At 40.6% G+C, this 57,671-nt stretch carries 58 protein-coding genes (1 of these 58 running past the window's edge); 7 read left to right on the forward strand and 51 right to left on the reverse strand.

Annotated features, from left to right (window positions below):
* From rplS to LMU01S_RS00080, 16 genes are all read right to left on the reverse strand, one after another.
* Positions 1-301: 50S ribosomal protein L19 (gene rplS, locus LMU01S_RS00005; protein ID WP_061773547.1), on the reverse strand; the 301-nt coding region annotated here is incomplete at its 3' end.
* Between the two features lie 117 nt (positions 302-418).
* Positions 419-979 carry a GNAT family N-acetyltransferase gene (locus LMU01S_RS00010; protein WP_056959535.1) on the reverse strand — a complete coding sequence of 187 codons (561 nt, stop codon included), beginning with the start codon at positions 977-979 and terminating at the stop codon, positions 419-421.
* Positions 972-1,718, reverse strand: coding sequence for a tRNA (guanosine(37)-N1)-methyltransferase TrmD (gene trmD, locus LMU01S_RS00015; protein WP_056959533.1), 747 nt, complete (start codon positions 1,716-1,718; stop codon positions 972-974). Before trmD ends, LMU01S_RS00010 begins: the two co-directional genes overlap by 8 nt.
* Positions 1,719-2,234, reverse strand: a complete 516-nt coding sequence (gene rimM, locus LMU01S_RS00020) for a ribosome maturation factor RimM (protein ID WP_056959531.1) — start codon at positions 2,232-2,234, stop codon at positions 1,719-1,721.
* A 68-nt stretch (positions 2,235-2,302) separates the two neighbouring features.
* On the reverse strand, positions 2,303-2,551 hold the full coding sequence (locus LMU01S_RS00025) for a KH domain-containing protein (RefSeq protein ID WP_004047420.1): 249 nt from the start codon (positions 2,549-2,551) through the stop codon (positions 2,303-2,305).
* 10 nt (positions 2,552-2,561) lie between these two features.
* On the reverse strand, positions 2,562-2,837 hold the full coding sequence (gene rpsP, locus LMU01S_RS00030) for a 30S ribosomal protein S16 (protein ID WP_004047418.1): 276 nt from the start codon (positions 2,835-2,837) through the stop codon (positions 2,562-2,564).
* A gap of 126 nt (positions 2,838-2,963) precedes the next feature.
* Complete coding sequence (gene ffh, locus LMU01S_RS00035) at positions 2,964-4,391, reverse strand: signal recognition particle protein (RefSeq protein WP_056959529.1); 1,428 nt, start codon at positions 4,389-4,391, stop codon at positions 2,964-2,966.
* 15 nt (positions 4,392-4,406) lie between these two features.
* The gene (locus LMU01S_RS00040; protein WP_004047415.1) at positions 4,407-4,748 is read right to left on the reverse strand and encodes a putative DNA-binding protein; all 342 of its coding nucleotides are present in this window, start codon (positions 4,746-4,748) and stop codon (positions 4,407-4,409) included.
* 9 nt (positions 4,749-4,757) lie between these two features.
* Entirely contained in the window at positions 4,758-6,113 is a 1,356-nt protein-coding gene (gene ftsY, locus LMU01S_RS00045) for a signal recognition particle-docking protein FtsY (RefSeq protein ID WP_056959528.1), read from the reverse strand.
* A 61-nt stretch (positions 6,114-6,174) separates the two neighbouring features.
* Complete coding sequence (gene smc / locus LMU01S_RS00050) at positions 6,175-9,714, reverse strand: chromosome segregation protein SMC (protein WP_056959526.1); 3,540 nt, start codon at positions 9,712-9,714, stop codon at positions 6,175-6,177.
* A 25-nt stretch (positions 9,715-9,739) separates the two neighbouring features.
* Positions 9,740-10,435 carry a ribonuclease III gene (gene rnc / locus LMU01S_RS00055; RefSeq protein WP_004047410.1) on the reverse strand — a complete coding sequence of 232 codons (696 nt, stop codon included), beginning with the start codon at positions 10,433-10,435 and terminating at the stop codon, positions 9,740-9,742.
* An 80-nt stretch (positions 10,436-10,515) separates the two neighbouring features.
* Positions 10,516-10,758 (reverse strand): acyl carrier protein, encoded by a 243-nt coding sequence (acpP, locus tag LMU01S_RS00060; protein ID WP_004047408.1) that lies wholly within the window; start codon positions 10,756-10,758, stop codon positions 10,516-10,518.
* 48 nt (positions 10,759-10,806) lie between these two features.
* A complete protein-coding gene (plsX, locus tag LMU01S_RS00065; RefSeq protein WP_056959524.1) occupies positions 10,807-11,838 on the reverse strand; it encodes a phosphate acyltransferase PlsX in 1,032 nt (343 codons plus the stop codon).
* 16 nt (positions 11,839-11,854) lie between these two features.
* Positions 11,855-13,900 carry an ATP-dependent DNA helicase RecG gene (gene recG / locus LMU01S_RS00070; RefSeq protein ID WP_056959522.1) on the reverse strand — a complete coding sequence of 682 codons (2,046 nt, stop codon included), beginning with the start codon at positions 13,898-13,900 and terminating at the stop codon, positions 11,855-11,857.
* A gap of 67 nt (positions 13,901-13,967) precedes the next feature.
* Positions 13,968-15,659 carry a DAK2 domain-containing protein gene (locus LMU01S_RS00075; protein ID WP_056959520.1) on the reverse strand — a complete coding sequence of 564 codons (1,692 nt, stop codon included), beginning with the start codon at positions 15,657-15,659 and terminating at the stop codon, positions 13,968-13,970.
* Between the two features lie 32 nt (positions 15,660-15,691).
* Positions 15,692-16,054, reverse strand: a complete 363-nt coding sequence (locus LMU01S_RS00080) for an Asp23/Gls24 family envelope stress response protein (RefSeq protein WP_004047399.1) — start codon at positions 16,052-16,054, stop codon at positions 15,692-15,694.
* Between the two features lie 378 nt (positions 16,055-16,432).
* Between LMU01S_RS00080 and rpmB the strand changes: the two genes are divergently transcribed.
* A complete protein-coding gene (gene rpmB / locus LMU01S_RS00085) occupies positions 16,433-16,618 on the forward strand; it encodes a 50S ribosomal protein L28 (protein ID WP_004047397.1) in 186 nt (61 codons plus the stop codon).
* 101 nt (positions 16,619-16,719) lie between these two features.
* On the opposite strand, the gene LMU01S_RS00090 is transcribed toward rpmB, so the two are convergent.
* The 12 genes from LMU01S_RS00090 to gmk form a co-directional block, all read right to left on the reverse strand.
* Entirely contained in the window at positions 16,720-18,360 is a 1,641-nt protein-coding gene (locus tag LMU01S_RS00090; RefSeq protein WP_056959518.1) for a peptide ABC transporter substrate-binding protein, read from the reverse strand.
* 111 nt (positions 18,361-18,471) lie between these two features.
* Positions 18,472-19,140 (reverse strand): thiamine diphosphokinase, encoded by a 669-nt coding sequence (locus LMU01S_RS00095; protein ID WP_056959516.1) that lies wholly within the window; start codon positions 19,138-19,140, stop codon positions 18,472-18,474.
* A 1-nt stretch (position 19,141) separates the two neighbouring features.
* On the reverse strand, positions 19,142-19,792 hold the full coding sequence (gene rpe, locus LMU01S_RS00100; RefSeq protein ID WP_056959514.1) for a ribulose-phosphate 3-epimerase: 651 nt from the start codon (positions 19,790-19,792) through the stop codon (positions 19,142-19,144).
* Between the two features lie 14 nt (positions 19,793-19,806).
* Entirely contained in the window at positions 19,807-20,694 is an 888-nt protein-coding gene (rsgA, locus tag LMU01S_RS00105) for a ribosome small subunit-dependent GTPase A (protein ID WP_004047390.1), read from the reverse strand.
* Positions 20,695-20,715: 21 nt separating this feature from the next.
* Complete coding sequence (gene pknB, locus LMU01S_RS00110; RefSeq protein ID WP_056959513.1) at positions 20,716-22,410, reverse strand: Stk1 family PASTA domain-containing Ser/Thr kinase; 1,695 nt, start codon at positions 22,408-22,410, stop codon at positions 20,716-20,718.
* Positions 22,407-23,156, reverse strand: a complete 750-nt coding sequence (locus tag LMU01S_RS00115) for a Stp1/IreP family PP2C-type Ser/Thr phosphatase (protein WP_056959511.1) — start codon at positions 23,154-23,156, stop codon at positions 22,407-22,409. Before LMU01S_RS00115 ends, pknB begins: the two co-directional genes overlap by 4 nt.
* Before the next feature lie 3 nt (positions 23,157-23,159).
* Positions 23,160-24,509 carry a 16S rRNA (cytosine(967)-C(5))-methyltransferase RsmB gene (gene rsmB / locus LMU01S_RS00120; RefSeq protein ID WP_056959509.1) on the reverse strand — a complete coding sequence of 450 codons (1,350 nt, stop codon included), beginning with the start codon at positions 24,507-24,509 and terminating at the stop codon, positions 23,160-23,162.
* The gene (fmt, locus tag LMU01S_RS00125) at positions 24,490-25,455 is read right to left on the reverse strand and encodes a methionyl-tRNA formyltransferase (RefSeq protein WP_056959507.1); all 966 of its coding nucleotides are present in this window, start codon (positions 25,453-25,455) and stop codon (positions 24,490-24,492) included. The genes rsmB and fmt overlap by 20 nt, the downstream gene beginning before the upstream one ends.
* 27 nt (positions 25,456-25,482) lie before the next feature.
* A complete protein-coding gene (gene priA / locus LMU01S_RS00130; RefSeq protein WP_056959505.1) occupies positions 25,483-27,903 on the reverse strand; it encodes a primosomal protein N' in 2,421 nt (806 codons plus the stop codon).
* A complete protein-coding gene (gene coaBC, locus LMU01S_RS00135; protein ID WP_056959503.1) occupies positions 27,903-29,093 on the reverse strand; it encodes a bifunctional phosphopantothenoylcysteine decarboxylase/phosphopantothenate--cysteine ligase CoaBC in 1,191 nt (396 codons plus the stop codon). The genes priA and coaBC overlap by 1 nt, the downstream gene beginning before the upstream one ends.
* A gap of 113 nt (positions 29,094-29,206) precedes the next feature.
* Positions 29,207-29,416: a DNA-directed RNA polymerase subunit omega gene (gene rpoZ, locus LMU01S_RS00140; protein WP_004047376.1), complete on the reverse strand. Its 210-nt coding sequence runs from the start codon at positions 29,414-29,416 to the stop codon at positions 29,207-29,209.
* Positions 29,417-29,543: 127 nt separating this feature from the next.
* Entirely contained in the window at positions 29,544-30,158 is a 615-nt protein-coding gene (gene gmk / locus LMU01S_RS00145) for a guanylate kinase (protein WP_004047375.1), read from the reverse strand.
* 306 nt (positions 30,159-30,464) lie between these two features.
* Between gmk and LMU01S_RS00150 the strand changes: the two genes are divergently transcribed.
* A complete protein-coding gene (locus LMU01S_RS00150; RefSeq protein WP_056959501.1) occupies positions 30,465-30,860 on the forward strand; it encodes a hypothetical protein in 396 nt (131 codons plus the stop codon).
* Between the two features lie 48 nt (positions 30,861-30,908).
* Here LMU01S_RS00150 and glnA read toward each other — a convergent pair whose 3' ends face one another.
* From glnA to miaA, 4 genes are all read right to left on the reverse strand, one after another.
* Positions 30,909-32,252 carry a type I glutamate--ammonia ligase gene (glnA, locus tag LMU01S_RS00155; protein WP_004047371.1) on the reverse strand — a complete coding sequence of 448 codons (1,344 nt, stop codon included), beginning with the start codon at positions 32,250-32,252 and terminating at the stop codon, positions 30,909-30,911.
* 23 nt (positions 32,253-32,275) lie between these two features.
* Positions 32,276-32,662, reverse strand: coding sequence for a MerR family transcriptional regulator (locus LMU01S_RS00160; RefSeq protein WP_004047369.1), 387 nt, complete (start codon positions 32,660-32,662; stop codon positions 32,276-32,278).
* Between the two features lie 142 nt (positions 32,663-32,804).
* Complete coding sequence (locus tag LMU01S_RS00165) at positions 32,805-34,073, reverse strand: methionine gamma-lyase family protein (RefSeq protein WP_056959499.1); 1,269 nt, start codon at positions 34,071-34,073, stop codon at positions 32,805-32,807.
* 13 nt (positions 34,074-34,086) lie between these two features.
* The gene (miaA, locus tag LMU01S_RS00170; protein ID WP_056959497.1) at positions 34,087-35,013 is read right to left on the reverse strand and encodes a tRNA (adenosine(37)-N6)-dimethylallyltransferase MiaA; all 927 of its coding nucleotides are present in this window, start codon (positions 35,011-35,013) and stop codon (positions 34,087-34,089) included.
* A 136-nt stretch (positions 35,014-35,149) separates the two neighbouring features.
* Between miaA and LMU01S_RS10195 the strand changes: the two genes are divergently transcribed.
* The 3 genes from LMU01S_RS10195 (at position 35,150) to LMU01S_RS00180 (ending at position 36,611) form a co-directional block, all read left to right on the forward strand.
* Complete coding sequence (locus LMU01S_RS10195) at positions 35,150-35,326, forward strand: DUF3042 family protein (RefSeq protein WP_004047366.1); 177 nt, start codon at positions 35,150-35,152, stop codon at positions 35,324-35,326.
* A gap of 115 nt (positions 35,327-35,441) precedes the next feature.
* Positions 35,442-35,798, forward strand: a complete 357-nt coding sequence (locus tag LMU01S_RS00175) for an Arc family DNA-binding protein (protein WP_004047365.1) — start codon at positions 35,442-35,444, stop codon at positions 35,796-35,798.
* Between the two features lie 6 nt (positions 35,799-35,804).
* Positions 35,805-36,611: an SPFH domain-containing protein gene (locus tag LMU01S_RS00180; RefSeq protein WP_056959495.1), complete on the forward strand. Its 807-nt coding sequence runs from the start codon at positions 35,805-35,807 to the stop codon at positions 36,609-36,611.
* 164 nt (positions 36,612-36,775) lie between these two features.
* On the opposite strand, the gene LMU01S_RS00185 is transcribed toward LMU01S_RS00180, so the two are convergent.
* The 6 genes from LMU01S_RS00185 to LMU01S_RS00210 all read right to left on the reverse strand — a co-directional run bounded on the left by LMU01S_RS00185 (position 36,776) and on the right by LMU01S_RS00210 (position 41,668).
* Positions 36,776-37,195, reverse strand: coding sequence for a rhodanese-like domain-containing protein (locus LMU01S_RS00185; RefSeq protein ID WP_004047361.1), 420 nt, complete (start codon positions 37,193-37,195; stop codon positions 36,776-36,778).
* A 64-nt stretch (positions 37,196-37,259) separates the two neighbouring features.
* On the reverse strand, positions 37,260-38,219 hold the full coding sequence (locus tag LMU01S_RS00190) for an ROK family glucokinase (protein WP_004047358.1): 960 nt from the start codon (positions 38,217-38,219) through the stop codon (positions 37,260-37,262).
* A gap of 18 nt (positions 38,220-38,237) precedes the next feature.
* The gene (locus tag LMU01S_RS00195; protein ID WP_056959493.1) at positions 38,238-38,453 is read right to left on the reverse strand and encodes a YqgQ family protein; all 216 of its coding nucleotides are present in this window, start codon (positions 38,451-38,453) and stop codon (positions 38,238-38,240) included.
* Positions 38,454-38,472: 19 nt separating this feature from the next.
* A complete protein-coding gene (locus tag LMU01S_RS00200; RefSeq protein ID WP_056959491.1) occupies positions 38,473-39,147 on the reverse strand; it encodes a rhomboid family intramembrane serine protease in 675 nt (224 codons plus the stop codon).
* Positions 39,148-39,269: 122 nt separating this feature from the next.
* Positions 39,270-39,419 (reverse strand): 50S ribosomal protein L33, encoded by a 150-nt coding sequence (rpmG, locus tag LMU01S_RS00205; protein ID WP_004047352.1) that lies wholly within the window; start codon positions 39,417-39,419, stop codon positions 39,270-39,272.
* Positions 39,420-39,607: 188 nt separating this feature from the next.
* Positions 39,608-41,668: a peptidoglycan D,D-transpeptidase FtsI family protein gene (locus LMU01S_RS00210; protein WP_056959490.1), complete on the reverse strand. Its 2,061-nt coding sequence runs from the start codon at positions 41,666-41,668 to the stop codon at positions 39,608-39,610.
* A 225-nt stretch (positions 41,669-41,893) separates the two neighbouring features.
* Here LMU01S_RS00210 and LMU01S_RS00215 point away from each other — a divergent pair, with 225 nt between their 5' ends.
* Positions 41,894-44,521 (forward strand): YfhO family protein, encoded by a 2,628-nt coding sequence (locus LMU01S_RS00215; protein WP_056959487.1) that lies wholly within the window; start codon positions 41,894-41,896, stop codon positions 44,519-44,521.
* 53 nt (positions 44,522-44,574) lie between these two features.
* Here LMU01S_RS00215 and dltD read toward each other — a convergent pair whose 3' ends face one another.
* The 11 genes from dltD to rnz form a co-directional block, all read right to left on the reverse strand.
* A complete protein-coding gene (gene dltD, locus LMU01S_RS00220) occupies positions 44,575-45,846 on the reverse strand; it encodes a D-alanyl-lipoteichoic acid biosynthesis protein DltD (RefSeq protein WP_056959485.1) in 1,272 nt (423 codons plus the stop codon).
* Positions 45,846-46,076 carry a D-alanine--poly(phosphoribitol) ligase subunit DltC gene (gene dltC, locus LMU01S_RS00225; RefSeq protein WP_004047344.1) on the reverse strand — a complete coding sequence of 77 codons (231 nt, stop codon included), beginning with the start codon at positions 46,074-46,076 and terminating at the stop codon, positions 45,846-45,848. Before dltC ends, dltD begins: the two co-directional genes overlap by 1 nt.
* 22 nt (positions 46,077-46,098) lie before the next feature.
* Positions 46,099-47,295 (reverse strand): D-alanyl-lipoteichoic acid biosynthesis protein DltB, encoded by a 1,197-nt coding sequence (gene dltB, locus LMU01S_RS00230; RefSeq protein WP_004047343.1) that lies wholly within the window; start codon positions 47,293-47,295, stop codon positions 46,099-46,101.
* Positions 47,295-48,827, reverse strand: coding sequence for a D-alanine--poly(phosphoribitol) ligase subunit DltA (dltA, locus tag LMU01S_RS00235; protein WP_056959483.1), 1,533 nt, complete (start codon positions 48,825-48,827; stop codon positions 47,295-47,297). Before dltA ends, dltB begins: the two co-directional genes overlap by 1 nt.
* An 11-nt stretch (positions 48,828-48,838) precedes the next feature.
* Entirely contained in the window at positions 48,839-48,988 is a 150-nt protein-coding gene (locus LMU01S_RS00240) for a teichoic acid D-Ala incorporation-associated protein DltX (RefSeq protein ID WP_004047341.1), read from the reverse strand.
* A gap of 188 nt (positions 48,989-49,176) precedes the next feature.
* Positions 49,177-49,845 (reverse strand): potassium channel family protein, encoded by a 669-nt coding sequence (locus LMU01S_RS00245; RefSeq protein ID WP_004047340.1) that lies wholly within the window; start codon positions 49,843-49,845, stop codon positions 49,177-49,179.
* A 153-nt stretch (positions 49,846-49,998) separates the two neighbouring features.
* Positions 49,999-50,517, reverse strand: coding sequence for an adenine phosphoribosyltransferase (locus LMU01S_RS00250; RefSeq protein WP_056959481.1), 519 nt, complete (start codon positions 50,515-50,517; stop codon positions 49,999-50,001).
* 22 nt (positions 50,518-50,539) lie between these two features.
* Positions 50,540-52,846, reverse strand: coding sequence for a single-stranded-DNA-specific exonuclease RecJ (recJ, locus tag LMU01S_RS00255; protein WP_056959479.1), 2,307 nt, complete (start codon positions 52,844-52,846; stop codon positions 50,540-50,542).
* 21 nt (positions 52,847-52,867) lie between these two features.
* Positions 52,868-53,182: a LapA family protein gene (locus LMU01S_RS00260; RefSeq protein ID WP_004047334.1), complete on the reverse strand. Its 315-nt coding sequence runs from the start codon at positions 53,180-53,182 to the stop codon at positions 52,868-52,870.
* A 19-nt stretch (positions 53,183-53,201) separates the two neighbouring features.
* Positions 53,202-54,011 (reverse strand): SDR family NAD(P)-dependent oxidoreductase, encoded by an 810-nt coding sequence (locus tag LMU01S_RS00265; RefSeq protein WP_056959477.1) that lies wholly within the window; start codon positions 54,009-54,011, stop codon positions 53,202-53,204.
* Positions 54,011-54,961: a ribonuclease Z gene (gene rnz / locus LMU01S_RS00270; RefSeq protein WP_056959475.1), complete on the reverse strand. Its 951-nt coding sequence runs from the start codon at positions 54,959-54,961 to the stop codon at positions 54,011-54,013. Before rnz ends, LMU01S_RS00265 begins: the two co-directional genes overlap by 1 nt.
* Before the next feature lie 232 nt (positions 54,962-55,193).
* Here rnz and LMU01S_RS00275 point away from each other — a divergent pair, with 232 nt between their 5' ends.
* The gene (locus LMU01S_RS00275) at positions 55,194-55,478 is read left to right on the forward strand and encodes a hypothetical protein (protein WP_225354569.1); all 285 of its coding nucleotides are present in this window, start codon (positions 55,194-55,196) and stop codon (positions 55,476-55,478) included.
* Positions 55,479-55,513: 35 nt separating this feature from the next.
* Here LMU01S_RS00275 and LMU01S_RS00280 read toward each other — a convergent pair whose 3' ends face one another.
* The gene (locus LMU01S_RS00280; protein ID WP_056959473.1) at positions 55,514-57,397 is read right to left on the reverse strand and encodes an acyltransferase family protein; all 1,884 of its coding nucleotides are present in this window, start codon (positions 57,395-57,397) and stop codon (positions 55,514-55,516) included.
* 22 nt (positions 57,398-57,419) lie between these two features.
* On the reverse strand, positions 57,420-57,671 hold the 3' portion of the coding sequence (gene obgE / locus LMU01S_RS00285) for a GTPase ObgE (RefSeq protein WP_056959471.1). Its footprint extends 1,059 nt past the window's final position; the window shows 252 of its 1,311 coding nt (coding positions 1,060-1,311); the start codon falls outside the window, past its right edge; the stop codon is at positions 57,420-57,422.

Raw genomic sequence — 57,671 nt, forward strand, 5'->3', positions numbered from 1 at the left:
AGTACAACTTAGCACGGCGTACACGACCGTAACGTACAACTTCGATCTTGTCAACACGTGGTGTGTGCAATGGGAATGTACGTTCAACACCTACACCGTTACTGATTTTACGAACTGTGTAAGTTTCTGAGATACCTTCGCCACGACGCTTGATAACAACGCCTTCGAAGATTTGGATACGTTCACGCTTACCTTCAACGATACGAGCGTGAACACGCACTGTATCACCAGCGCGGAATTCTGGAATATCATTACGTAATTGAGATTCCGTAATCTTTTGGATCAATGGGTTTACTGACATTATATATGTTCTCCTTTTCCTCGACATTCATGTCCAGATACAGCGGAATATCGTTAATCGTCGGCAAATAGCCAATAAATATCTTAACACACTCAAATTTGAATGTAAATATCAATTTTAAAATTTTGGTTTATCTAGCGGTGGTGCCGGTACTGGATGGGTCCCGATAAACTTCTCCATCCAGACCATATCATACCAAGTATCAAATTTGTAGCCACAGCTATGAAAACGGCCGACCAGCCGATACCCTAAATGCTCATGAAAATGCATACTAGCATAATCAACATGTGCCTCATTAGTCGCAGGAACACTGATACAGGCATTGATATTTTGGATACCTTGGAATTTAAGCTTTTTTTCTAATGCTTGATAGAGTTTTTTACCAATGCCACCGCCTCGACTGGCATGGTCCAAGTAGATTGTGACTTCAACCGCCCATTTATACGCTTCTCGATGATTGAAGGAAGCTGCATAAGCAAAGCCAACTACGACATTGTCTTTTACAGCTACTAAATAAGGATACGTAGCCGTGATTTGCTCGATCCGTTCAGTAAATTCAGGCAAGGTTGGAACTTTATATTCGAAAGTGATCGCTGTTTTTTCAACATAATAAGCATAGATCTGGCGTAAAGTCTCAATATCAGCTTTTTGGACCGGTCTGATCAAAACTTCACTCATCGGCATTTACCTCAAGCGTCTTAAATTCTCGCAACCATTTCTCCTCTTGGGCAGAAAGCTCATAGTTCTCTAAAAGATCAGGGCGACGTTCATAGGTTCGACGTAAAGCTTCCTTATTGCGCCATTCAGCGATTTTTTGATGATTACCACTTGTTAGTACTTCAGGCACTTTCATTCCTCTAAAATCAGCTGGACGAGTGTATTGTGGATATTCGAGTAAGCCCATCGAAAATGAATCGCCTAAAGCTGACTCACGGTTACCTAAAACATCTGGCAATAAGCGCACCGTTGCATCGATCACGACCATCGCGCCTAATTCGCCTCCCGTCAAGACAAAATCACCTAATGAGATCTCATCTGTAACTCGTTCTCTGATCCGCTCATCATAACCTTCATAATGGCCACAAATAAAGGTCAAATGTTTTTCTTGTGATAATTCTTCAGCAACTTTTTGATCAAATTTACGCCCAGCTGGGTCTAGTAAGATGACCTTGCCCAAGCCATCATTTTTAGCGGCGATCGCATCTAAAGCATCATAGATCGGTTGAGCTTGTAACAACATGCCCGCGCCACCTCCATAAGGTGTATCATCAACATGACGTTGCTTATTAGTCGTATAGTCACGAAAATCGGTCACTTCAACATCAAGTAGTTGTTTTTCGATCGCTTTGCCTACGATCGATTGCGTCAATGGCCCCTTGAACATTTCGGGAAATAAACTTAAAATATCTATCTTCATCTAGTCATCCAATCCCTCTAAAAGTTCAACATGCACTTTACCAGCAGCTAGATCGACGTCTTTGATCACATCATCGATCACTGGCAATAAGAGATCATTTTTTTGTTTACGCTTAACGACCCAAACATCATTAGCTCCAGGCGATAAGATCTCCTTGATCTTTCCAAGCGTGTTCCCATTTTCATCCACAACATCCAAACCGATGATCTGATGATAATAATACGAACCATCTTCGAGTTCTTCTTGTTGGTCAGCCGAAACTTTTAGATCATCACCCTTAAATTTTTCAACTAAATTGATGTTGTCATAGCCTTCAAACGCTAGCATGATAAATTGCTTATGGCGTCGACTCTTTTGGATCGTCAATTCTGTTCCCGTGCTTGCATTTTGCTTAAAAGCATATAATTTATTACCTGGCTTGAAACGCTCTTCTGGAAAATCAGTCGTTGCGATCACCTTGACTTCCCCGCGGATCCCATGAGTATTAACGATTTTTCCAACTTGATAAAATTCCATTTAAAAACCTCCTCGTATTTGCTATTAAAAAAACCTCTGAAGAAACTAGGTTTCAGACAGAGGTTTGATTAATCATCTACAATATTTAAACGAACACGCAAAGGTCCGTCAATACGAATGCTATAAACAATGGTCCGGATCGCTTGAGCTACCCGACCATGTTTTCCAATCACACGCCCGACATCTTCAGGCGCTACAGATAAGTTAAAATTCAGAAAATGTGCATCCTGGGCAGTTGTGATCGCAATCGCCTCAGGTTCAGACACCAATGGTTTGACAATCGATAAGATCAATTGTTTCACATCTGCTTCTGTCATTTACCTAACCTTATTTCTTGGAGTACTTAGCTTCGTGGAATTTCTTCATAACGCCTTCTTTTGAAAGGATGTTACGAACTGTATCTGATGGTTGAGCACCGTTATTCAACCAGCCCATGATAGCTTCTTCTTTAAGTGTAACTTGTTCTGGTTGTGTCAATGGGTTGTATGTACCCACTGTTTCGATGAAACGGCCATCACGTGGAGAACGTGAATCTGCTACAACGATACGATAGAATGGGCGCTTCTTAGAACCCATACGCTTTAAACGAATTTTTACTGACATGCATTACACCTCCTAATATCTTATCAACGATAAATAATATACCAGTAATTTGGTCTGCTGTAAAGGGAAAATTCTTGACAGTTATAAAAAATTTTTCTAATTTAAAGAAAAACCTTGATTTACCGCCTATTTACGCCGTTTACGCAAACGTTGTAATTTACGTTTTTTATTTTTACGCACCATACGATTCATAGACATCTTAGCTAATTTACCACCGATGCCATCACCTAAGAGACCTTCCATCCCACTGAAATTCCCCTTAGACATCTTTTGCATCATATCACGCATTTGCTTGAACTGTTTGATCATACGATTCACTTCTTGGATCGGACGTCCTGAACCAGCTGCGATCCGTCGTCTGCGACTTGGATTCAAAAGATCGGGATCTTCTCGTTCTTGTGGTGTCATCGAGTAAACGATCGCTTTGGTATGTTCCATATCTTTAGGATCAACTTTGATATTTTTTAGGGCTGGATTATTGGCCATCCCTGGGATCATCTTCATGATATCTTCGATCGGTCCCATATTTTGAACTTGTTCTAATTGATCTAAAAAGTCATTGAAATCAAAGCTATTTTCCCGCATTTTATCGGCGAGTTCTTCTGCTTTTTTCTCATCAAAGTCCTTTTGTGCTTTTTCGATCAACGTGAGCATATCACCCATCCCTAAGATACGTGATGCCATTCGATCAGGATAAAAGACGTCTAAAGCCGTCATTTTTTCACCTTGCCCGATAAACTTGATCGGTTTGCCTGTCACCGCACGGATCGAAAGCGCAGCCCCACCACGAGTATCGCCATCTAATTTAGTTAGTACGATACCCGTTACATCCAATTGATCATTAAAGCCTTGTGCGACTTCAACGGCATTTTGCCCAGTCATCGCATCAACTGTCAGCAAGATCTCATTTGGTTGTGCCAATTCTTTGATATTGACTAACTCATCCATCAATTTTTCATCGATCTGTAAACGACCAGCCGTATCGATGATCACATAGTCATTTTTCTTTTCCTTGGCTAGTTGCATCCCTTGCTTAACGATCTCGACTGGATCGACATCAGTTCCTAATTCAAAGACTGGAACATCTAATTCACGGCCGATCGTCTTTAATTGGTCGACCGCAGCTGGACGATAAACGTCAGCCGCGATCATCAATGGGCGCGCATTTTGTTCGTCTTTTAGACGTTTAGCTAGTTTCCCTGCTGTTGTCGTTTTACCAGCACCTTGTAGCCCGACCATCATAATGACTGTTGGGATCTTAGGTGATTTATTCAATGGTGTGGCTTCTTCGCCCATCACCTTGACTAATTCTTCATTAACGATCTTTACGATCTGTTGTGCTGGCGTTAAGCTTTCTAACACCTCAGCACCTACAGCTCGAGTACGCACGGTCTTAACAAAGTCTTTGACCACTTTAAAGTTAACGTCAGATTCTAACAAAGCCAAACGGATCTCACGCATTACCTCTTTGACGTCGGATTCGCTGACCTTTCCCTTACGCCGTAATTTTCCGATCGCATTTTGGAGACGTTCTGTTAATCCTTCAAATGCCATTTAGTGCACCAACTTTCATTTTTCTTCTAAAATTTCTAATTTTTCGACCAATGCTAATAACTTTTCATCAGTCGGATATTTTTTAGTCACATAAGCTAAAAGTTCATCCGTTTTTTCGCTTTGCTGTAAAAAATCACGATACAGATGCAATTTCTGCTCATATTCTTCTAAAATTTTTTCAGTCCGTTTGATGTTATCGTAGACTGCTTGCCGTGAAACTTCATAATTTTCGGCGATCTCACCTAACGAAAAATCATCGCGATAATACAAAGCGATGTAATTCATTTGCTTTTTAGTCAGCAAAGGTTCATAGAATTCAAACAAAGCATTGATCCGATTTGTTTTTTCAATTGCCATTTTCTTACCCTAATCTTTCTTAGGTGTAACCAGACCCTTAAATAAGCCATAGACAAATTCTTCAGGTGAAAAGTCGCGAAGATCATCCATTTTTTCGCCTAGGCCCACTAATTTCACTGGTAAATGAAGTTCGTTTCTGATCGCTAACACGATCCCACCACGTGCAGTCCCGTCTAACTTAGTCAAGACGATCCCGGTAACATCAGTAACTTCTTTAAATTGCTTGGCTTGCGTCAAAGCATTTTGACCTGTTGTTGCATCCAAAGCCAATAACACTTCTTGCGGTGCATCAGGTAATTCACGCGTAATGACACGCTTGATCTTATCTAACTCGTTCATCAAGTTGACTTTATTTTGCAAACGTCCCGCCGTATCGACTAATAAAATATCGTAGTTTTCTTTTTTTGCCTTGACCACAGCATCGTAAACAACAGCTGCCGGATCACTTTTTTCTGGCTTAGTAACCACATCGACCCCGACCCGGCGGCCCCATTCAGCTAACTGCTCGATCGCACCTGCTCGGAAAGTATCACCAGCAGCTAACAAAACTTTTTTACCAGCTTGTTGGTAACGGTGGGCTAATTTACCGATCGTTGTTGTTTTACCTACCCCATTGACCCCAACAAACAAGAACACTGTCGGCTCAGTTGGATCTTTAGCAAAGTGTAAGCTATTGTCTTCATCAACGCCTTCGCTTTCATAAATGTCGACTAAGCGTTCAATGATCGCATCAGAAACGTCAGAGCGACTTTTAGCATTACGCAATTTTACTTCATCTTGCAATTCATCACTGATCTTCATCGCAGTCTCAAAGCCAACATCGGCTTCGATCAAGGTTTCTTCGAGTTCTTCAAAGAAATCCTCATCTACTCGTCTAAAATTAGCCAATAAAGCATTTAATTTAGCACCAAAACCCTTACGCGACTTAGCTAAGCCCTTGTCATAACGCACGGTTTCAGACGATGTTGTCTGTATTTCCGGTTCCTCAGGTTCTGCTTTAGTTTCTTTTGGCTCATCACTTTGTTGTTCTACCGACTCTTCGTCAGCTTTTTTAGCGATTTCGACTTCGTTATTTTCTGATGTTGTTTCAACTTCTTCAATAACTTCTACTTTTTCTGGTGTTTGCACCACTTCTTTGGTATCTTCAACTTCTTTAGCGACTGGTTCAGCCTCTTTTGCTTCAGCAGTTGTTGTTTCTGCTACTTCAGGCTGATCATCTTCTGATGTAGCCGTTGTTGCTTCATTTGTCGCTGTTTCCTCAGGTTCTTGGTTTTCTTCTGAGGTCGAAACAATTTCGTCTTCTTTTTTTGGTTCTTCTTCAGGTTCACCCGAAAAAGCTCGTCTTAATCGATCAAAAAGGCCCATGCCCATCCCTCATTTCTTATTTTGTTTTATTTTATCAAATTCATTTGTATTTTCCAAAACACTAGGCTAATTCATCCAACGATACCGAGACCATCTTTGAGACCCCTGATTCTTGCATCGTAACCCCATATAAGACGTCAGCATTCATCATCGTCCCTTTACGATGGGTGATCACGATAAATTGCGTTTGTGCATTAAAGCGTTGGAGATAACGCGAGTAACGGATAACATTAGCGTCATCCAAGGCAGCTTCTGCTTCATCCAAGACCACAAAAGGCACTGGGCGGACCTTTAAGATCGCAAACAATAATACGATCGCAGTCAAGGCACGTTCCCCACCTGAAAGTAGATTCAAATGCTGAAATTTCTTACCTGGTGGCTGGGCCATGATCTCGACACCTGTAGTCAACAGATCGGCTGGATCAGTCAAGCTAAGCATCGCCTTGCCTCCTTCAAAGACTTGCGGAAAGATCGCAGAAAAGGCGGCCGCCACTTCATCAAAGGCTTGTTTAAAACGACTTTTAGCTTCAGCATCCATTTCATCCATACTTTGAACTAATTGTGCTTTTGCCTCTAAAAGGTCGGCTTGCTGTTGTGTCAAGAATTCATAACGCGTATTGATCCGTTCAAATTCACTGATCGCCCCTAAATTGACTTCACCTAACTCTTCGATCCCTAACTTCAAAAGATGGACTTTATTTTTGACAAATTCTAGATCTGTTGCTTGATTTTCTTGTTTAGCCATTTCATAACTCAAGCCATAGTTTTGAGCCAATTCATCTAGGTCACGCGCTAGATCTGCTTTAAAACTTCCTAATTGTGCCTTGATATCGCTCTTTTCATCCAGACTAGCCTGACGCAATTCATTTGCCCGTTTCAATTCTTGTTGTGCATTTTTTAGGCGTACTGCTAAATCTTGACGTTTTTGTTTTTGAGCTGTGATCGCTTGCTCAAGCTCTTCATAACGCTGTTCGACATCTTGACGTTTAGCTTCGATATCAGTATCGCGCACCTGATTTTGTTTTTGATTTTCTTTGATCTCAGATATCTTAGATTGCGCTTTTGTGATCCGTGCATGAGTCTGCTCCAATTGCACTTGACTTTCTTTGACTTGAACTTGTAGCAATTGCGCTCTTTCTTTGGCGATCGCTTCTTTTTGCTTGAGTTCATTTAAAGTCGCTTGCTGTTTTGCTTGAGTCGCACTGGTATCTTTTTGTAAAGCTACGCGTAATTTGATCTCACTTTGCTTAGTTTCGATATCTTTTGTTAAAGTTGCTTGCTGTTCTACCAAAGCTTGATGCTTACTTTCATACTGACTTTGATCAGCCTCACTCATGCTAGCTATTACTTCTAGCTGTTTGACTTGATCAGCTTGATGTTCAACTTCAAGCTCACAGCGTTCCAAATTCTTGAGCGCTTGTTGGTGGGCTTCTAATGCCTGTTGTTCGCTAGGCTTCAATGTCTCAAGTTCTTTAACTAGTTGTTCGACTTTTTCTTTAGTCTGACCGCCTTCAAATTCGATCTGCGATAGCTTTTGTTCCATCACAGTAATATCAGCCGCCAATTTTTCAACTTGTTGCTGCTGCTCTAGAAGACCAGTTCGCTGATTTCTATCTTGTCCCCCAGTCATCGAACCTCCAGCATTGATAACTTCACCTGCTAAAGTTACGATCTTGACACTATAATTGAGCTTTACAGCAAGCTTAGTAGCAGCATCTAGATCTTGCGCGATCACGATCGCCCCTAATAAATATTCGACAACAGGTTTATCCAAAGGATCGTATTGGACCAGATCTTTAGCAAGCCCGACAACACCTACTTGTTGTTGGATCGTCTGTAAGTGACCTTGTGCTAAAAAACGTGGTTTGACAGTCGTACGGGGCAAAAATGTCGCCCGACCAGCTTTTTTCTTTGTCAAATAGTTGATCGCCGCTTTAGCACTTCTTTCATCGGTCACGATCACATTTTGTAGTTGTGCGCCTAATGCCACATCGATCGCTTTAGCTACTTGGGCTGGGACCTTGAGACGTTGAGCTACCGAACCTACTACACCTGTCAGATCAGCTTGTAAGATCGCTTTGACGCCATGATAATAACCAGCATAATTAGCCGCAATATTTTGCAACGATTCATGCTGAGCACGTGCCTTTTGCAAGATCTCACTTGCCTTGAGCCAGCGTCTTTGTTGGTCTTCTCGCAAGCGCTGGGCGGTCGTTTGTTGTGTTTGAAGTTCGAGCACCGTCGCTTGAACTTTAGCATACGCCGTCTTAGCTTCAGTTGCTTGCTTACTTGCGCTTGCCTGTTTTTCTTTGAGCGTGGCTAATTGCGCTTTAGCATTTGCGATCCGTTTTTGATCAGCTTGATGTTGCTCTGAATTACGCTGATTTTCCTGTTCTAAATAGGCTAATTCATTTTTAGTCGAAACTTGTGCCTGCATTAGATCGATCAGATCTTGGCGCAACTTTTCGACCTGATCAGCCAACGTCTCAGGATCATCGACTAATGCTGCTTGGATGTCTCGGATCTGCTTAGTATATTTATTTTGCAAGGAAGCTGCTTTGGCTTGCTGTGTTGTCAATTCATCGACTTGTGCTTGTAGTTTTGCAACCAAACTTTCATCGCGCTTGATATTTTCATTGAACTCCGCGAGCCGCTCGTTAAAGAGATCATCATCATGCTTTGAGATATCCTGACGCCCGATCAGTTTCTCACGTTGCCCCGTTAAAAGGTTGAATTCTCTTTGATCTTCATCTAATTTTGCTTCTAATTTTGCTTGCTTATCTGCTAATTGTTGCGATTTTTGCTCCTGGAGCTCAGCGTGCTTCGTATGGGTCGCCAGCAATTTTTCGATCTCGGAAAGTTTGGCTTCGATCTGTGCTTTATTTTTAGCACGTTGCTCGATCTCTAAGACTAACCGACTTTTCTCATAATGGTCAAATTCTTCTTTTTGAGCAACATAGTCCTTAGCTATACTTGCTTGTTCTTTTAACGGCTCTCTTTGTTGCCGTAATTCGGTAATAATATCTGCTACCCGATCTAGATGATCCGTAGTTTCTGCTAATTCCTGTTGCGCCTTTTGCTTTTCTTTTTTGTACTTGACCACTCCGGCGACTTCTTCGATCAAAACACGCCGATCTTGAGGTTTACTGTTAAAGATAGCCTCAACTTTGCCCTGTGAAATGATCGAAAATGATTCCCGCCCCAAGCCAGTATCCATAAATAATTCTACAATGTCACGCAAACGAACTTTGGCATTGTTGATCAAAAAATCACTGTCACCATTCCGATAGATCTTACGCGAGATCACAACTTGATCAGCATTTAAATCTAAAAAATGGTCTGAGTTATCAAATTCTAATTCAACTTCGGCATGATTTAGCGGGGCCCTTGTCTGAGAACCTGCAAAAATAACATCTGGCATTTTCCCCCCACGTAGGCTTTTAGCAGATTGCTCCCCTAAAGCCCAACGTAAAGCTTCAATAATGTTACTTTTACCACTCCCATTTGGTCCAACGATCCCAGTCATACCATCTTGAAATTCGATCTTGGTCTTGTCAGCAAAGGATTTAAATCCGTTTAGAGTCAACGACTTTAACTTCATGCTGAATTTCTTCCCTTCAAATAAACTAATTTTTTTGGAGTGCTTTTAGTGCTTGGAAAGCCGCTTGTTGCTCAGCGGCTTTTTTTGACATCCCTTTTCCTTCACCGATCTTTTGCCCATCAGCATAAACTGCCATGGTGTATTCTTTTTCATTATCAGGACCATTTTCAGCAACTTTAACATAAGTGATCTTGCAGTCCCCATGTTGTTGCAATAGTTCTTGGAGTTCAGTTTTATGATCTAAGTAGTGATCAAACCAGCCGAGATCAAGCTTAGGAAAGACGACCCGACTGATAAAACTGACAACGACTGCTTTACCCTGGTCAAGATATAACGCCCCGATAAAAGCTTCAAAAATATCACAAAGTAATGATGCCCGATTACGCGCGTTGGCTTTTTCTTCACCCTTACCTAAGCGGATATATTCATCAAAATGACATTCCTTAGCAAATTTGCTGAAACTATCTTCACAGACCATTGCTGCACGCAAACGTGAAAGTTTTCCTTCTGGCAAAGTAGGATAGCGTTTAAATAAGTATTCTGAGACGCAAAGTTGCATCACAGCATCACCTAAAAATTCGATCCTTTCGTAATATTTTAGTTTTTCACGTGGATGTTCGTTTACATAAGAAGCATGAGTAAAAGCTTCGTCAAGTAAAGCTGTATTTTTAAAATCAATGCCAAAATCATCCTTTAGCATTTGTGTTAGTCCAATTATCAAAATGATTCTCCTCACTTTATTAATGCATTATCCATTATAGCAAAAAAGACCAGCTTTGTTACAGCTGGCCTAAGATAATTCTATCCTTGATGTGAAGCGATATAATCTACAGCATCTTTAACCGTCACGATTTGTTCGGCGTCTTCGTCAGAAATTTCAGCACCAAAAGCATCTTCTAATTCCAAAACAAACTCCACCAGATCGATCGAATCAGCATCAAGATCTGTCTTAAAGTTTGTTTGTTCTGTCACCTTATCAGCTGAAACATCAAAGTGATCCTCAATAATTGTTGTGATTTTTGTAAAAATTTCGTTTTCTGTCATGGATATCAACCTCACCTATCCTAGTTTTTCGCAAACAAGTATATCATACTATTCAGCGTCTTTGCTATCTAAAACTTCTTTAGCCTGTTGTGCTTGCCAGTATTTGGTAAAATTAGGCACCATTTCTTCATCGATCATAGTTCTGATCTGCTTTAATGTGTAATACACTGTCAGATCATCACTTGACCCATGAGCTTTAACGACCGGCGCTTTGACCCCAAGTAAGACTGCGCCACCATATTGCGCCTGATCCATTCGACCTTTGATGCTCTTTAAGTCATCTTTTAATAACAGTGCACCTAATTTGCCCTTAGCACCAGCATTAGCGATCGTGTCTTTCAACAAACTCATTACAGCTAATGCAGTTCCTTCGATCGCTTTTAAAACAGCATTACCTGTGAAGCCATCTGCAACGACTACATCACAGACACCTTTCATCAGATCTTTAGACTCAACATTTCCGATAAAATTCAAATTTTCATCAGCTGCTAAAAGTTGGTAAGCTTCTTGCGTTACTTTACTTCCCTTGTGTGATTCAGTCCCATTATTCAATAGCCCGATCCGTGGTGCTTTGATCCCTCGAACGTTGCTAGCATAATAGGTCCCTAAAAGAGCATACTGATAAAGGTGCTCTGGTTTACTATCTGCATTAGCCCCACTATCAAGTAAGTTAAATGCTCCATCCTGCCCTGAAACAACAGGCAATGTCGATAACAAGCCTGGGCGCGTGATTCCCTTGATCCGACCGACTAGTAAAAGTCCCGCTGTCAAAAGAGCTCCCGTGTTACCACAAGAAAACAGCGCGTCAGCTTCTTTAGCCTTGACCGCATTAGCTGCTACGACCAAAGACGAATCTTTCTTACGTCGGATCGCTCGGACTGGTTCATCATTCATATCGATCACTTCAGTCGTATTAACGATCGTGATCCGGGTTGGATCAGTTATATATTGCTCGATCGCGGTCTTATCACCATATAAAATAAGTTCTAGGTCGCTAAATTCATCGCGTGCTTTGAGCGCACCCTTAACAACACTTTCGGGTGCATTGTCGCCCCCCATTGCATCGATCGCAATTTTCATTTCATACATCCTCTCTTTAGTCAAAACTAGTAAAATAAGTAAGTTCTTGATTCAAATAGCGCATCAAACCTGCATTTTCCTGGCGATAACGGAATTTTTCGTCAGCCAAAAGTTTAGCTACTTCTAATTGCGCTACTTGTAAAATATTGAAATCACTTACTGGATCACCGATCTTAAAATCTGGCAGACCCGACTGTTTCTTACCTAAAACATCCCCTGGTCCCCGTAATTCTAGATCTTTTTGCGCGATCACAAAACCATCTGTCGTTTCGACCATTGTTTTCATTCTTTCGATCCCATACTCACTCTTAGGATCAGCTACCAATAAACAATATGATCGTTTACTGCCCCGTCCGACACGACCACGCAATTGATGTAACTGTGCTAAGCCAAAGCGTTCAGCATCTAAGATCACCATGACTGTTGCATTGGGAACATCGACCCCAACTTCGATCACTGTCGTCGAGACTAAAATATCTAGCTCACCTGCTTTAAAATGATCCATTACTTCATCTTTTTGTTCAGACGTCAGCTGACCATGTAATAGTCCCACCTCATAACGCCCTGCATAGTGAGCCTTTAACTTTTCATAGATCTCCGTAGCATTTTGAAGATCCAACATTTCTGACTCAGCGATCAATGGTGAGATCACATAAGCTTGTGAACCATTTTGCAACTGTTGTTCCATAAAGTCAAGTGCTTGTGTGAATTGCTTTTGGCGTAACCAACTTGTTTTGATCGTTTGCCGTCCCTTAGGTAGTTCATCAATTATCGAAACATCCATCTCACCGTAAGTCGTGATCGCTAGTGTTCGTGGGATCGGGGTCGCTGTCATCGCTAAAGTATCGGGAAAATTCCCTTTTTGACGTAAAGCTTGGCGCTGACCGACCCCAAAACGATGCTGTTCATCAGTAACAACTAAGCCCAACTTTTTAAAGTTGACATTGTCTTGGATCACTGCATGTGTCCCGATCAATAAATTTATCTCCCCACTGGCTAAATTATCCAACAAAGTCTGCTTTGCTTTTTGTTTGCGAGTTACACTACTAGTCAATAAAGCTACATTGACCTCTGGCATAGTTTCAAATAATTGGGCTAACTTTTGAGCATGCTGTTGCGCTAAGATCTCAGTTGGTGCCATCAAGACCGTTTGATATCCTGCTGTGATAGCAGCATACATAGCTAAAGCCGCAACGACCGTTTTCCCTGAACCCACATCCCCCTGTAAGAGACGATTCATGTGTTCTGGCCGATGTAGATCCCGACAGATCTCGTTAACGACTCGTTTTTGAGCAACTGTCAGTTCAAAAGGTAACTGTTTGATAAATTGACGCAATTTATCGTTATCATATTTGATAATGATCCCGTTTTCTTTACGATGTTTTTGCTTAAGCAGTTGGATCCGTAATTGAAATTTGAAAAACTCTTCAAAGATCGCTGAGCGCCGAGCTGCTTTTCCTTGAGCTAAAGTCACTGGAAAATGCATATCATGGATCATTTGGCTACGTGTTTCTAACCGAAATTTTTGGCGCAAACTATCAGGGACGATATCAAATATCAAATCATGATAGTTTGCATAGGCTAGTGAAACAAGATCTTTGATCGTTTTAGCCGTGATCTCTTTTGAAGCTCGGTAAACACCGGCTAGATCTTCATCTTTAGCCTGATACATCACTTTCATCCCAGTCAGGCTCTGCCGTCGTTGATCATACTTGCCATAGATCGCGACCTCTTGCCCAGTACTCAATTGTTTAGCTAAATAACCTTGATTAAAAAAAGTCACTTTAACTAGGTCATTTTCGACCAACAAGCCAAAATTCAACCGCGTTTTAGCCCGACCAAAATGAGAAACGACTGGTGGCGCAGCAATGACACCCTTTAAGACGACTTTTTCGCCATCAGTCACATCACTTAGCTGCTTGACTGTCAGATCCTCATAGCGAAATGGGTAATATGTCAATAGATCTTCGATCGTATTTATCCCTAATTTGTTCAATGCCTGTAATTTTTTTGGACCCACACCCTTCAACACTGCAGGTGAGTCCGTCAATGCTCGTGCCATAAATAATCCCCCTCAAACAAATAAATTCTAACTTCTATGCGCGCTAGAAGTTAGAATTTATCGTGCATTATTCGACTGAGATCAAGTATGGATAAACTGGCTGGTCACCTTCATGGATCTCAATTTCGATCTCAGGATCTAATTCTTCAAGCTGAGCTGCAATTTCATTTGCTTGTTCTTTTGAACCATCTTGACCATAGATGATCGTTACGATCTCACTATCTTCGTCTAACATCACCTTAGCCATCGCGATCGCAGCTTGTTCACAAGTTGGTTGCGTGACCACGATCTTACCATCAACGATCCCCATGTAATCATCTTTCTTGATCGGACGCCCTTCGATCGTTGTATCACGTACCGCGACCGTGACTTGCCCTGAAAGAACTGCATCCATTTCTTCAGTCATCGCTTCGGTATTTTCTTCGATCGAAGCCACATCATTAAAGCCAAGCATCGCACTCATACCTTGAGCGATCGTCTTACTCAAAACTACAGCCACTTGAGCATCGGCTACTTCAGCTGCTTGTTGAGCTGCTAAAAAGATGTTCTTATTATTTGGTAAGATGATCACTTTCTTAGCATTAGTCTGTTCGATCGCCTCAACGATATCTTTAGTACTTGGATTCATCGTTTGACCACCGTTGATGATATGCGTTACACCCAAGTTTTTGAAGATATTAGCGATCCCTTCACCCGAAGCGATCGCGATCACACCGTATTCTTTTTGAACTTCTGGAGTAGCAGGAATATTAGGTGTTGGCATTTCATCATCTTTTTCCAAGATCGTTTCATGTTGTAAACGCATGTTATCGACTTTGACTTTGATCAAAGAACCAAATTCCTGACCATAAGATAACACTTTACCTGGATGCTCTGTATGGACGTGAACTTTAACAACTTCATCGTCGGCAATAACGAGTAATGAATCCCCGATCTGCGATAGATGGTTTCGGAATTCATCGTAGTCAAATTCCTTATCAACTAAGCGGCCTGCCCCTAAACGGACCATGATCTCAGTACAGTAACCAAATTCGATATCTTCAGTATGCAATTGGCTTTGAGCACTCTTATGGTGTTCTGCATTGACCATTTCATCCATTTCGATCGGACTTGGTGTATGAACTTCATCTTCTTGGCGTTCATTGCCAGCTAAAGCATCATAAAATCCTTGATAGACAAAAGTTAGCCCTTGACCACCAGAATCAACAACTCCAACTTCTTTTAACACAGGTAAAAGATCTGGAGTTGTTTGTAATGCAGCATCTGCAGCTTCATAAGTCGCTTTCATAACTTCGACGATATCAGCGGTTTGCGCAGCTGTTTTTTTAGCTGCTTCAGCCGCCTTCCGTGCTACCGTTAAGATCGTACCTTCTTGTGGTTTCATAACCGCTTTATAAGCCGTTTCGACCCCGCCTTGAAGTGCTGTAGCAAGATCAGTCGCACTCAAAGTTTCTTTTTGCGTAATACTTTTTGAAAAGCCTCGGAAAACTTGGGATAAAATAACACCCGAGTTACCACGTGCCCCCATCAACAGACCCTTAGCTAATGCATTAGCTAATTCCCCAACATTACTTGAAGTTGACTCGGCAACATATTTTTCACCACTCGCAAAGGAAAGACTCATATTTGTTCCTGTATCCCCATCGGGCACCGGAAACACATTCAATGAATTGATAAATTCTGCATTATTAGTCAATCTTTTCGAACTGACCAGAATCATTTTACGAAATTCTGTTTCAGTAATATTCTCCACTTTCAAGTTACTAACTCCTCCTTGGTTATTTCGTGGTACTAATCGTTGATGACACGTACACCTTGAACGATAACATTCACAGATTCAGCGGTAATGCCTAACATTGAATCTAAATTGTACTTAACTTTATCTTGTACATTACGGCAAACTTCTGAGATCTTTGTACCATAACCGACAATAATATACACATCCACAGCGATGCCTTCATCTTCTTGACGAATCACAACACCTTTAGAGTAATTGTCACGCTTTAAAATTTCATTCAAATTGTCTCGAATCTGGTTTTTGCTGGCCATACCAACGATCCCGAAAATTTCAGTTGCGGCTCCACCAACAACAGTTGCGATCACTTCATTGCTGATATCGATATTTCCAAATTGATTTTGAATTTTAACAGCCATTCTATATAGCCTCCTTAACTATTAAGACAATTCCCTTTTCCAATAAAATGGAAAAGAAATATCAAATCGATGTTCAGTTTTTCACTGCTCGATCAATACTTGTCCTTTCATTATACCATGTTTATCGCAATTGCCCAAAAACTGTTGGTCATTTTATCTTTTTGCCCTTTAAATTTTGGCATTCTGCCTGTTAGACCGCCAAAATTGGTTTAGATAAAAATTTAATTTTTGAAAAACCTTATATTTTAGGCATTTATAGCTGTCAAGCAAAATTACTTTATAGAAAACTATTGCAATCGCGCGCTATCTATGATAATTTTATTTAGTGAATGAGCAAGACCCCTTGCTCCTTAATTCGAGATAAGGGAGGATATAATCATGGCTAAAGATTTTGTAACTGGTCGTAAGACAACTTTTGGTAAGAAGCGTTCCCATGCTTTGAACCAAACAAACCGTAGCTGGAAGCCAAACTTGCAAAAGGTACGCATCTTGGTTGACGGCAAGCCTAAGAAAGTATGGGTTTCAGCTCGTGCTTTGAAATCTGGTAAAGTTACACGCGTCTAATCGAGGCGTTTACAGGCCCCAACTTGAGGGCTTTTTATTTTACCTCAAAAATATATAAAACTCCCCGTAGATAGCACTAGCTATTTACGGGGAGTTTTTACTTACTCAACGATATAAACTTCTTTCCAATTATTAGTAGCACCTGCCGAATTTTGGATCAAACCTTTGACAGTCACATTGGTCAACTGTGGTACATTAGTTTGATAAAGTGGGGCCACGCCTTGGTGTTCACTTAAAACTTTAGATGCTTGGACTAGATCAGCAAAGCGCTTAGCTTTATCACTCGCATCAGTCGTCTTAGAGGCTTCGATCAAACGGTCGTATTCCGCATTTTCCCACTTACCAAAGTTATAAGAATTATCCTTAGTGAAGAGATCTAAGAAACTGATCGGATCAGCAAAATCGGCTGACCAACCACTTAGCTGAACATCAAATTCACCTTTTTCACCACGAGCGATCCGCGTTTTCAACGGAACACTTTGCACTGAAACTTTAACATCAGATAGATTTTCTTCTAGTTGACTTTGGATAAATTCAGCCACTTTCTTTGAAACATCGTCATCACTACTCATTAAAGTAAATGATAATTTATCTTGACCTAATTCAGCCAAACCTTCTTTTAATAATTCCTTGGCTTTTTTCTTGTCATAGCTGACGCCAACTGTGGTTTTAGCTGCTTGCGCAAAGTCTTGACCTTTGTATTGGGCTAGACCTTGGGAAACGATCCCTAGACTTGGTTGAGAACCACCACCAACAATATTTTTAGCTAATTCTTGCCGATCAACTGCATAGGATAGGGCTTGGCGGATCTTTAAATTCTTAAAGCTTTCTTTTGTCTGGTTGAATTCTAGATAGGTAGTCCGTGCTTGCTTTAAGGCACTATATGCTGGATCTTTTGCCAATTGCTTAGCCTGTTCATTGCTCAAAGTCGTGTAGTCGAGCTGTTTACTTTGATAGAGATTATACGATGTCGTCGTGCTCTTATTGACCTTAAAGTTGATCGTTTCGAGTTTGACTTTCTTTTTATCCCAATAATTTGGATTCTTATTTAGTTTCCAATTCAAGTTAGAACCAGTCCACCCCTCAACTACGAACGGTCCATTATAGACCATTGTTTTAGCCGAAGTTCCATACTCGTCACCAAATTTTTCGACTGCTTTTTGATTTTGTGGTAAGAATGGTTCAAATCCTAATAATAATTGGAAATACGGGATCGGTTTCTCCAAAGTCACCACTAACGTATACTCATCTTTAGCTGTGATCCCCAAAGTTTCAGGTTTAGCTCCCCCTTTGATGATCGCATCAGCATTTTTGACCCCACTATAGAGATAAGCGTACGGTGAAGCTGTTTTTTGATCAACAGTTCGGCGCCAACCATAAACAAAGTCATGCGCTGTCACCTTATCTCCATTAGACCATTTGTCATCTTTTCTTAATTTAAAAGTATATGTCAAATTATCATCTGAGACCTCTGTTTGTGTTGCTAATCCTGGTTCGATCTTGCTATTTTTCCCTAAACGATATAAACCTTCCATCGAGTTATTGATGATATCCCCACTATAGGCATCCGAGACCTTCGAGGGATCAAGCGTGGCTAGTTCAGCCAAATAACTCCAATCCAAGACTTGTTTTGACGCTACCTGCCCCGTAGAATTTGCTTTTTGCTTACTTGAGCACGCTGTCACTAATAAACCTGTGGCAACTAAAGCTAATGCTCCAGTCATCAATCGTTTAAATCTCATAATACTCCCCCTCATGCTATGTATTGCCCAAACATTAATTAATGTTTCGTTAATTTTAATCTAAAACAAATCAAAAAGCAATGTTTTTTCAAAAAAAATATGATCGCCAAACTATTGGCGACCATTATTTCTTTGATCATCTTTACTTTGAATAACACACAATACACCACTATCAAAACTAAAACTAGCACTTTCGCCAACAAATTCATTGCTGACATATGCAGTCGGTAATGAAAGATCTTGCTCAAACAATTGATATTTTTCATCGGGGAGTGTCAGCTTAGTTACTGGTGTCAGCGAAATAAATGAGAGATAACTCATTTCCTCTAACTTAGTTAATGTATAACTTCCAGGTAAATAAAAACGAATTTCATTTTGACAGTCTTTGAAACAAACTTTGGGTACAAACGTCGGAAAATCTAACCGCAAAACACTAAATAAATTAGCCAAAAAATGATCGCTTCGTCCCCCAGTAGCCCCATAGACTATGATCTGCTCTGGATGATACCGGCGTTCGATCTCTAATAAGGCTACTTCAGTATCAGTATAGTCTTTTTTTGCCGGTAAACTACAGATAGCTTGACTGGCTTCTTTGACTAATTTAACTTGTTCTTCAGTAGCAGAGTCAAAATCACCAACAGCTAATAAAGGCTTGATCTTTGCTTGACACAAGCGGACTGCTCCCATATCTGCTCCGATCCATCGTTCATTTTTTTTAGCTTGCAAAAGCCCTGGTGGCAAATACTCCACTGGACCTCCGACTAATAAGTTTAACTGCATCCTATTTAGTAGCTTCTTTTAACGCTGCGATCTGCATTGCTGGATCTTTTGCGTTAAAAACATATGAACCAGCAACTGCAACTGTTGCTCCCGCACAAGCAACTTCTTTGATCGTTTCAGCATTGATCCCACCATCGACTTCGATCTCAAAGTCAAGTCCATGTTCTTTTTTATAAGCTGCCACTTCAGCTACCTTGGCTACTGTTTCAGGGATAAAAGCTTGGCCACCAAAACCTGGATCGACTGTCATGATCAACACTTGATCGACTAGCGGTAAAATCTCAGCTGCTGCCATAACTGGAGTCCCTGGATTTAAAACAACTTCTGCTTTTAGACCACTAGCCTTGATCTGACTCAAGACCCGATGGATATGCGGTGTTGCTTCTAAATGGACCCCAACGATATCAGCACCTGCTTGTTTTAAGTCAGTAATATATTTTTCTGGCTCATCGACCATCATATGACAATCAAAAACCAGCTTTGAATGCTTACGCAAAGCCTTTACTACATTAGCCCCAAACGTTAAGTTATCGACAAAATGTCCATCCATTATGTCAATGTGTAAATACTCAGCTCCTGCCTGTTCTACAACAGAAACATCATCTTTTAAGTTTGCAAAATCTGCACTTAAAATTGAAGGTGCAATTTTCATATTAAATTCCTCCATTATCTATATTTAGGTTTTTGATTTATGATCATATCGTGGAACAACTGATAATTAGCATAGCGACTAGACATGATCTCACCTGACTCTACCGCTGCCTTGACTGCACATTTAGGTTCGTTGATATGCAAACATCCCCTGAATTTACATTCAGCTTGATAAGCTACAAGATCTGGAAAAAGTGCTGGGAGTTGTTCTTTAGTGATCTCTAATAATTCAAAGGATGAAAAACCAGGCGTATCGGCTAATAAGTTATCTCCGATCGGCAAAAGAGAAACTTTACGTGTCGTATGTCGTCCACGACTCAAAGCTTTAGAGATCTCGCCAGTTGCTAACTTCAAAGTTGGCTCTAGCTGATTCAAAAGCGTTGACTTCCCCGCACCAGTTTGTCCCATCACAACGATGACTTGATGATGGAGTTTGGCTAGCATCGTCTTTAACGTCTCTAAGCGAGCTGGCAAGCCTCCCCGATAAACCGGATAAAACTTAGCATAGTAGTTTAAGATCGGATCAAGTTCTGCTTTTTTTTCTTCAGTGAGAAGATCATATTTTGAGAAATACAAAACTGGTGAGACATCATTTGCTTCTAACATCGCTAACTGACGGTCAAGTAAATTACTGGAAAAATCGGGCTGAATACAAGCTGTGACTACAATAGCCGTGTCCAAATTGGCCATTGGTGGTCTGACCAACTGGTTTTTTCGCGGATAGATCTCTAAAATATAGCCTTCATCAGCTTTTTGCGCCTTAAACTCTACCCAATCTCCCACTAGCGGAGTTTGCTTTTTTTTACGAAAATTTCCCCGTGCTCTAGTTCGATACTCTATACCATCAGTAGTAACTACATCATAGTAGCCACTCAAAGATTGTCTTATCTGTCCTTTTGTCAATTACTCTATCACCTTTCATTTCTATTCTACTTCATAATTGTAGGGAATATTTTCATTCTTCCTACCCAAAGTTATCTCTAAAACATCACCTTCATGCAAAGGCGTCCCTACTGCTGGCTCTTGGGCGATCACAAACGTCGCTTTTTTCTTTGAACCTGATGCTTTTTTCACAACTAACTCTAAGCCACATTCCCTTGCGTATTCCTTAGCTTCACTCAAAGTATAGCCAGTTAGATCGATCATTCCCTCAAAGTTTTGTCCTTGGCTGACTGTAAATGTTACTGTTGTTTTTGCAAATGCAACTTTCTTTTTAGGTGAGATCGATTGAGCGATTATTTCACCACTTGCTACACTATCTGAATACTGTTTTTCTTGTTTGACCGTGACCCCTTGAGCTTTCAACTTGCGATTAACATCACTAAAATCACGGCCACGATAATCTCCAAAAGCTTTTTTAGGCAGACCTTTAGATAAGATCAAGTCGATCTTAGTGCGCTGTTTGACTGTGGTTCCCTTACTTGGAGAAGTAAAGGTCACACAGCCTGCATCATAGCGAGCATTATACTGATAAGTCACTTTGCCTAGACTCAAACGTTGACTTTCCAATAGCTGGACAGCTTCTTTTTTATGCATCCCTTTTAGATCAGGGACCGATACATCTTTTGGGAGCGTATAAATAAGCGCCCCTAGAACCACTAATATCGATAAGATCATTAGCATCCAAATTTTCAACCGTTTAGGAGTTTTTTTCACTGCTTTTTTAGGTTCTGGTGTAATTTGTATCGTCTTAGTTAAGTTTTTATCTTCACGAGCTACCTCATCATAAAAATTAGGTAAGATCTTAGTCTCTTCTTCCACATGTGTCCGCGGACGCCACTGTTGCTCAGCTGCTCGTTTTTCATCTAAACAAGTTGCTAGATCAGCTTGCATCTCCTCCACATTTTGATAACGATCAGTGCAGTCTTTAGCCGTAGCATGCAAAACGATATTTTCTAAGGCTTGCGGGATATCTTGCTTAAACGAGCGGGGGGCTGGCATCTGACTGCGATAATGTTTCAATGCGATCGAAACAGCTGTTTCACCATCATATGGAACGCGACCCGTCAACATTTCAAATAAAATGATCCCTAATGAATAAATATCAGATTGTTGAGTTATCATGCTACCACGTGCTTGCTCGGGGGAAATATAATGAACTGATCCCATCAGCGTATTCGTCTTAGTCATGGTTTCTTCGGCTAGGGCGATCGCGATCCCAAAATCAGTTATTTTAACATTTCCCGCTTCATCTAATAAGATATTTTGGGGCTTTAGATCGCGGTGGATGATCCCATGACTATGTGCTTCTTTTACTGCTGATAAGATCTGCTCCATGATCTCGATCACTTTAGTATAGGCCAACGGTTTGTACTTTTCGATATAGCGCTTGAGATCCATCCCTTTAACATATTCCATTACCAAATATTGCATGCCATGATCTTCACCAACATCGAAAATATCAACGATATGTGGATCATCGAGCTCGATCAACGAATTAGCTTCACGTTGAAATCGCCTGACCGCAGCTTTATCGTCGCTTAGATCTAAACGCAAGAGCTTGACTGCCACCTCACGTTCTAAGATCAGATCGTAAGCTAGGTAAACATTAGCCATGCCACCTTCGCCTAAAGAGCGGATGATGCGGTAGCGACCATTGATCGCATAACCGGCTCTCATTTTTCATCGTCCTCCTCATCTGACCAAATTATCAAAACTGTGATATTATCCGAGCCTCCAGCTAAGTTAGCTTGCTCAATTAGTTTTTCAGCTTTTTCTTGCAAAGAAAGCGCTGGTAACTCTAAGATCTGTTTGATCTTTTCATCATCTAACATGTTCGTCAAACCATCCGAACAGAGTAAATACATATCAGTCGGCAATAACTTCAAAATGCACGAATCGATCTTAGCTTGTTTAGAGACACCTAACGTCCGTGTAATAATATTCTTGTGCGGATGATGCTTAGCTTCTTCTTTACTGATCTCACCACGCTTGACCAACTCATTGACATAAGAATGATCTTCTGTGATCTGCTCAAATTTACCTGCATGTAATAAGTATGCTCGACTATCACCGATATTTGAGATCGCGATCTGGTCGTTAAAGATCATCGCACATACAAGTGTCGTTCCCATTCCAGCTAGATCTTGATACTGATCAGCTCGCTTCAAGATACTATTATTTTCAACGATCACTTGATCTTCAAGCCATTTTATCGCTGCTGTTGCATCACTTAATTCTGTCTGTTCAAATAAGTAGCCAAGATGAGAAACTGCCATTTCAGAAGCAACTTCTCCACCTAAATGCCCACCTAAGCCATCTGCCACGATCGCAAAGCTAAAACCAGCTTTATTTTTAAATGTTGCAACGCGGTCTTCATTGACTTGTCGGACTTGGCCCACATCACTCGTATATGCGATCTTCATCTGTTACACCTCAGTTCTTTTAACTAATGTTGCAATATAAAATCCATCCGATAAGTAATCATCAGGATAGATCGTCAAGCCCAGTTCTTTTCGATCTGCTTTGAGCTCAAAGGCCGTTTTTGTTTTGAGCTGCTCAAATTCTGGGTGAGCTTTTAGAAACGCCGAGATAGTTTGTTGATTTTCACTGTCTAAGATCGTACAGGTACTATATGTCAGCGTACCTCCAACTTTTAGTAACGGCGCCACCGCATCTAAAATGCTAACTTGGATCTGGTGAAGGTCTAATGAGTCTTGATATTTTTTCTCATACTTGACCTCAGGCTTACGCCGTAATAGACCGATCCCGGAACAAGGAGCATCTACTAGTATTTTATCAAAACTTGCCTTTGTGAACTCTTCGGACGCCTTGCGTGCATCCAGTTGTAAAGCCCTCACTTGTGCTTTAACATGGGCCCGGAGCGCATTTTGCTCTATCAAAGCCACTTTATGCTTATGGATATCTAGACTAGTGACTTGTCCGGTCTCTAACTGGGCAGCGATCTGTGTGGTTTTTCCACCTGGGGCTGCACAAGCATCTAAAACTTGATCATCTGCCTTGAGCGCCATCGATTCAACTGCCAACATCGCACTTTCATCTTGCACGATCGCTTGACCGGCTTTAAAAGCTTCTGTCGCTGGAATAAAGCCAGTGTTGACTTGCAAAGCTAACGGTGTGACTGAACTTTTAGTCACTTCAAGTTTTTCAGCCTCTAACTGTTCTGTTAACGCCTTAGCTGTCGTCACTTTAGTATTGACACGGACCGTTTGCTTTGGAGCTTGATTGACTGTTTCTAAAATACTTTTAGTTTTGGCTACACCGACCTCTTTTTGCAACTGTTCGACCAACCACCGCGGTGTACTAGTTGCAATGCTCAAAGCTTCGATCGGATCAGCGATCGCATCTAAGCTCGGTAAGCCTTGGCGATCGATCGCATGCAAGATCCCGGTAACAAACTTCCGGACCCCAGCATGCCCCTTAACTTTAGCGATCTCGATCGTTTCATTAAAGATCGCACGTTTAGGAATATTATCCAAATATATCTGTTGATAAAGTGCCGTTAAAAGTAATTGTTTGACCCAACTTTGTAATTTATTTGGTCGTTTGATAAAAGGCTTTAAATAATATTCCAAAGTAAGCTTATGTTGGATCACACCATAGACGATGTTAGTCAATAAATGTGCATCTCGCTTTGACAATTCGTTTTGCTTGATCGTTTGGTTGAGTGCTAAATTTGAGTACGCACCTTGCTTTTCGACTTTTTCAAGCAATTCAACCGCTAAATAACGCGGTGTCTTATTTATCTTCTTTGCCATCTGAAATTACCTTTTGTCCTACTTTTAATCCTTGACCGACACCATTTAAATAATCAGTGATCTTTAATTTAGGTTTACCTGCTGGCTGTAAAATTTTGACACTATAAGTCGTATTTTCAGCAGCAGCTAAGATCAGCTCATGTTTTGAAACTTCAACCACTGTTCCAGCTTCAAACTCAGTTGTTTGCGCTAGTGGTTCGATCTCCCATAACTTAGTTCGCTTGCCTTTAAAATCAGCAAAGTAAGCGCCTGGAGCTGGTCGTAATGCCCGGATCTTCCAATCAAGTTCTTTAGCCGTCAGCTCTAAACTCAAACTCTCTTCTGCTGGTTTGATCGTTGGTGAAAAGACGACTTTTGATTCATCTTGTTCAACTGGTTTGATCTCACCTGCGATCAAATGTGGTAGCATTTCTAGTAAAGTATCGCGCCCTAAGAGGCTCATCTTTTCAAAGATCGAAGCTGTATCATCTTTTGGTCCGATCGGCATCTCTTTTTGAGCTAACATTGCACCAGCATCCATCTGTTTGACCATATAGATGATCGTGACACCTGTCTTATCATCTCCATTCATGATCGCATACTGTACTGGAGCTCCACCACGGTATTTAGGCAATAGTGAGCCGTGAACATTGATCGCACCGATCTTGGCTGCTTGGATCAATTTAGTAGGTAAAAATTGACCAAAAGCGGCTGTAACGATGAGATCTGGTTGTAGTTCGATGATCTCTTGCATCTCAGGACTACCTGAGATCTTTTCTGGTTGCAAAACCTTGATCCCATGTTTTAAAGCCATTTCTTTGACCGGTGAAGCCGTTAAAACTCGTTTACGTCCTGTATAACGATCTGGTTGGGTCACAACGGCTTTTACATCATATCCATTGGTCACTAGACCTTCTAAGATCGGGGCAGCAAATTGTGGCGTTCCCATAAATACTACTGATGTCATTTCACTTATCATCCTCTTTACTTAACATTATAAAAAATTGACAGGTTCACGATCGATCACGACCATGAGCCCTTTTTTCTCACCGCTTTGGCTTTGTAAGAGCAGTTCTTGTAGATACTTTTCCAAAGCGGGCTCTTGTTTATATTTTATCACTAATTGGTAATAAAACCGATTCTTGATCTTTAAGATCGAACTTGGCGTTGGACCTAAAACTAGCGCTTGTGGACTCAAGCATTGAGCGAGTCCTTTTTTGATCGCAAAACTTTCTTTAGCGGCTTCTGCCTCACTTTTAGCACTAACTGTGATCTTGATCGTATAGTAATACGGTGGGTAATTATTCAAATGGCGTAAATTCATCTCGTAAAAGAAAAATTGCTCATAATCTTGCCGACAAGCTAGTTGGATCGCATAATGCTCTGGATTATAAGTCTGAATAACTACTTGGCCAGTCTTATCGGCACGCCCAGCCCGTCCACTTACCTGTGTCAAAAGTTGAAAAGTCCGTTCACTCGAACGATAATCTGGCAAACTCAAAGCTGTATCAGCATTTAAAACACCAACTAAAGTCACATCGGGGAAGTCTAATCCCTTAGCGATCATTTGCGTTCCTAATAAAATATCAGCCTCATGCGCCCCAAATTTAGCTAATAACCGTTCGTGTGCGCCCTTTTTACGGGTCGTATCAACGTCCATCCGCAAGATTTTTGCTTCAGGTAACAACTTTTCTAACTCCTCTTGGACTTTTTGAGTTCCGGTCCCATAGTAACGGATCTTTTGACTATCACAACTTGGACAGCGCTTTGGGATCGCTTCTTCATGACCACAATAATGACACTTCATCGAGTGCGTATCCATGTGTAAAGTCAACGAAACATCACAATTCGGACACTTCAAGACAAAGCCACAATCACGACACAAAACAAATGACGAATACCCCCGTCGATTCAACATCAAGACGACCTGTTCTTTTCTGGCCAAACGTTTAGCGATCTGATCAAGCAGTACCTGCGAAAAATCTGGAGCAGGTGCAGTCTTAACCGCTTCACGCATATCGACCAAAGTGACCTGTGGCAAAGAGCTACCATTGATCCGTTTAGTTAAATTCAATTGTTGATAAACACCCTTTTTTGCGCGCGCTCGTGTCGCTAGATCTGGCGTTGCCGAACCTAAAACTATGGGGCAATTATGATATTTTCCACGCCAAAGCGCTACATCCCGTGCTTGATAACGTGGCATATCTTCTTGTTTATAACTTGTTTCATGCTCTTCATCGATAATGATCAACCCCAGATCATCTAAAGGTGCAAAAATAGCCGAACGCGCACCAACTACGACTTTTGCTTCCTTGCGCTCGATCCGGCGCCATTCATCGTAACGTTCACCGTCTGATAACGCACTATGCAACATCGCAACCTCTTTGCCGAAACGCTCTTTGACTCTTTGGACCATTTGTGGCGTCAATGATATTTCTGGCACGAGCATCAAAGCCGAATGTCCCTGACTTAACGCATGAGCGATCGCTTGAAGATAAACCTCAGTCTTACCACTGCCAGTCACACCTTCCAATAAAAATGTAGTTGCATTTTTAGCTGTTATTGCTTGGTCGATCTGTTCGACCGCTCGCTGTTGTTCAGCCGTTAATTGCTTAGGCGTAGTCGCTTGGAGCGTTTTATCACCATAAGGATCACGATAGCGTTCTTGCTTGGCTAACTTTAGCCATCCTTGCTGAGCCGCTTTTTTTAATTGACTTAGACTGATCTGTAAACTTGCTTGCAGCTTTGTTTGCAAAAACTTTTGGTGCGAATTTTGATATAAAAATTCTAACAACTCCAATTGCTTATGCGCGTTTTTCCGCACTTTAGCTTTGAATTGAGCATAGTTTTTTTCATCAACTAGCGAAGTCACCACTCCGACTAGCTTGGCTTTGGCCCGATCTTTAACATGATAGACAACTTCTAAATGCCCAGCTTGGCGCATTTGTGCCAACTTATTCAATTGTTGGGCCGATAATTTACTTTCATCAAATTCGATCTCTGACTTTCCGGCAAAAAGCGAGTTCAATTCTTGGGGCAATTCATCAGCTGAAAGCAAACGTAAACTCTTGGAATAACTTGCACGCATAGCATTTGGTAACATCACTTGTAGACAACGGATCTTAAAGGAGAATGTCTTTTGGGCTAACCAATCGGCTAATTGCAAAGCTTCATTATTCAAGACCGGAGCTAGATCCATTAAACTTGTAACTTGCTTAGGTGCGATAGTAAGCCCATATTCGTCAGTTAGACCGACGATAAAACCTTGGATCTGGCGTTCTCCCTTACCAAAAGGGACGATCACTCGCATGCCTACCTGAGCTTGAGCTTGTAATGCTTGAGGTAACTCATACGTATATGGGCGATTAGTCTGCATAGCGGGCACATCAACAATAACTTGCGCATAACGTGCCATCAGCACTCACCTCGTAACTGCAAAGCAGAACTCAAGATCAGGTCAGCTAATTGCGTCTTTTTTAGCTTACCAGTAGCTTTAGGCGCGTTTTTTCTTGTCAACAGCCAGGCTTCGTTGTCGTCAGCACCAAAGCCGATATCTTTTCGTGAAACATCATTTGCAACTAAGAGATCTGCATTTTTTTGCTGTAATTTTTTAGTTGCATGGTGCAAAAGATCGGTCGTTTCAGCCGCAAAACCAACTAATATTTGATCACGCTTTAATTCGCCCAATTGCTTTAAAATATCCGGATTTTTTACCAGCTCTAATTGCCATGTTTCAGCATTTTTCTTGATCTTTTGTTCTGCAACTGTTTTAACTCGATAGTCCGCCACTGCTGCTGCCATGATCACAATATCTTGATCGGCATAATGGGTGAGCATCGCTTTTTCTAATTCCGCAGTAGTCTGGACCTCATATGTCGCGACGCCTGCTGGTGGTGTTAGTTTAGTCGGGCCAGTGACCAAGATAACTTCTGCACCTCGCACTAAAGCGCGTTTAGCTAAAGCATATCCCATTTTTCCACTCGAACGGTTGGCGATATATCTGACCGGATCGATCGCTTCTCGGGTCCCACCTGCACTTATCAAAACTTTTTTTCCTTTAAGATCTTGTTCGATATTTTCTACTTCAGCGATCCAAGCATAGATAGCTTCTGGATCAGGCATCCGACCTTTACCAGTATAACCTTCAGCTAATAGGCCTGTCACTGGTTCTAAAATTGCAACCCCATCGTCTTGTAACCGTGCAATATTGCGCTTGGTCGCTGGATCGCTCCACATTTTATCATTCATAGCGGGAACAACATATTTAGGCGCTGCCGTCGCTAATAGGGCAGTCGTTACAAAGTCGTCAGCTATCCCATTGGCCATCTTAGCGATCACATTAGCTGTAGCCGGTACTACCACAGCTAGATCAGTCCAATCAGCTAACTCGATATGTGGCACAGGTGAATCATTTTCAAAGAGATCTGTATAAACTTCTTGATGGGTCAAACCCTTAAATGTCAGTGGTGTAACAAAAGCTTGAGCCGCTTTAGTCATTGCGACTTTGACCTTTGCCCCTTGTTTAATAAAGAGTCGCGCCAAAATGGCTGCTTTATAGGCTGCGATCCCACCGCTTACATAGATCGCTACATGTTTTTCCTTCAAAAAATCAGCCCCTTTAATTATCTATCCATATTTTAGCATATTCCTCAAAATTAATATTTTTAGTTGTTCAAAAAAAATGAGACCAAGGTCAACCTCAGTCTCACTCTGCTATATTAGCCTTCTTCACCTTCAGATTTGATCTTAAGGTCACCGGCAACGATTTCTTCTAAAGCTCGGCCAACACTTTTTACCGATTCATATTCGCTTAACATTGGATGTGCACCAGCATCAAGTTCGTGTGCACGCTTAGATGCAAGCATGATCAAAGAGTAACGTGAATCGACACGTTCTAAAAGTTCATCCACTGATGGGTATAAAATCATTGAATATTCTCAACTATATGAATGTGAACAAGTCAAAATAACTTGTGAAGAATATAGTCTCTTCCTTTCCTAGATTTATTGCGCTATTGCCTCACATTTAAACTTCTTAGCTCTCGACTCAAAGCGGTCAGTCGACCCCTAATTGTTTCTTATAATCAGGCAAGAAACGTTTAACACGCCAACGTTCAGCCCGAATGATAGTTTTGATCTTTTCTGCTGCTTTAGTAACTTCATCGTTTACGACCGCGTAATCGTAATTTTGCATCATTTCGATCTCATCTTTTGCCTTTTCCATACGCTTATCGATCGTTTCTAGATCATCAGTCCCACGATTGATGATCCGTTGGCGAAGTTCCATCAGATCAGGTGGCGTCAAGAAGATGAACAAGCCGTCTGAAACTTTTTCACGTACTTGCATCGCACCTTTGACTTCGATCTCCAAAAAGACATCTTTCCCCGCATCGAGCATCTCATTAACGTATTTTAATGGTGTTCCATAATAATTGTCAACATATTGAGCATATTCCAACATGCCTCCATCGGCGATCTCTTTTTCAAACTCCTCTTTTGAAACGAAGTAGTAATCTTTACCATTAACTTCGCCTGGTCGCATTTGTCTAGTCGTCATTGAGATCGAATAGTCAAAGTTGTTTCCTTCTTGTGAAAAGATCTCCTTTCGCACAGTACCCTTCCCCACACCAGAAGGACCTGAAAGGACGATCAACATTCCTCTTTTAGCCATGCGCTTTATAACTCCTCAATTTATAAGTTTATATACCATTGTGCACTTTTTTAAGGCTTTTTTCAAGTCGTCATGTCCATTTTTGCAGATTTTAATTAAATTTTCTCAAAAAAATCTAGGGCTTTTCATGTCATGAGCGATCCCCTAATCAAGAACCACTTATTGTACATAGGACACTACGTTGTAAAATGTCTATTTTCCTTCTAAGCTATATCAATATATTTTTATCCAAAGTTTCTCTTGATTTATCGAACAGACGTTCATATAATATAGATATCAAACAAATGTTCTAGGAGGATATTTACCATGACACTTAAAAAATTCTTCAGCCCTGAAAATTTGAGCAAATTTACTAAAAATCTCCATACTAAAGCACAATCATTCTTTGAACTCGAACAAACAACGCCTCCCCCACGTACAACCGATTTTGCAAGTATTCCACCAAAGCAACTTGCACTTTTCTTACAACAAGCGATCCGTTCGCAAAAAACAGCTACTCTCACTTTAGCACTAAAGGATGGCACGACTGAAACACTCAGCGGGAAACTAGATTCGATCAAAAACCGTTTTGACGCTGTAACTCTCAAGATATCAGACAAACAGACCCGGGTCGTCTTCACCAAAGATATCGTTCATCTCGGTTTAGAACGTTTCTCTGTCAAAGACGTCACACTTCATCATCCAGTCCTCATCAGTAAATAACAAAAAACCTGTCGTAAAAATGACAGGTTTTTTAACTAATATTTTAGCTTAATAAAGCTCTAGGTATTGATCACGTTCCCATTGGGATACTTCTTGGCGATATGCCTCCCACTCTAAACGTTTAGCTTCAATAAAGTTGTTGTATAGGTGTGGCCCCATCGCATTGATGATCACTTCATCAGTCCGTAAGGCTTTTAGCGCATTATGCAAGGTCGATGGTAGATCCTCGATCCCATTAGCTTTGCGCTCTTCTTCGCCCATAACATAAATGTTACGGTCAACTGGTTTTGGGGGTTCGATCTTATTCTTCAAACCATCTAACCCAGCAGCTAAGACAGCAGCTACCGCAAGATATGGATTAGCTGATGGATCAACACTGCGTAATTCGACCCGGGTAGATAAACCACGAGCGATCGGTACACGGATCAACGGTGAACGGTTATGACCAGACCAAGCTACGTAAACTGGAGCTTCGTATCCTGGAACTAAACGCTTATAAGAGTTGACCGTTGGATTCATAACAGCAGTATAATTACGCGCATGCTTGATCAATCCACCCAAGAAATAGCGCGCTTCTTGAGAAAGTTGCTCTTCAGCATTTTCATCAAAGAAAACATTGCCTTTTTCATTGAAAAGTGACATATTCAAGTGCATCCCTGATCCATTGATCCGATCAAGTGGTTTTGGCATAAATGTTGCATGTAGACCATATTTTCTAGCTACAGTTTTAACAACTAGTTTGAATGTTTGGATATTATCACAGGCATGTAGTGCATCTGCGTACTTAAAATCAACTTCATGTTGACCAGGAGCAACTTCATGGTGTGAAGCTTCAACATCAAAGCCCATCTTTTCTAATTCCAATACGATATCACGTCGACAATTTTCGCCGAGGTCGACTGGAGCAAGGTCAAAATAACTTCCCTTGTCATTTAGATGTGTGGTTGGTTTACCTGTTTCAGGATCTAATTTGAATAAGAAAAATTCTGGTTCAGGCCCAATGTTGAAGTCAGTAAAACCTAATTCTTTCATTTCGTCCAAAATGCGGATCAAATTATTTCTTGGATCCCCATAAAATGGTGTTCGATCAGCATTATAAACTTCACAGATCAAACGTGCAACTTTTCCGTGTTCACTTTCCCACGGAAAGATCAACCATGTTGATAGATCCGGGTAAAGCCACATATCGCTTTCTTCGATCCGTACAAAGCCATCGATCGAAGAACCATCAAACATCATCTTATTATCTAATACTTTGTCAAGTTGGCTGATCGGAACTTCCACGTTTTTGATCGTACCGTAGAGATCAGTGAACATCAAGCGCAAAAATTGCACATGTTCATCTTTTGCCAATTTACGAATTTCATCTTTGGTGTAGCTAGGTTTTGCCATACTGATTGCTCCTTGTAATTTGATTAGAGACCGTTATTTCGGAAAGAAAATTGATTTTGCTTGCTCAAACCGCTGACAGCAACGAATTCATCGCGTAAGATCCGTCTAACATCGGCATCCGTCAGTGATTTTTCACGTTTAGCTTGGCGTTTTGCCTCTTCTTGGGCGCGCTCAGCATAGATCTGTTTGATCCCAGCCATGTTGATACCCTCAGCTAAATAATCTTTGACTTCTAATAATTTATCAATATTGTTCAACGAATACATCCGACGATTACCTTCATTTCGTTCAGGTATGACCAATCCCTGTTCCTCATAATAGCGGATCTGCCGTGCAGTTAGATCAGTAAGTTTCATGACCGTCCCGATCGGCAAAACAGCCAATGAGCGACGTAACTCTTTTTCCTTCATAACATCCTCCTTTGGATCACTCCATTATCATAGCAACTCTAAATTATATTGTCAATCACTTATGTTACATTTTATAACATAGAATGATAGATATTTATTTTTTTAATAAAAAAGTCGAGTATAAACCCGACTTTTTGACTGCTCAATCTTTATAAAATGCTTCTTTAGCGGCTGCCGTGACGGCTAATTTAACATGTGCGTAAGATAGACCACCTTGAATGTAGAGACAATATGGTTCACGCAAAGGACCGTCAGAGGAAAGTTCGATCGTTGATCCTTCTGTGAAACTCCCAGAAGCCATAATAACTTGATCTTCATAGCCATCCATATAACTTGGCACTGGATCAACAAAAGCATTCATTGGTGAATTATGCTGGATCGCAGCACAGAACTTGATCATCGGTTCTGGCTTTCCAAATGTGACCGTTTGAACGAGGTCTGTTCGCGGTGCATCCCATTTAGGCGAAACCTCCATTCCAAGTTCTTCTAATAAGGCCGCCGTATAGATCGCACCTTTGATCGCCTCTCCTGTTGTATGTGGTGCCATAAAGACTCCTTGATAGAAATCACGTAGATATCCCCAAGTTGGCCCTTCAGCCTTACCTAAACCAGGAGCATAAAGTTGCGCAGCTGCCTGCGCCACTAAGTCTTTACGTCCAACGATAAAGGCACCACCCTTAGCGATCCCCGCACCAGCATTTTTGAATAACGAACCCGCCATCAGATCTGCCCCGTAAAATGTCGGTTCTGTTGGTTCTGAAAATTCACCATAACAATTATCGATGAAGACCACCGCATTTGGAGCATATTGTTTTACAAATTCGATCATTTCTTTAACTTCATCAACAACGAAACTGTCGCGGGTCGCATAACCACGTGAACGTTGGATTGCGACCATCTTGATCGACTTATCATTTTGTAATTTTTCTTTGACCGCATCATAGTCAACTTTGCCTTGCTCATTTAATGGAGTGTAATCAAAATTGATATCATATTCTTTGAGAGTTTTAGGATTATCGCCTACAACACCGATAACTTGTTGGATCGTATCATACGGCATCCCCGTCATATAATAAAGAGTATCTTTAGGACGTAAAACACCGTAAAAAGCAGTTGCGATCGCATGTGTCCCCGAGATAAGTTGTGGTCGAACTAAAGCGTCATCGACTTTAAAATAGTCAGCAAAGATCGCTTCAAGTTTTTCACGTCCCATATCATCAAAACCATACCCCGTTGAACCAACCAGATCTTCTTCAGCGACCCGGTGCTTTCTAAATAAGCTCAACAAACGTTGTTGATTGTAGAGCACTTGTTCATCGATCTTTTGCAAATGACCACTGATCTTTTCATCAACTTTTGCCACCTTTGCGATCAGATCTTCTGGTAAGTTTTGTTTCCATGAATTTAACATTGAAAATCCTCCGTTATTTTGCGAGCCAGTCCGTAACTAACTCAATAATTTTTTCTTTTTGTGCTGGATGTTGTACGATATCAAACCAATTAACATCCATTTTATTGCGAAACCATGTCAATTGCCGTTTGGCATAGCGTCGTGAATTTTGTTTGACTGCTAAGACAGCCTCTTCAAGTGTGATCTTATCCTCAAAATATGGGTAAAATTCTTTATATCCGATCCCTTTTCCCGGGGGTAATTGGACCCCGCCTTTTTCATAGAGAAAACGGGCTTCTGCCAACAAGCCCTGCTCTAACATCAGATCGACTCGTTGATTGATCCGTTCGTATAGTAAAGCCCGCTCTGTTGTCAAACCAATGATCAAGGCATCGTAAGCCAAACTTTTTTGGTCAGCTTGACTGGAAAACAGATTTCCAGTTTTTTCATAGACTTCTAAAGCCCGCACGACCCGTTGTTCATTTTGAAATGGGATCTTTGCAGCTGCCTTAGGGTCGATCTGAGCTAATTTTTCCCATAACTTTTTTTGCCCATGTTCAGCTGCAAAAGCATGCCATTTGTTACGTGTAATCTCAGCTTGAGCATAACTATCTTGACCCAGCTTAAAATCATTTAATAACGCATGAAGATAAAAACCAGTTCCCCCGGCTAAGATCGGCAATTTATCTTCTTTAGCGATCATTTGGGCATCTTGTTTACACTGCGCAATAAAATCAGCTACAGAAAAGCGCTGATCGATTTCATTTATATCAAGCATATAATGCTTGATGCCCTGCATTTCTGCGGGTGTTACTTTAGCTGTCCCAATGTCTAGACCGCGATAGATCTGCATCGAATCCCCCGAGATGACCTCACCATTGAATTTTTGGGCTAATTCAACAGCTAATGCCGTTTTCCCCACTGCAGTTGGCCCCACGATCAATAGTAGCTTTTGTGCCATTATCTTTCCTTTCTACAAGACTAATTATTCACATGATTAATACTATCATATTTTTTAGCCAAAAGAGTTAAATACTGGATATTTTTTGGCTAATCATTCATAATAGGAGTAGTAATTCAAAAAGGAGGAATCCCCTATGAAGACATTTGGTAAGGGCTTCTTAGTTGGCACGTTAACTGCTTTTAGTGCAGTTGCAGGTTGTGTTTATGCATTCAAGAAGACTGTAGTTGAACCGATCGAAGAACGCGAAGCCGTGTTGGATCAACACCGTCGTCGTGCATTGCGCAAACGCCGTTCTTCCCATCAAGGATAATAGATAAGCTACCCGCTCCATTTTTTGAGAGCGGGTATTTTTATTTACTTTATTACGTCCTGATGATATCATAATGATATCGTAATGCTAAAATATTTTTTAAGTGAGGATCTTTATGGACAAAGATGAAATGACGACCTTCTTATTTCGGTTGCCAGCTTCATTAAAAGAAAAACTAAGTAAGAAGGCTAAAGAAGAAAATAAAAGTGTCAATGCAACATTGCAATCGATCGTTGATGAATCCTTAACTAAACCCACTAGTTCTGAGTCCTTGGAGAAACGAATGTTTTTAGGCAAACGCGTTTCGGCTAGGCAATTTGATGAACTTGATGGTCTAGTCAAAGTTGATGGCATCTATTATCGCTACTTGATCGAAAGTAACCAACCTTTAAAACTCGGTCACGACTACATCATCATCGAAGCAGTGGGGAATATCTTAACTTTACGACCACTTAATAATAAAGAGGAGTGAATCATTATGTTTGGTATCAAGATCGTTCGCCAAAACTGTAAGGGACTCGTTGAGACCTTAGGCAAATATTCACGTTCAGTTGATGCTGGCTTACAATTCTATGTTCCTGTTTTTCAAAAGATCCGGACAGTCGAATTGGCTATGCATCCACTGCGTCTACAAAAATATTCTGTTATCACGCAAGATAATGCCGAGATCGAGGCAAGCGTCACTTTGAACTACCACGTTACTGATGCTAAAAAATACACTTATGAAAACTCTGACTCTGTAGAATCTATGGCTCAATTAGTTCGCGGTCATCTACGCGACATCATCGGACGAATGGATCTAAACGCAGCGTTAGGTTCGACCTCTAAGATCAACGCTGAGCTCGCACATGCGATCGGGGATCTGACAAATATTTATGGGATCAATGTCGATCGAGTCAACATCGATGAATTGACCCCTTCAAAAGAGATCCAAAAAGCTATGGATAAACAGTTGACCGCCGACCGCGAACGGGTAGCTGCGATCGCTCGAGCCGAAGGGGAAGCCCGCAACATCAAATTAACGACCGATGCTAAAAATAAAGCCTTAGTTGAAACTGCACAGGCTCAAGCCCAAGCGACAAAAACACGGGCTGACGCTGAAAGTTACCGGATCACCAAGATCCAAGAAGCTTTAAAAAATGTTGATGATAATTACTTCAAAGATCAAAGTATCACTGCTTTTACCAACCTCGCTGAATCAGATACTAATCTAGTCGTACTTTCGAAAGAAGATATTACCGAACTAGGACAAGTACCTGTTATTAAAAAAATGTTAGACCAGTAATGTTTCCTAACATATTAAAACCGCTATGATGTATTTTGGCATCATAGCGGTTTTTTAGCTGCTAGGAGTTAGGCATTTTTGATATTTTGAAGGCCAAATAAAGCCTTACAGCTATATTTTTACAAAAATATGGGCGACAACTTTAGCGCTATCACCCATACCTACTAAATTTTTTTAGTTTTTTTCTTACCATCCCATTTAGAGTAGCCACCCTTTAAAATGTAGATGTCGTTAAATCCTTCTTTTTTCAAACGAGCTGCGATCCGGATCGGCATTGCTTTAGTCGTATCATAAAGGTAAACCGGTGCATCTTTACGCAATGCGTTTTCATAAAGCTTGAATTGTGCAAACGGCATATTTCTTGCCCCTAAAATATGTGAGCGCCCAAACTCGGCACTATCTCGTAGATCGATAACTTGTCCTTTACGTAGACCTTGTTTGAACTCATCGCTTTCAACGATATGAGCAACTTTTTTGCCCCGATACCACCAATATAATTGTGTACCAAGCATCCATAATAAGATAATGACCAAAACAAGGTCGATCCAAAGCCATGCTGAAATTTCACCCAATACTAAATTCATCAAAAAACCTCCTAGACTAAAACAGTCTCACCTAAAAGCGAGACTGTTTAATTGATCAATACGTTTATTTAAATTCCAAAGCTAAAGAAGCAGCCCCGATAACCCCTGCAGAGTTACCTAGTTGTGCTAATTTTAGTTTTGTCGTATTCCGGATCGTTGGGAATGCAAATTGCTTAAAGTAAGCTTCAACTTGATCCAATAAGAAATCACCTGCAGCTGACACACCGCCACCGATAACAACATATTCTGGATGTAAAATACTACTGATGTTAGCACTTGCCAACCCTAAGTAATAACAAACACGATCAACAACACGTTTAGCCAAGATATCATCTTGTTTAGCTAGGTCAAAGACCATCTTTGAGCTGATCTCTTCACCATTGTCTAAAGCACGCTTCAATTCAGAATCGCCTGCAAATTCTTCAGCCATATCACGGGCTACCCGGACAACACCAGTAGCTGAAGCATAAGTTTCTAAACAACCTTTGTTACCACATGTGCAAAGGTAGCCATCAGGTTGAACGTTGATATGGCCAACTTCACCCGCTGCGCCTAAACCGTGCAACAAGTTGCCATCAGCGATCAAACCGCCACCAACACCGGTACCTAAAGTGATAAATGCAACGTTAGCAGCATTTTCACCCGCACCTTTCCAACGTTCACCTAAAGCAGCAACGTTAGCATCGTTATCAAGTGCAAACTTGATACCTGTGCCTTTTTCGATCTCAGCTTTAACATTTTGAACTGTCTTCCAGTTTAAGTTGTAAGCCCCAACGACTGTGCCCGCTGCACGATCAACGGTCCCTGGGGTCCCCATCCCAATACCGATAAATTGGTCTGGTGTCATTTCATATAAATTCAAGTGATGGTTGATCGATTCAATGATATCAGGTACGATATGCGAACCTTCATCTAAAATGTTAGTCTCAATACTCCATTTTTGTTGGATCTCACCATCTGCGGTTAAAATTGCAAATTTGATCGTTGTCCCACCAAGGTCAACGCCGATAAGTTTCTTGTCCATACTAATATCTCCTCAAATCTAAATATCTTTAGCTACTTCATATTGTTCCTCAATGCGGTGTTCCCGCGTCAAGACTAGTTTGGCACTCAAAAAGACTTGTTTATCGATCGCATCAGCTTTATATAAATTGTCCAGCTCGATCGCCATCAATTCGATATCCCAAAGCCTTTTACCAACATACACAAAGATCCCAAAATGCTTCAAAAGCTGTTGAACATCATATAACGTCTTCATGAAAACCTCTCCCTCAAAATTATACTGGATATTGCCAGTGATTGAAACCGGTTTGCAACAATAATCCATATACAACTACTAGAGCAACAACACTAATGATCCGTTTTATCCTTGGAATAGATCCTATATTAGGTACCCCAACTGCATAAGAAGCCAGGAAACCAGCTAAGAGTCCACCTAAGTGTCCCCAAATATCTATACCTCCCGCAAAGAGGTCAAATCCAAGATTAAGTACGATCAAAACTAAAAATTGCCGTGAGATCATTCTGATATACTGGTTATGTCTAAATGATTCTCCCAACATCAAATAGGCGCCAAAAAGACCAAACAGCGAAGTACTTGCCCCTGCTGAAATGTTGCTTGAGAGCGCAAAACTCAAAATGTTGCCTCCCACGCCACTTATTAAATATAAGGCTAAAAAACGCCATTTGCCGAATAGCTGTTCTAGCTGTACTCCCAGAAAATACAATGTCAATAGATTTAAGGCCAAATGCTCTAATCCGATATGAATAAACATCGGTGTGAACAAGCGCCAAAGCTCACCTTGAATGATCAAAGGGTTATATTTAGCCCCCCAAGCGATCAAGTTGACTACATTTTGACTCCCGCCACTTAGGGTCATTCCAATAAACACTAAAAGATTGACAGCGATCAGTCCGTAAGTAACGATCGGCTTTTTGCGAAAGCTGTTCATAACTGGTCCCCCAATTTAGTCTGGTTTATCCTATTTTAGCACAAACCACAGCTGAGGTCTTGCCTTTATGCAACCGGTTCATCAAACTTTCAAAAAAAAACAACAGGGTTTTAAACCTGTTGTTATTTTGTTTCACGATGTAAAGTAACCTTGTGATCGCGTGGGCAGTACTTCTTAAGTTCAAGACGATCTGGGTTATTACGCTTGTTTTTGTTTGTCAAATATGTTTGTTCATGACATTCTGTACATTCTAATGTAATATTTACACGCATGTTCTAAACCTCCCATACATATCAGTTCCTAAAAATGCCCTTGGCATCTTCAACGTTTAATATCATATCATCTTTTGGCATCGATTACCAGTATTTTTTGGCTATTTGTTAAGGAAAATTCCTTGACAGCAAAAAAAACGACCTTAAACACGCTTATTGCCTGCTTAAAGTCGATCAAAGATCATTTATTAAAAACCATCACTAGACTGGACCGTTTTCCAGTAAGCTTCATAGATCTGCTTGACTGTCTCAGTATTGATCTTACTGTTGGTATCAGTAATATTAGGGAATGCAACTACAACTACGACTTGTGGATCATTAGCTGGCGCATAACTGATCGCACTTAATGTCTCAGTCTCGATATTGTTATAAAATGTTTGCGCAGTCCCTGTCTTAGCTGCGATCTCAGGTTTTACCGAAGCCATTGAGCCCCCGGTCCGATAGGTATTAGAGCCATGGACTACACGCCAAAGACCGGTCTTGACAACATCCCATTGATCTTTTGTCCCATCAACGACATTTAAAACATTTGGTTGCATTTCGTATTTTACTGGTCCTAAAGAGCCATCCTTATTCGTCTTGCGAATCGACTTTAGGATATGTGGCTGTAAACGATAACCTCCATTAGCGATCGTTGATGCATATTGTGCTAATTGGATCGGGGTATAGGCATCGTAGTTCCCAAAAGATAAGTCTAACGCATTACCGATATGTGACTGATCAGCAGCCCCTTCAAATCCACTAGCTTCGCCTGGAATGTCGATCCCAGTTTTGACACCTAGACCATATTGTTTAAAGTTTTGACGTAATTTATCAAAGATCGAGGTCGGTAAATTGAGTGCAGCCCCCGAAGTGTACTTAAAGCCCCCTTCTAGCATCGCCAATTTCATCATATACGTGTTAGACGAAACTTGTAAGGCATCAGCTGCAGTAAGACTCATGTTAGCTGCTCCTGTCTTATTGAACCAAGATGTCTTAGCAGCAGTACCAGCTAACTTGATCGGTTCTTCAAGCAAAGTATTGTTGGTCGGGGTGATAACACCATCTTTCAAAGCCCCCATGACCATCGCACCTTTGACAACAGACCCCATTACAAAAGTCTGATTGATCGTTCCAAGTGCATTTTCCGTCACTTTACCTGTTGAAAGATCACGATTGACCCCAGCCAATGCATAGATCCCGCCAGTCTTAGGATTCATCACAACGGCATAGCCTCCTGGAATATACGGATTACTACCAGCAGCATTTTTTACATTATCCTCAACGATCTTTTGGACTTGATTTTGAAACTCTGCATTGATCGTCAATTGTAGATTATCCCCTGGACTACCGCCATATTGTTTGACTTCTTTGATGATCTCATTATTTTGCGTTTGAACATTGATAACTTCTTTTGTTCCCTTGAGCGCATTTTCATATTGAGATTCGATGTAGCTTGAACCTACACTATCATTACGCGAGTAGCCCTCAGCCAGTAACTTATTGATCTGATCGCTAGGAAGTCCCTGTTTTTCTGATGTCACAGTCCCAATGACACTCTTGACTGATTCGCCATTAGGATAAGAACGCGACCAACTAGTCCCGATCTTAACACCTGGTAATAAAGACAAATGCTCACCAACTTCAGCCATTTCGCTATCACTGACATCGCTTGTCTTAAGATAGACCGTCGACAAAGCATAAGCACCTGCCATCTTAGCATATAACACAGCTGCTTGTTCTTGTTTTTCTGACATCTTCTTGACTAAGTTGTGCTTTTTAACGTAATTTGTCTGTAACTTAGTCAATTTTTCATTATCTTGCATCGTATCAGCATTGGGAATATGCTTATTGACTGCTGCAGTGTGTTTTGGATCAGCTAAATAGTAGTCGACCTTATTACGCTCGGTCAAAGTATCAGTTTCAACACTGACATAATTAACTAAATTATTAGCGACCTTATACATCTGACTTGAAGCCACATTCAGCGGTTTAGTATATGTGATCGCACGCGAAGTATTATTGGCGACTAATAATTTTCCCGTTGAATCGTAGATCGTTCCCCGTTGCACATTTCTAGTTTCGGTCTGATTATCACTACTAGTTGCTTCTGATTCAAACTTAGGACCATGAATGATCTGCAGATAAGCTAATTGTCCGATCAAGGCTGCAAAAAGTAAAAAAACGATCAAAAAGAGAAAATTTAATCTAAATGGTATTTGCGAATGCTTTTTCTTATTTTGTGCATTCGCTTTTCTTAAGAATCTCACCACAATTCTCCTCTACTAATATTATTAACACTACGAACTATCCTAGCACAAATCAACTAAAATCTGTACCTTAGATACTACCTTTATATTATATACGATACACGAGCGATTAAATACTAAATTTTTTAAAAGACCACTTAAAACAAGCACTATTCGAAATCTTTTTCTCGTTGTGGTATCCTATAAGCTGATAATATTCAAAAATTCGAAAGGATCACGCTAGATATGAAAGAATATCTCAAAAAACACTATCCCCTCAGCTTGAGCTTTTGGACTCCAGTATTGCTCATGCTTGGGTATTTTATCTACCGTGGCTTTTATCCCTTTGGCAGCTCCAGTGTGTTGACAGTCGATCTAGGACAGCAATATGTCGACTTTTTTGCTTATTTTCGCCATACCTTGCTGCATTCTCCGAGTGAACTATTTTACTCATTTTCAAAAGCCTTAGGGGGCCCGATGATCGGTGAAGCTGCCTATTACCTATTGAGTCCATTTAATCTCTTATTTGTCTTTTTTCCCGGCAAATATTTGACAGCTGGATGCTTGCTTATCTTACTGTTAAAATACGGGTGCGCTGGCTATACTTTTGGGCGGTTACTCAAAAATGAACTCAAATTAAATAAATGGATGATCCCCGCTCTTGCTACCAGCTATGCTTTGATGGGTTGGATGATCGCTAACCAATTGAATATGCTTTGGCTAGATGCACCGATCTTTTTACCGTTGATCATCTCAGCTTTGTATCGTCTCTTACAAAAAAAGCGCAGTCTCGCCTATGTCTTATGGTTAGCAGCAATGATGATCATCAATTATTACATGGCATACATGATCTGTCTTTTTTTAGTTTTATTTTTTGCTTGGTATCAAGCAGCATACTTTTCGGGTCTCAAAAAGTTTTGGGAACGACTTTACCTTTTTATAAGTCGTTCCCTTCTAGCGGTCGGCATCTCGGCCTTTGTCCTTGTGCCAACTTATTATTCGTTGGTCACTAGCAAGGGACAATACACCGAAAAAAGTTTCCAATTAAACTTTGAATATGCTCCGCTAAAGATGCTTTCAAAATTTGTGATCGGGGCATTTAATTTTGAACAAATGCCTAAAGGATTCCCGAATCTTTTTATCGGTAGTCTTGCTTTGATCGGAGTATTTCTATATTTTATCAGCTTAAAGATCAAGTGGCGTCCAAAATTAGCTGCCTTTTTAGTAAGCGTATTTCTTTGGCTTTCTCTATGCTTTGAACCACTTGATCTATTGTGGCACGGGATGCAATTTCCCGTATGGTATCCATACCGTTTTTCATTTATCGTTAGTTTTTGGATGGTCTTCTTAGCTGCTTTGGCTCTCAAAGAAAATCAATTTCGCCTTAACCCCCACCAAGCTTTGATCTGCTTAGGGATCTTCACAGCTGGCTTGAGCTATGTTTATTTTAATTCTAAGAGTTTTGACTATGTATCAGAACAAGTCATATTATTCACAGCTCTCTTCAACGTTTTGCTTTTGCTTGTCTTAACGGTCAAAAAGACACCGCTCAATCAACGACTGACCCCATTAGTCATCTTTTTATTGGTATGCTTTGAAATGTTAGCTAATATAACTTATTCGCTCAATAATATCAGCTATTTGACCCAAGCTGAGTTTGCCGGGCCAACTAAAGTCATCGCTCAAGACCAAAAAAAGTTGACGCAATTAGATCCTGGCTTTTATCGGGCCGCTCAACTCTATAGTCGGACTAAAGATGATGGCCTTGCGCATGATTTAAAAACAGGTTCTTATTTTAGCTCTGCACTTGAAAAAAGCATCCCTGATTTTTATGGTCAATTGGGGCAACCCGATGGCGACAACTATGTGGGCTACTATAATGGGACTTTGATCAGCGATTCGTTGCTCAACATGAAATACCTCCTTCAAGCTAAAGATAAAGCTGAACTTGCCTTGAGCTCTTCAGCTAAGGTCGACCTTAATGTTACTAGTTATCGTCCCGATACCAAGCTTTATACCTTACGTGCCCAAACTGCTCAAACCAGGATCTATCAAAACCCTTATGCGATCGGACTTGGCTATAGTGCTGATAAAAAATTAAAGCAGCTCAAAGTTCTCTACGATCAGCCATTGACCTATCAGACCAATTGGCTAAATGCAGCGACTGGCTCAGCTAATACGACTAAATATTTTTATGCCGCTAATTTTAATGAAGTCGTCTTTCAAAATACTAAAAAGCAGACCAACCTTACTGGCGCCTTTTTCAAAAAGACCGACTTGGCTAAACCAGCTCAGATCATCTTTAAATTCACGCCTGAGACTGATGACCCCTACTACTTGACACTTGGGGCTAGTCTCGACGGTGATTCTGCCACTTGGTATTTAGGCAGCAAGGAATATCCTTACTATAAGACCTTCAGACATACAGTCGTTTTAAATCCAACCGTATCTGGTAGTGACGATGAAGTAGTTATTACCGCTAAATTCAAAAAAAATAGCCTTTGGTTGGAAAATTTCGTTCTCTATCGCATGGATAGATCCCTAGTTGAACAAAAACTAAAGCAACTCCAAAAAAACTCTTGGCAGCTTACAAAAGCTACAGCTCACAGATTAACAGGTAAGATCGATATCACTAAGCCAAACCAGCTTTTTGCTACAACGATCCCTTATAGTAAAGGCTGGCAAGCAAAAGTCGATGGAAAACCCGTCAAAACTTACAAGCTCCAAAATACCTTCGTTGGTCTTGATATCAGCCAAGGGAAGCATCAAGTAACTTTGACCTTTACTCCACCAGGCTTATACTTGGGAATCGTACTTAGTTTAGTTTCATTAGTGCTAGTTTTCATACTAGATCTACGAGAAACTAAAGCTTAAAAAAACAAACGCATCTAATACAGCGAAAACAACTGTATTAGATGCGTTTTATTTTATCTTGTTACTTGATCTAGGTCTTTACCATCGAGCTGTTGCCAAGATCTACTGTAGAAGTAATTATCGATCTGATATTTTGGCTTTGGTTGTTCTTTGGTCAAAAATGGTGCTACTGCTTGATCCATCTTCAACCACCCACGCCAACCTAAGTGGATCGTATCTTGCATGAAATATCTCTCACCGTCATCTTTAGAAAGATCAACGATATTATTGAAACCTTGTTGACGCAACTGATACGTGATCTTTTGGTTAAAATCTTGCAACATTTCTTGTGATAAGCCGGTATAATCTGACCAGTGTTTGTTTACTGGTGGGATCACAAAGATCACATCAGTATTATTTTTAGCAAATTGATTCAAGACTAATTGGAAATCAGCAAATTCAGGTGATCTTACATAGCTGTATTTGCTTTGTTTGCCCTTTAGCTTCTTATATTTTTTGCGTAAATTTTTATCAAAAAATTTATTACTGATCTCAAACGGATTATTGGTTGTGTTTGCTTGCCCTAGCTTATAAGCGATCGCATCAAGTTGTTCAAAATCATACTTATCTGGTAAGACTTTTGCAACTTTAGCGATCCTTTGCGTATTATCCTTTAAAGCCAGTGTCGAAAACAATTCATCTTCGTGTTGCAATTGGTTGTACTTCAAATCAAGATATGTCTTCATCGAACTAGACAAGGCTTGACCAGCTGCAACTCTTTGGATCGCCTGTTTTAAGATCGCATCATTTTGGATCGATGGCATCTGCAACAAACGCTTAGCCGCAAAGCGATCCATCTGGTCATCTTGGGCCTGACGCAACCACGTGACGGCTTCAAGATTGGAATAATATAGACTAAAGGCTCCGGGATCGGTTCCTTTAGGTACAAACCACTGTGGTGAAATGATCATCACAGCTTTTTTATTTTTTAACTGTTGATTGATCCCTTGCATCCCAAAAAATTGAGAAAGTGAGGTCGATCCTGGTCCCCCAAGCAAAAATGGGCGATAACTGCGATCATAGTGACTAGCTAATGTAGCCGGATGAAAGGCATCCATCCGCGATAATTCCGAAGATCCAAAAAATGGAACGTAATTTTCTTCTAGAGCTTTTTGTTTTACCACTGTCCCTTTAAAAATATTCTTTGACTGGGACAAGGCAGCTACTTCAACTGTCTTATCGTTGATCTTACGAAAATTAAATGGTGAGACCAATAAGAGCGTCAATAAAACAGCCGCCAAAATGATCGGACCGAAGATCTTAAAGAGCTTCTTTTTTACGTCCATTATTGCATACTTTCTACTTTCGCGATAATTTTGTTAGGTGTGTTCCATTCAGTTCTTTCAAACTCAGAAACTGGCACGTCAACGCCACATTGAGCTTGTAATTCTAATAACATTTGTACTGTTCCCATTGAGTCTAAAAGACCAGTTTCGAAGATATCGATGTCTAGATCGTTTCTTACTTCATCACTACCTGTTAAATCTTCTAAAATATCCAATACTGTATCTTTCATGTTTAAAACCTCCAAAAATTATCTATGCAAAAAATAGTGTATTCAAAAAACCTGAGAAAATCAAGAAGCTAAAGCAAACTACATTGAATGTGATAAAAATAGCTAAAGCTTCAGTAAATTTGTTGTGTGGTATCTTCTCTTTATGGCGCTTTTTAAAGCGTAGCCACATATCACACAAATTGATCGCCACTGCATGATACAAGCCATAGACGATATAATACCAAGTTACCCCATGCCAAAAGCCCATGATCAAAAAGAGCGTCAAATAGCCGACATTGGCGATCGCGATCCGACTTTTGAGCAATTTCTTTTTCATCATAAAGAAGACTAACCGCATGTAAATGTAATCTCTAAACCAAAACGACAAAGTCATATGCCATCTGTTCCAGAAATCCTTGATATTCTTAGCAATAAATGGTTTGTTAAAGTTCATCGGTGTTTGGATCCCCATGATATAGCTGATCCCAACTGCAAATAAACTATAACCTGCAAAATCAAAGAACAGATCCATCGAATAGGTATACATATATGCGATCACCCACCATGACCAGCCACCGTGTGCTAAGGCCAAGGCTGAGATCTTAGGCAACATCACGACCCCAAATAGATATGCCAGTAAAAACTTATAGACAAACCCTAAAAAGATATACCACATAGCTTTATCTAACAAAGCTAAATACTTATCACGTGCGGGGACCTTTTTATAATCACCTAAAAATCTGCGGTAACGGTCGATCGGTCCAGATGAGATCGTTGGGAAAAAGAGCAAGAAGTGTACAACCTCACTTAGTCCAACTTCTTTGATGATCCCATCTCTGATCTCCATGATCATTCCCACCGCCTTAAAGGTCAAATAACTGATCCCTAAAAAGCCAATGATCGATTCACGCCCATTATTCATGACTGGGGCTATCTTAACGATCACTAGGGGGAGGATCGACAAAATGACAGTCAAATTAAAGATCCAAGAAGCATTTTTACGTTTACGATAAGCAAGGTACCCATAGATCAGCAAAAGTTCAAAAATAATATATCCGATCAAGGCGACCCCTTGTTGCCACTTTACGCCTCCAAAGGTCAGCAATAAAAATAGAAATGAGATGATCGTTTCATAAACTCTAAAGCGTCGACCGTATAAAAGTCCTACCATGATCGGCAATAGACCGATCGCCAGTAATACAAAATAGGTCGGATCTTGGTACGGTTGCATATTAAGCATTAGTCATTAACCTCTTTCATCAAAGATTTGCGATCGATCTTTCCGTTAGCAGTCAACGGTAATGAATCGACGTAAATAAATTTTTGAGGCATCATATATGACATCATCGTTTCTAAAAGTTCTTGCTTGATCGCTTGTGTTAGCTTGAAGTCACTCTCAAAATCAGCTGTCTTTGTCTCATCTTTGACCACATAAGCGATCAATTGACTGACTTTATGATCTTTGCCATACCGTGGGACCGTCGTAGCTTGAGCAACATAGCTCACTTTATCTAAATGATGATCAACATCCTCTAGTTCGATCCTAAATCCGTGTAACTTGATCTGAAAATCGATCCGCCCTTTATACAACAATTGACCAGCTTCATCATACTGTCCAAGATCACCAGTCTTATACGCTGGGCGTCCCTCAAACTCAACAAATGCATGCGCTGTTTTTTCCGGATTATTCAAATATCCCTTTGAAACACTTGGACCTGCGATCAAGATCTCACCACTTTGCCCTTGTTCGACTGGTTTACCCGCTTCATCGATCAATGCAATGGTGGTATCAGCCTTAGCTTGGCCGATCGGTAACCGAGGATATTTTTCCAAGATCTCAGTTGTGATCTCAACTGCACTGACAGCCACAGTCGCTTCAGTTGGACCATAGGTGTTATAGATCTTAGCTTCTGGAAAGCGTTGTTTTAACGTCGCCGCTGTCTTATGTGTCAATTCTTCCCCACAGAAGAAGAAATGCGTCAACTCAGGCAGATTCTTTGCATCAAAAGTCGGTTGCAGTAGACAAATATCCATAAATGAGGGGGTCGAGACCCATTCACTTACATGCAATTTAGGTAAAACTGCAAATAACTCCTTGAAGTTATCCGTTGTTTCCTTAGGTAAAACTGTCAATTGTCGGCCTGCTGTCAAAGTTGGATAGAGATCCATCACTGAGAGGTCAAAGGAATATGGTGGTTGTGATAAACAGATGCCATCTTTAGCCAAACCAAAATCCGCTTGCATCCAATCGTTGAAACTGACTAAATTATCGTGGCTGATCTGAACGCCCTTTGGTACCCCTGTAGTCCCAGAAGTGAAGATGATATAGAAGTTATCATCTCCAGCAACATAATTTTCTGACGCCTCATATGTAGCCCTTGTCGCAAAAACTTCTGCCAATTTAGCTGGTGTAACGACGGGCAATGTTCCCAATTCTAATGGCAACTCTTCAACTGCGATACAAGCCACTGGACGGGCGATCTCATTTATAACTTTGATCCGTTCTAATGGCGAGTGAGCATCAACAGGAATATAAGCATGTCCTGCTTTGACTGCCCCTAAAAAAGCAGCGATCATTTCAAATGTCTGCCCTCCAAAAACGATCACAGGTGCACCCTTAGGTAAGTTTAAATTGAGCAAATAACTAGCTAAAGCATCGGAATATGCTTTGAGCTCAGCATACGTATTAGTCTTACCTAAATAATCGTAGGCAATTTTAGTTGGCGTTTCGATCCCCCAACGATCGATCGCTTTGATTAAATTTTCTGCCAAACAAATCACTCCTAAAATTCGTTGTAGATAAAGTGTGGTTGATTTACACCACTGTAACTATAGAGATAGACCAGTGCAAATAAAACAGCAAAATAAAAAACTGTTTTTAAAGCAAATGTGACATACTCATTTTTAAAAAACTTTGTCCACTTTTCTTTCAATATTTTTCTCCTAATCTATATATTGATACGTAGGTAAAATCTACCTCAACTAATTTATATTACAATACTCTTATATTAGATTACAAGATTAATTACACAGGACTTGGTTTATCAAGCACTTGTCCTAAAGTAATTAAAGACCAATGTTTTCCAAAAAGCAAGGTCAAATAATTAAGAATACTTTAAATTCACTTAGAATTCATCAATTCTTCAAATTGATCGATCGCATCTTTAGGCCCAGCCACTAAGATACTGTCATGTAAACCTAATACATCATCAGCTGCTGGAAGATTCATCTCACTTTTACTATGAGCAATTGCGATCACATTTAGCTTATATTTATCGCGGAAATTCAATTCAGCTAATGACCGGCCAAAGAAGCGCGGATTAGTGATCAAGATCTCAGCCATCTTGAAGTTTGAATCTAGATCTAAATAATCGATCATATTTTTAGAGGTCAAACTCCGCCCGATCCGTACTCCCATATCACGTTCGGGATGCACGACTCGATCGACCCCTAATTTTTCTAGAACTTTAGCATGATTTTCATTTTGGGCCTTAGCCGTTACATATTTGACTCCTTGCTCTTTGACCATCAAAGTTACTAAAATACTTGCTTGAATATCCTCACCGATCGCGATGATCACATGGTCAAAGTTCCTGATCCCCAACGAACGTAAAACGTCTTCGTCTTGAGCATCGGCAACAACTGCTTGGGTCGCAATATCTTTGTAATCATTGACTCTAGCTTCATCATGATCGATCGCCAAAACTTCTTGTCCCGCATCAGCTAGTGTTTGACAGACACTACCGCCAAAACGCCCGAGACCGATCACGGCAAATGTTTGCTTTTCCATGCGTTTTTCTGCTATATAATATGCTCAATTTTAATCCTGTACTTTGAGTAAGAATATAGCTTTTCCTTTCTTGATTTTATTTACTGCTATTAACATTAGTGCTCTAATATCTAAAAAAAGCCCAGTCAACTTTTAGCTGACCAGGCTCGCTTTTTAGTATTTCATTAAGCATAGTGTATCATAATCTTTGATACGTTTTCGTCCATTTAGATCTTTTAATTCGATGATAAAGGCACAGCCAACTACTTCACCACCGAGTTGTTCAACTAGATCGATCGTAGCACCGATCGTTCCACCAGTTGCCAACAGATCGTCAACGATCAAAACTTTTTGTCCTGGCTTGATCGCATCTTTATGCATGTAAAGTGCAGAAGTACCATACTCTAGATCGTATTTTGCTTCGACCGTTTCTCGTGGTAACTTACCTGCTTTACGTGCAGGAGCAAAGCCAACACCCAATTCATAAGCCACGGGACAGCCTACGATAAAGCCACGGGCTTCAGGACAAGCGACCATTTCAACGCCCTTATCTTTGGCAAATTGAACGATCCGATCTGTTGCTTGGCGATAGGCTTCACCATCAGCCATTAGGGGCGTAATATCGCGAAAGATGATCCCTTTTTCAGGATAATCAGGGATACTTTCAACATAATTATTTAAATCCAAAGCCATTTTTTAACTCCTTCTCTCGCCACTAACCTAAACGTTGTAGTAACCAGTCAGTCAACTCTTCATCTGAACTAGTCGAAACTAGCTCTTCGACTTGTATTTGCTGGCCATGTGTGCGATAACTATTTGTATCTTCTAATCGATGTGGACGTGCATTTTTCACACCAACTAAAATTCCATTTTTTATTGTAACAAATCCTGCCTCAAAAAACATCTTTAAGGCTAAAACTAGTTGAGATTTTTCTAGTCCCACTTGAGTTGCAGCTTGATCAAGGTCTGTTTTTAAATTCAAATGTCCTACTTGAAAAATAAATTTATACACTTTAGTAAGCGCTGTTCTTTCAGGTAATGGTGCGCTTTTAGCCTTAGTGTATAAAATAGCCCGGACTTTAGCGCAATCAAGTTTACTTAAAACAAATTCCAATTGAGCAAGATTTTGTGGTAGATCGACTAAAACTATTTCATCTGCTGTCAATTGGGGTAGATTTTGATCAAAAACAACACATTTAGAACCGGCTGGCAGATGATCAGCAAAGCGTTGGGCCAAGTTCGCGTTGAAAAAGCCATAAAGAGCTGGACTCAAAAACTGCTCTTTTTGTAATCGTTCGCTTCGCTCAATGATCACTTGTGGCTTTGGCTTAACTGCTTGAGCTAAGTCTTTGATCAATAATTGTGGACTAACGTTACCACGCCATTCATTTTTATCAACTGAGGCGACAAATTTCAATGACTTAGGCTGAGCTAATAATTCTGGTAATTTATCACCAACGCCAAAAGCCAAGGCTGCTAATTGGGTCTTACCAGTGCTTAGATCCAACCGCAAATGATCATTTGTCTTACCTAGAGCTTTAGCTTGTACAACTTGGTAGTCTATGATCTCAAATAATGGAACTTCATTATCCGTCCCAAAAGGTGCTAGTTTATCTAACGAAGCGATCAGATCTAGCGTAACTTCACTGGCCTTAAGTTTAGCTGACACCTTCAAAACAGGTTTCTTTGTTAGATCAAGCTCTTGGGCTTTTGCCTCTTCATCCAAGATCGCTTGAAGTTGAGATAAATTGCTAACTTCAAGGGCTAATCCACATGCCATGTGATGACCACCAAAGCTTGTCATCAGTTCCCGATGTCCATCCAAGGCATTAAACAGATGGAAGTCCTCGATCGACCGCCCAGAGCCTTTAGCGATCCCTTCATCTGAAATATCGAGTACCAAAGTCGGCCGGCCCGTTTTTTCGACCAAACGACTCGCTACGATCCCTAAGACGCCTTCGTGCCAATCAGAACCGGCTACAACATTGACCAAATGTTTTGGTTCTTTTTCAAGCTTATGCAATGCTTGCTTTGTGATCTCTTCAACGATATTTTGTCTTTGGATGTTCAAGCTCTGAGCTTCTTTGGCTAAATCTGTCGCTAACTCATCATCTAATGTCGTCAACAGCTCAACACCACTTTGGGCATGTTGCATTCGGCCGATCGCATTTAAGCGTGGTCCTAACGAAAAACCGATCGTTTCAGAAGTGATCGCTCGTTGATCAACGCCCGCAACTTCATATAAAGCAAGTAATCCAGGACGCAAGGTATTTTTCAGAGCTGTCAAACCAAATTTGACCAAAGCACGATTCTCATCTGTCAATGAGACAAGATCAGCCACTGTTCCGATCGTCGCTAGATCCAAGAGATCTTGTGGGATCTCATCTAACAGCGCTGTTGCCACTTTAAAAGCTACTCCCGCTCCCGAAAGATCACCAAACGGATATTTTCCTTTAGGATGACGAGGATGGACCACCGCATAAGCATCTGGCAGCGTTTGGGGCAATTCATGGTGATCAGTGACGAGCACATCAACACCTTTTTCATTTGCCAAAGTGATCGCCTCGTGACCTGAGACACCATTATCAACGGTCACGATCAGTTCAGTTCCATTAGCGATCAAACGTTCATATGCGTCTTTATTAGGACCGTAACCATCTTTGAAGCGATCAGGGATATAGTAATCCACATCAGCACCTAACTGTGTCAAAGTCTCATACATGATCGCCGTACTAGTTAGGCCGTCGGCATCATAGTCACCATAGATCGTGATATGCTCACCTGAAACGATCGCTTCTTGGATCCGATCAACTGTTTTTTGCATATCATATAGTAAATATGGATCGTAAAAACTCGTGCTTGATGGTTCAAGAAATCTGCGAACCTCCTCGACAGTCGTATATCCCTTCTTCACTAACAGCTCAGCCACTAGATTAGCCAAACCAAATTCATCTGCGATCGCTTGGCTAGCTGGAGTTGGGGCCAGGTTTTCTTCTTGCCATCGATATTTTGCTGAAACCAATATTTTTCCCCCTACATCTAACTACTTTTCTTCTGTTTTTGTATCGTGTTTTATCTCTTGTTTAATGTTTTTATCTGCCCGGCGCATTGCTTGATTAGATTCTAATTTACTCTTGACCTGTTTTAATTCCTGCTTTTGTTGCAAAATAGTCGTCATCGAGAAGAGAACTGCTAAAATAACACCTAAAAGTAATGAGATCACCAAGATCACAACTAACGGCATCGTAACTTGGGAAAAGCCAAAATTAACAGTCACAGGTTGCACATTTAACCATGAAAAGATCACGATCACCAAGACTAAAACTAAAATTCCGATCAAACTCCATTGTTTTTTCATAGATCTTACCTATCCTTTATTATTTTTTATTAAAGATCCCGCCAGCCAGATGATCACCTAGCCACGGAAACATTTGATACCCGTGATACGCTAGTTCCATATAATATGGCAAATTGAGCTCGCGTTTACGTGTCCCGATCGCCTTAACGATCTTTTCAGCAACGATCTCTGGATTCAATGACATTTTCTTGACCCGCTCGATATATTCGCCTGTTTCATCGGCAATTTCAAAGAAAGCTGTTCTGATCGGACCTGGATTGACTGTCAAGACTGCGATCCCCAAAGGTTTTAATTCTAAACGCAAAGCATTTGAATATGCGATCACAGCTGCTTTAGTAGCTGAATAGATCGATGATTTGGGAGTTGCGATCTTGCCACCGATCGAGGCCACATTGATGATCATGCCTCGTTTGCGCTTAGCCATATATAAAGCTGTATATTTAGTTACATACATCAAGCCTAAGACATTGACCCGAAACATTCTTTCGGCAATATCCATTCTAAAGTCCAGAGCTTGACGCATAAAACCAAAACCAGCATCATTGATCAAAACATCGATCGGACCGACATTTGATTCTACTTCATCGATCACTTTTTCGATCTGATGCGGATGCGAGACATCTAATTGGTAAGCATAGGCCAATCTCCCAGAGATCGCCCGACAAACAGCCATTACTTTTTCAAGCTTATCTTTGCGCCGAGCACACCCAACTACGATCGCCCCTTGCTTAGCAACTTGATAGGCAACTTGTTCGCCTAAACCAGAAGAAGCTCCTGTGATCAAAACAACTCGATTCGTTAGATCTTTTAATTGCTTATATCCTGTCATTAGCTTTTTTCACCTTTCTTTTTGAATGGAACATCGATCACATCAAAATCTTTGACTACCTTGACATTACTGAAGATACTTGCAGCATCTTTTTGCAGTTGCGTTGCTAAAGGTCCGACATAACGTGCCGAAATGTGATTCAATAGTAATTGCTTGACACCCGCTTTATTTGCGATCTTAGCTGCTTGAATGCACGTCGAGTGATAATAGTTACGTGCTAGTTTGCTCTCGCCTTTACCAAAAGTACTCTCGTGTACCAACACATCTGCACCTTGCGCTAATTCTAAGATCCCAGGTGTTTGTCTAGTATCACCTAAGATCGTGATGATCCGACCCTTTTGGGGTTCACCGATGTAATCTTTACCATCAAGCGTACGTCCATCAGGTAAAGTCACAACTTCGCCAGCCTTGATCCGACCATAGATCGGCCCCGAAGGAACATGTTCAGCCCGCAACTTATCGATCAACAGTTCACCTGGATGGTCTTTTTCTTCGATCCGATAACCCACACATTCGATCCGATGATCTAGCCGCTGAAATGAAACTTTGAATTTATTATCCTCAAAAATCACACCTTCGTCTGTTAATTCTACAAATCGCAGTGGGTATGAAAGATGTGTTTGCGAAACTTTCAAACTTATCCTCACAAAATCAGCGATCCCTTTAGGTCCATAGATCGTCAGTGGGTGTAACTTTTCTCCCCCTTGAAATGAACGACTACTTAAAAAACCAGGTAGTCCAAAGATATGATCTCCATGTAAATGCGTTATAAAGATCTTATCGACCTTACGTGGCCTGATCGTCGTGTGTAAGATCTGATGCTGCGTTCCTTCGCCAACATCAAATAACCACACCGCATTTTCCTCATCTAACAGTTTAAGGGCGACCGATGATACATTGCGAAATTTCGCAGGTGAGCCCGCACCTGTACCTAAAAATTCTAACTCCATCAATTGATATTCCTATTCTAATCGGCAAAGCCGAAGTAGTTTTTCATATTATTCCTTTTATATTCTATCATCATTTCCCCAAGTAGACAAAGTACCCTCTATGCAAAACCTCAGTCGAACATCTCTTTTTAAGCATTTGATAACGATTTAAATAAAAAATATTACATTTCTTTATTTGCAATAGCATAAAAATTTTGTCTTTATCGAACAAATGTTTTATAATACGATTGAGGTGAGTCCATTGCGTATCAGTGATTTTTTACATTTGACCACAGAACTCGATCTGACTTTAAAAGTTTACTTCACAACGCCCACGCAAACTTTGCCAATAGGAGTAGTACGCTTTTTGCCGACTGAAGTTGTTTTATTGCCAACTAAAAAGCCCCTAACACTAAAAGAACTTCAGCTAAAGTTAGCACCTATAGCTCCAACTACAACACTAAGTTTAATGTCTAATGATACACTCCAACCACTTTTTGGGATCAAGATCAGCCCTCCAAAATTATTACTTAAGTAAAAAAGATGCCTTCAAAACCTGAAAGCATCTTTTATTTATTTTAGTATCTGTTTGGCTACAAAAGGTCCGTAGTATTTGAGTCCTTCTGGATTTGGATGAACATTATCACCATAGAACCAATCGGCATGATCTTTACTGTAAGCATACCAATCAATTATCTTTAGATTGTGATATTTCTTAGTAGCTTCCTTTAGATCATCGTTGACTTGGTCTTGCCAACGTCGTGTCGGAACATGGACATTGATCCAATAGACTTTGCGTTTATCACCCAAGATCGTCATGATCTGTTGCATCTCATCTTCCGTAAATGGGCCATTAGTACCTTCACTGATCAAAACTGTGTCAGATAGTTTACCCATTTGAGCTAACGATTGTAAGACTGGGATCGCTTCTTTGACCTGACGTCCGACTTTAGCATCGACATACATATTAGGGAAGATCCCTTGGAGTGTTGCTGAAGCATCAGCAAGGACCGAATCACCTACTGCTGTGATCGGTAAAGTTTGTGCTCGAGTAAGCTCAGCTTGGGTCAATGAATCACTTGAACTAGATTCAGATCTACTTGTTGCTTGCTCAGAACTTGCTTTTTGAGCACTTGAAGCTTGACTACTTTTCTCAGCTTGGATCTCCTTATTTTGCGTTGCCACTTTTTTGTTATTTGACTCGATCGCTTTTTCTAATGCTGAATTTTGCTTACTTTCAGAACCCTGAGCCGGGGAAATGATCGCACCCGTCAAAGCTAATAAGATGATCACACTTGGTACAGCTAGATACCAGCGTTTTTTGCCATAGCGTGATCCTGGTGTAAAAATTTCCTTGATCGTTATCCATGTCTTAGAATAGTCAAAATGTTGCAAGGGCAATTCAAGATAACGATAAGAAAGATCACTGATCATTAAGATCAAAGCTACTTCGATCACACCGTATAAGAATGGATGGTCGGCGACATTTACTTTGTCTTCAAAAAAGACCAAGACTGGATATTGATATAAGTAGATCCCGTAACTGCGCTTTCCGATCCAAGTAAATAATGGATTTGTCAACAAACGGTTGATATCAGCCCCAGGATGAGCCACAACTGCGACTAAGATCATCGATAAAACAGAGAAGAAAAACATCCCTCCCCGATAAACCAAAGCACTTTCACCCGTCATACGCATAAACATCCAAAGTAAAAGCAACATTGTAACGCCACCGATCATATCTAGGGCTAGTCTAAAGTTTGGTTGTAAATTCTTTTTAAGTGCTGTACTTGGCCAAATAACTGCTAACGATGTCCCTAATAAGATCGAAAACATCCGTGTATCTGTACCGTAGTAAACACGGGAAGGATCTTGACCACTCCGATACAAGATAGCCATCAATAAAGCCGAGATAAACGCTAAAATGATCATCGTATCAAAGATCGGTTGTTTCTTTTTGACAAATTTTAGCAATAATAAAATAATTATCGGCCAAAAAAGATAAAATTGTCCTTCGATCGATAATGACCATAGATGGGTAAACGGTGACTGGGTACCGAACTTATCAAAATAAGATTCATGATGTGCCACTTGGAACCAATTATAAACATATAAAAAATTGGTCACGATTATTGCCCGAATATTTGTCAGTAGATCACGGGCAAACAAAGTAATGTAGGCAGTCGTTACTAATACCAATGTAACTAAAGCTGGATACAGGCGCTTCATTCGTCTAATATAAAAGCCCTTGATATCGATCCGTCTATTTTGTTGCCATTCTTGAAACAATAGATCTGTGATCAAATAACCAGAGACCACAAAAAAGATCGGAACCCCTAAGAAACCACCTTGAAATTGATACGGTGCTAGATGATACAAAATAACACCGATGACTGCGATCGTTCTGATACCATCAAAACCTGTAATATATCTACTCTTCTTTAACCTTTTTCCCATTTGTAAATATTTCCTTTAAATCTTATTCAACAAATTCAAATGTAAAGTTGCCAATTCTTACAAGATCACCGTTCTTAGCTCCACGCTCACGCAAGGCATCATCAACGCCCATTCCACGTAATTGACGCGCAAAACGCATCATGCTTTCTTCGTGATCTAGGTTCGTCATCTTGAAGAGTTTTTCTAACTTAGCACCACCAAGGACCCAGGTTGCATCTGCATCACGTGTAAGCGTAAATGGTGCTTGTGCCGCTTGTTCCTTAAACTCATAGAC

The organism is Ligilactobacillus murinus DSM 20452 = NBRC 14221 (assembly GCF_001591685.1).
Classification (GTDB): domain Bacteria; phylum Bacillota; class Bacilli; order Lactobacillales; family Lactobacillaceae; genus Ligilactobacillus; species Ligilactobacillus murinus.

What these genes read in the sequence shown, in the direction of transcription:
- LMU01S_RS00010 (WP_056959535.1), bottom strand. Translation starts at nt 979, where the DNA reads ATGAGTGAAGTTTTGATCAGACCGGTCCAAAAAGCTGATATTGAGACT.
- trmD (WP_056959533.1), bottom strand. Translation starts at nt 1,718, where the DNA reads ATGAAGATAGATATTTTAAGTTTATTTCCCGAAATGTTCAAGGGGCCA.
- rimM (WP_056959531.1), bottom strand. Translation starts at nt 2,234, where the DNA reads ATGGAATTTTATCAAGTTGGAAAAATCGTTAATACTCATGGGATCCGC.
- LMU01S_RS00025 (WP_004047420.1), bottom strand. Translation starts at nt 2,551, where the DNA reads ATGACAGAAGCAGATGTGAAACAATTGATCTTATCGATTGTCAAACCA.
- rpsP (WP_004047418.1), bottom strand. Translation starts at nt 2,837, where the DNA reads ATGTCAGTAAAAATTCGTTTAAAGCGTATGGGTTCTAAGAAGCGCCCA.
- ffh (WP_056959529.1), bottom strand. Translation starts at nt 4,391, where the DNA reads ATGGCATTTGAAGGATTAACAGAACGTCTCCAAAATGCGATCGGAAAA.
- LMU01S_RS00040 (WP_004047415.1), bottom strand. Translation starts at nt 4,748, where the DNA reads ATGGCAATTGAAAAAACAAATCGGATCAATGCTTTGTTTGAATTCTAT.
- ftsY (WP_056959528.1), bottom strand. Translation starts at nt 6,113, where the DNA reads ATGGGCCTTTTTGATCGATTAAGACGAGCTTTTTCGGGTGAACCTGAA.
- smc (WP_056959526.1), bottom strand. Translation starts at nt 9,714, where the DNA reads ATGAAGTTAAAGTCGTTGACTCTAAACGGATTTAAATCCTTTGCTGAC.
- acpP (WP_004047408.1), bottom strand. Translation starts at nt 10,758, where the DNA reads ATGACAGAAAACGAAATTTTTACAAAAATCACAACAATTATTGAGGAT.
- plsX (WP_056959524.1), bottom strand. Translation starts at nt 11,838, where the DNA reads ATGAAAATTGCGATCGATGCAATGGGGGGCGACAATGCACCCGAAAGT.
- recG (WP_056959522.1), bottom strand. Translation starts at nt 13,900, where the DNA reads ATGGCACGAGCATTGACGGACTCACCTGCAGTGTTGAAGGGTGTGGGT.
- LMU01S_RS00080 (WP_004047399.1), bottom strand. Translation starts at nt 16,054, where the DNA reads ATGGCTGTTAAAATTCAAAATCAATTTGGAAATATCGATATCAGCAAT.
- rpmB (WP_004047397.1), top strand. Translation starts at nt 16,433, where the DNA reads ATGGCTAAAGATTTTGTAACTGGTCGTAAGACAACTTTTGGTAAGAAG.
- LMU01S_RS00090 (WP_056959518.1), bottom strand. Translation starts at nt 18,360, where the DNA reads ATGAGATTTAAACGATTGATGACTGGAGCATTAGCTTTAGTTGCCACA.
- LMU01S_RS00095 (WP_056959516.1), bottom strand. Translation starts at nt 19,140, where the DNA reads ATGCAGTTAAACTTATTAGTCGGAGGTCCAGTGGAGTATTTGCCACCA.
- rpe (WP_056959514.1), bottom strand. Translation starts at nt 19,792, where the DNA reads ATGAAAATTGCACCTTCAATTTTAAGTGCAGATTTTGCAAACTTAAAA.
- pknB (WP_056959513.1), bottom strand. Translation starts at nt 22,410, where the DNA reads ATGAGAGCCGGTTATGCGATCAATGGTCGCTACCGCATCATCCGCTCT.
- LMU01S_RS00115 (WP_056959511.1), bottom strand. Translation starts at nt 23,156, where the DNA reads ATGAAGATCGCATATACGAGTGATGTGGGCCAAGTCCGACAAGTCAAT.
- rsmB (WP_056959509.1), bottom strand. Translation starts at nt 24,509, where the DNA reads ATGGCAAAGAAGATAAATAAGACACCGCGTTATTTAGCGGTTGAATTG.
- fmt (WP_056959507.1), bottom strand. Translation starts at nt 25,455, where the DNA reads ATGACATCAGTAGTATTTATGGGAACGCCACAATTTGCTGCCCCGATC.
- priA (WP_056959505.1), bottom strand. Translation starts at nt 27,903, where the DNA reads ATGGCACGTTATGCGCAAGTTATTGTTGATGTGCCCGCTATGCAGACT.
- rpoZ (WP_004047376.1), bottom strand. Translation starts at nt 29,416, where the DNA reads ATGATTTTATACCCATCAGTGGATGAACTTTTAGAACGTGTCGATTCA.
- gmk (WP_004047375.1), bottom strand. Translation starts at nt 30,158, where the DNA reads ATGGCTAAAAGAGGAATGTTGATCGTCCTTTCAGGTCCTTCTGGTGTG.
- LMU01S_RS00150 (WP_056959501.1), top strand. Translation starts at nt 30,465, where the DNA reads ATGACACTTAAAAAATTCTTCAGCCCTGAAAATTTGAGCAAATTTACT.
- glnA (WP_004047371.1), bottom strand. Translation starts at nt 32,252, where the DNA reads ATGGCAAAACCTAGCTACACCAAAGATGAAATTCGTAAATTGGCAAAA.
- LMU01S_RS00160 (WP_004047369.1), bottom strand. Translation starts at nt 32,662, where the DNA reads ATGAAGGAAAAAGAGTTACGTCGCTCATTGGCTGTTTTGCCGATCGGG.
- LMU01S_RS00165 (WP_056959499.1), bottom strand. Translation starts at nt 34,073, where the DNA reads ATGTTAAATTCATGGAAACAAAACTTACCAGAAGATCTGATCGCAAAG.
- miaA (WP_056959497.1), bottom strand. Translation starts at nt 35,013, where the DNA reads ATGGCACAAAAGCTACTATTGATCGTGGGGCCAACTGCAGTGGGGAAA.
- LMU01S_RS10195 (WP_004047366.1), top strand. Translation starts at nt 35,150, where the DNA reads ATGAAGACATTTGGTAAGGGCTTCTTAGTTGGCACGTTAACTGCTTTT.
- LMU01S_RS00175 (WP_004047365.1), top strand. Translation starts at nt 35,442, where the DNA reads ATGGACAAAGATGAAATGACGACCTTCTTATTTCGGTTGCCAGCTTCA.
- LMU01S_RS00180 (WP_056959495.1), top strand. Translation starts at nt 35,805, where the DNA reads ATGTTTGGTATCAAGATCGTTCGCCAAAACTGTAAGGGACTCGTTGAG.
- LMU01S_RS00185 (WP_004047361.1), bottom strand. Translation starts at nt 37,195, where the DNA reads ATGAATTTAGTATTGGGTGAAATTTCAGCATGGCTTTGGATCGACCTT.
- LMU01S_RS00190 (WP_004047358.1), bottom strand. Translation starts at nt 38,219, where the DNA reads ATGGACAAGAAACTTATCGGCGTTGACCTTGGTGGGACAACGATCAAA.
- LMU01S_RS00195 (WP_056959493.1), bottom strand. Translation starts at nt 38,453, where the DNA reads ATGAAGACGTTATATGATGTTCAACAGCTTTTGAAGCATTTTGGGATC.
- LMU01S_RS00200 (WP_056959491.1), bottom strand. Translation starts at nt 39,147, where the DNA reads ATGAACAGCTTTCGCAAAAAGCCGATCGTTACTTACGGACTGATCGCT.
- rpmG (WP_004047352.1), bottom strand. Translation starts at nt 39,419, where the DNA reads ATGCGTGTAAATATTACATTAGAATGTACAGAATGTCATGAACAAACA.
- LMU01S_RS00215 (WP_056959487.1), top strand. Translation starts at nt 41,894, where the DNA reads ATGAAAGAATATCTCAAAAAACACTATCCCCTCAGCTTGAGCTTTTGG.
- dltD (WP_056959485.1), bottom strand. Translation starts at nt 45,846, where the DNA reads ATGGACGTAAAAAAGAAGCTCTTTAAGATCTTCGGTCCGATCATTTTG.
- dltC (WP_004047344.1), bottom strand. Translation starts at nt 46,076, where the DNA reads ATGAAAGATACAGTATTGGATATTTTAGAAGATTTAACAGGTAGTGAT.
- dltB (WP_004047343.1), bottom strand. Translation starts at nt 47,295, where the DNA reads ATGCTTAATATGCAACCGTACCAAGATCCGACCTATTTTGTATTACTG.
- LMU01S_RS00245 (WP_004047340.1), bottom strand. Translation starts at nt 49,845, where the DNA reads ATGGAAAAGCAAACATTTGCCGTGATCGGTCTCGGGCGTTTTGGCGGT.
- LMU01S_RS00250 (WP_056959481.1), bottom strand. Translation starts at nt 50,517, where the DNA reads ATGGCTTTGGATTTAAATAATTATGTTGAAAGTATCCCTGATTATCCT.
- LMU01S_RS00260 (WP_004047334.1), bottom strand. Translation starts at nt 53,182, where the DNA reads ATGAAAAAACAATGGAGTTTGATCGGAATTTTAGTTTTAGTCTTGGTG.
- LMU01S_RS00265 (WP_056959477.1), bottom strand. Translation starts at nt 54,011, where the DNA reads ATGACAGGATATAAGCAATTAAAAGATCTAACGAATCGAGTTGTTTTG.
- rnz (WP_056959475.1), bottom strand. Translation starts at nt 54,961, where the DNA reads ATGGAGTTAGAATTTTTAGGTACAGGTGCGGGCTCACCTGCGAAATTT.
- LMU01S_RS00280 (WP_056959473.1), bottom strand. Translation starts at nt 57,397, where the DNA reads ATGGGAAAAAGGTTAAAGAAGAGTAGATATATTACAGGTTTTGATGGT.